General features: G+C 58.0%; 54 protein-coding genes and 2 pseudogenes. 49 read left to right on the top strand and 7 right to left on the bottom strand.

Features of this window, described 5'->3' with window-relative positions; genetic code table 11:
- Nucleotides 1-238 (bottom strand): annotated as a pseudogene (locus tag EL26_RS17320) (hypothetical protein); the annotation flags it as partial.
- Between the two features lie 182 nt (nt 239-420).
- On the opposite strand from EL26_RS17320, the gene EL26_RS17315 reads away from it, so the two are divergent.
- From EL26_RS17315 to spoVM, 17 genes are all read left to right on the top strand, one after another.
- Nucleotides 421-3,150, top strand: a complete 2,730-nt coding sequence (locus tag EL26_RS17315) for a calcium-transporting P-type ATPase, PMR1-type (protein ID WP_038091773.1) — start codon at nt 421-423, stop codon at nt 3,148-3,150.
- Nucleotides 3,151-3,198: 48 nt separating this feature from the next.
- The gene (gene dapF, locus EL26_RS17310) at nt 3,199-4,035 is read left to right on the top strand and encodes a diaminopimelate epimerase (protein ID WP_038091770.1); all 837 of its coding nucleotides are present in this window, start codon (nt 3,199-3,201) and stop codon (nt 4,033-4,035) included.
- 141 nt (nt 4,036-4,176) lie between these two features.
- On the top strand, nt 4,177-5,058 hold the full coding sequence (locus EL26_RS17305) for a YicC/YloC family endoribonuclease (protein WP_038091768.1): 882 nt from the start codon (nt 4,177-4,179) through the stop codon (nt 5,056-5,058).
- Nucleotides 5,059-5,138: 80 nt separating this feature from the next.
- Nucleotides 5,139-5,405, top strand: coding sequence for an extracellular matrix/biofilm regulator RemA (gene remA / locus EL26_RS17300; protein WP_038091765.1), 267 nt, complete (start codon nt 5,139-5,141; stop codon nt 5,403-5,405).
- Between the two features lie 27 nt (nt 5,406-5,432).
- A complete protein-coding gene (gmk, locus tag EL26_RS17295; protein WP_038091762.1) occupies nt 5,433-6,047 on the top strand; it encodes a guanylate kinase in 615 nt (204 codons plus the stop codon).
- Between the two features lies 1 nt (nt 6,048).
- Nucleotides 6,049-6,255 (top strand): DNA-directed RNA polymerase subunit omega, encoded by a 207-nt coding sequence (gene rpoZ / locus EL26_RS17290; RefSeq protein WP_038091758.1) that lies wholly within the window; start codon nt 6,049-6,051, stop codon nt 6,253-6,255.
- Between the two features lie 63 nt (nt 6,256-6,318).
- A complete protein-coding gene (gene coaBC / locus EL26_RS17285) occupies nt 6,319-7,551 on the top strand; it encodes a bifunctional phosphopantothenoylcysteine decarboxylase/phosphopantothenate--cysteine ligase CoaBC (RefSeq protein ID WP_038091755.1) in 1,233 nt (410 codons plus the stop codon).
- The gene (gene priA, locus EL26_RS17280) at nt 7,548-10,001 is read left to right on the top strand and encodes a primosomal protein N' (protein ID WP_038091752.1); all 2,454 of its coding nucleotides are present in this window, start codon (nt 7,548-7,550) and stop codon (nt 9,999-10,001) included. The genes coaBC and priA overlap by 4 nt, the downstream gene beginning before the upstream one ends.
- A 61-nt stretch (nt 10,002-10,062) precedes the next feature.
- Nucleotides 10,063-10,530, top strand: a complete 468-nt coding sequence (gene def, locus EL26_RS17275) for a peptide deformylase (protein WP_038091750.1) — start codon at nt 10,063-10,065, stop codon at nt 10,528-10,530.
- A 35-nt stretch (nt 10,531-10,565) separates the two neighbouring features.
- The gene (fmt, locus tag EL26_RS17270) at nt 10,566-11,507 is read left to right on the top strand and encodes a methionyl-tRNA formyltransferase (RefSeq protein WP_038091748.1); all 942 of its coding nucleotides are present in this window, start codon (nt 10,566-10,568) and stop codon (nt 11,505-11,507) included.
- Nucleotides 11,508-11,520: 13 nt separating this feature from the next.
- On the top strand, nt 11,521-12,879 hold the full coding sequence (gene rsmB, locus EL26_RS17265; RefSeq protein ID WP_052036520.1) for a 16S rRNA (cytosine(967)-C(5))-methyltransferase RsmB: 1,359 nt from the start codon (nt 11,521-11,523) through the stop codon (nt 12,877-12,879).
- A 90-nt stretch (nt 12,880-12,969) separates the two neighbouring features.
- Nucleotides 12,970-13,986, top strand: coding sequence for a dual-specificity RNA methyltransferase RlmN (gene rlmN / locus EL26_RS17260; RefSeq protein ID WP_081857295.1), 1,017 nt, complete (start codon nt 12,970-12,972; stop codon nt 13,984-13,986).
- Between the two features lie 13 nt (nt 13,987-13,999).
- A complete protein-coding gene (locus EL26_RS17255; RefSeq protein ID WP_038091742.1) occupies nt 14,000-14,749 on the top strand; it encodes a Stp1/IreP family PP2C-type Ser/Thr phosphatase in 750 nt (249 codons plus the stop codon).
- Entirely contained in the window at nt 14,746-16,746 is a 2,001-nt protein-coding gene (pknB, locus tag EL26_RS17250) for a Stk1 family PASTA domain-containing Ser/Thr kinase (RefSeq protein ID WP_038091740.1), read from the top strand. Before EL26_RS17255 ends, pknB begins: the two co-directional genes overlap by 4 nt.
- Nucleotides 16,747-16,780: 34 nt before the next feature.
- Entirely contained in the window at nt 16,781-17,659 is an 879-nt protein-coding gene (gene rsgA / locus EL26_RS17245) for a ribosome small subunit-dependent GTPase A (RefSeq protein WP_038091738.1), read from the top strand.
- A gap of 16 nt (nt 17,660-17,675) precedes the next feature.
- Nucleotides 17,676-18,326: a ribulose-phosphate 3-epimerase gene (rpe, locus tag EL26_RS17240; RefSeq protein WP_038091735.1), complete on the top strand. Its 651-nt coding sequence runs from the start codon at nt 17,676-17,678 to the stop codon at nt 18,324-18,326.
- Between the two features lie 422 nt (nt 18,327-18,748).
- Nucleotides 18,749-18,832 carry a stage V sporulation protein SpoVM gene (gene spoVM, locus EL26_RS17235; protein WP_038091732.1) on the top strand — a complete coding sequence of 28 codons (84 nt, stop codon included), beginning with the start codon at nt 18,749-18,751 and terminating at the stop codon, nt 18,830-18,832.
- Nucleotides 18,833-18,871: 39 nt separating this feature from the next.
- Here the strand turns inward: spoVM and rpmB are convergent, their stop codons facing one another.
- Nucleotides 18,872-19,063: a 50S ribosomal protein L28 gene (rpmB, locus tag EL26_RS17230; protein ID WP_038091730.1), complete on the bottom strand. Its 192-nt coding sequence runs from the start codon at nt 19,061-19,063 to the stop codon at nt 18,872-18,874.
- A 242-nt stretch (nt 19,064-19,305) separates the two neighbouring features.
- On the opposite strand from rpmB, the gene EL26_RS17225 reads away from it, so the two are divergent.
- From EL26_RS17225 to EL26_RS25035, 7 genes are all read left to right on the top strand, one after another.
- The gene (locus EL26_RS17225; protein ID WP_038091728.1) at nt 19,306-19,671 is read left to right on the top strand and encodes an Asp23/Gls24 family envelope stress response protein; all 366 of its coding nucleotides are present in this window, start codon (nt 19,306-19,308) and stop codon (nt 19,669-19,671) included.
- Nucleotides 19,672-19,692: 21 nt separating this feature from the next.
- The gene (locus EL26_RS17220; protein WP_038091726.1) at nt 19,693-21,381 is read left to right on the top strand and encodes a DAK2 domain-containing protein; all 1,689 of its coding nucleotides are present in this window, start codon (nt 19,693-19,695) and stop codon (nt 21,379-21,381) included.
- A 72-nt stretch (nt 21,382-21,453) separates the two neighbouring features.
- Nucleotides 21,454-22,128: an L-serine ammonia-lyase, iron-sulfur-dependent subunit beta gene (gene sdaAB / locus EL26_RS17215; protein WP_038091724.1), complete on the top strand. Its 675-nt coding sequence runs from the start codon at nt 21,454-21,456 to the stop codon at nt 22,126-22,128.
- Nucleotides 22,129-22,141: 13 nt separating this feature from the next.
- Nucleotides 22,142-23,032: an L-serine ammonia-lyase, iron-sulfur-dependent, subunit alpha gene (gene sdaAA, locus EL26_RS17210; protein ID WP_038091722.1), complete on the top strand. Its 891-nt coding sequence runs from the start codon at nt 22,142-22,144 to the stop codon at nt 23,030-23,032.
- Nucleotides 23,033-23,039: 7 nt separating this feature from the next.
- Complete coding sequence (recG, locus tag EL26_RS17205; protein WP_081857294.1) at nt 23,040-25,109, top strand: ATP-dependent DNA helicase RecG; 2,070 nt, start codon at nt 23,040-23,042, stop codon at nt 25,107-25,109.
- 66 nt (nt 25,110-25,175) lie between these two features.
- Nucleotides 25,176-25,379, top strand: coding sequence for a small, acid-soluble spore protein, alpha/beta type (locus EL26_RS25040; protein ID WP_038091721.1), 204 nt, complete (start codon nt 25,176-25,178; stop codon nt 25,377-25,379).
- Nucleotides 25,380-25,486: 107 nt separating this feature from the next.
- Complete coding sequence (locus EL26_RS25035) at nt 25,487-25,672, top strand: aspartyl-phosphate phosphatase Spo0E family protein (RefSeq protein WP_152559305.1); 186 nt, start codon at nt 25,487-25,489, stop codon at nt 25,670-25,672.
- Here EL26_RS25035 and EL26_RS26500 read toward each other — a convergent pair.
- Together EL26_RS26500 and EL26_RS17190 are read right to left on the bottom strand one after the other, a co-directional pair.
- Nucleotides 25,665-25,793 carry a hypothetical protein gene (locus tag EL26_RS26500; protein ID WP_274518894.1) on the bottom strand — a complete coding sequence of 43 codons (129 nt, stop codon included), beginning with the start codon at nt 25,791-25,793 and terminating at the stop codon, nt 25,665-25,667. The two genes, EL26_RS25035 and EL26_RS26500, sit on opposite strands and share 8 nt — an antisense overlap.
- Nucleotides 25,794-25,805: 12 nt before the next feature.
- Entirely contained in the window at nt 25,806-26,090 is a 285-nt protein-coding gene (locus tag EL26_RS17190) for a hypothetical protein (protein WP_038091717.1), read from the bottom strand.
- Nucleotides 26,091-26,219: 129 nt separating this feature from the next.
- On the opposite strand from EL26_RS17190, the gene EL26_RS17185 reads away from it, so the two are divergent.
- The 6 genes and pseudogenes from EL26_RS17185 to EL26_RS26275 form a co-directional block, all read left to right on the top strand.
- The gene (locus EL26_RS17185) at nt 26,220-27,032 is read left to right on the top strand and encodes a polysaccharide deacetylase family protein (protein ID WP_152559304.1); all 813 of its coding nucleotides are present in this window, start codon (nt 26,220-26,222) and stop codon (nt 27,030-27,032) included.
- 318 nt (nt 27,033-27,350) lie between these two features.
- Nucleotides 27,351-27,983, top strand: a complete 633-nt coding sequence (rsmD, locus tag EL26_RS17180) for a 16S rRNA (guanine(966)-N(2))-methyltransferase RsmD (protein ID WP_038091715.1) — start codon at nt 27,351-27,353, stop codon at nt 27,981-27,983.
- Entirely contained in the window at nt 27,952-28,437 is a 486-nt protein-coding gene (gene coaD / locus EL26_RS17175; protein ID WP_038091711.1) for a pantetheine-phosphate adenylyltransferase, read from the top strand. The genes rsmD and coaD overlap by 32 nt, the downstream gene beginning before the upstream one ends.
- Nucleotides 28,438-28,501: 64 nt before the next feature.
- Nucleotides 28,502-29,308: a patatin-like phospholipase family protein gene (locus tag EL26_RS17170; protein WP_038091709.1), complete on the top strand. Its 807-nt coding sequence runs from the start codon at nt 28,502-28,504 to the stop codon at nt 29,306-29,308.
- Complete coding sequence (locus EL26_RS17165; RefSeq protein WP_038091706.1) at nt 29,292-30,377, top strand: SepM family pheromone-processing serine protease; 1,086 nt, start codon at nt 29,292-29,294, stop codon at nt 30,375-30,377. The genes EL26_RS17170 and EL26_RS17165 overlap by 17 nt, the downstream gene beginning before the upstream one ends.
- A gap of 30 nt (nt 30,378-30,407) precedes the next feature.
- A pseudogene (locus EL26_RS26275) lies at nt 30,408-31,100 on the top strand (pseudouridine synthase); the annotation flags it as partial.
- Between the two features lie 420 nt (nt 31,101-31,520).
- On the opposite strand, the gene EL26_RS17155 reads toward EL26_RS26275, so the two are convergent.
- Complete coding sequence (locus tag EL26_RS17155; protein WP_038091703.1) at nt 31,521-32,753, bottom strand: nucleotidyltransferase; 1,233 nt, start codon at nt 32,751-32,753, stop codon at nt 31,521-31,523.
- Between the two features lie 121 nt (nt 32,754-32,874).
- Here EL26_RS17155 and EL26_RS17150 point away from each other — a divergent pair, with 121 nt between their 5' ends.
- The 10 genes from EL26_RS17150 (at nt 32,875) to rnc (ending at nt 40,520) form a co-directional block, all read left to right on the top strand.
- Entirely contained in the window at nt 32,875-33,399 is a 525-nt protein-coding gene (locus tag EL26_RS17150; protein WP_038091700.1) for a YceD family protein, read from the top strand.
- Nucleotides 33,400-33,440: 41 nt separating this feature from the next.
- A complete protein-coding gene (rpmF, locus tag EL26_RS17145; protein WP_038091698.1) occupies nt 33,441-33,617 on the top strand; it encodes a 50S ribosomal protein L32 in 177 nt (58 codons plus the stop codon).
- Between the two features lie 205 nt (nt 33,618-33,822).
- Nucleotides 33,823-34,377, top strand: coding sequence for a transcription factor FapR (gene fapR, locus EL26_RS17140; protein ID WP_038091696.1), 555 nt, complete (start codon nt 33,823-33,825; stop codon nt 34,375-34,377).
- A gap of 33 nt (nt 34,378-34,410) precedes the next feature.
- Nucleotides 34,411-35,400 (top strand): phosphate acyltransferase PlsX, encoded by a 990-nt coding sequence (gene plsX / locus EL26_RS17135; RefSeq protein ID WP_038091694.1) that lies wholly within the window; start codon nt 34,411-34,413, stop codon nt 35,398-35,400.
- A 16-nt stretch (nt 35,401-35,416) separates the two neighbouring features.
- Complete coding sequence (locus EL26_RS17130) at nt 35,417-36,403, top strand: beta-ketoacyl-ACP synthase III (protein ID WP_038091692.1); 987 nt, start codon at nt 35,417-35,419, stop codon at nt 36,401-36,403.
- 25 nt (nt 36,404-36,428) lie between these two features.
- A complete protein-coding gene (fabD, locus tag EL26_RS17125; RefSeq protein ID WP_038091691.1) occupies nt 36,429-37,388 on the top strand; it encodes an ACP S-malonyltransferase in 960 nt (319 codons plus the stop codon).
- Nucleotides 37,381-38,121 carry a 3-oxoacyl-[acyl-carrier-protein] reductase gene (gene fabG / locus EL26_RS17120; protein ID WP_038091689.1) on the top strand — a complete coding sequence of 247 codons (741 nt, stop codon included), beginning with the start codon at nt 37,381-37,383 and terminating at the stop codon, nt 38,119-38,121. Before fabD ends, fabG begins: the two co-directional genes overlap by 8 nt.
- A 30-nt stretch (nt 38,122-38,151) precedes the next feature.
- Nucleotides 38,152-38,388 carry an acyl carrier protein gene (gene acpP / locus EL26_RS17115; protein ID WP_038091688.1) on the top strand — a complete coding sequence of 79 codons (237 nt, stop codon included), beginning with the start codon at nt 38,152-38,154 and terminating at the stop codon, nt 38,386-38,388.
- Nucleotides 38,389-38,493: 105 nt separating this feature from the next.
- Nucleotides 38,494-39,735, top strand: a complete 1,242-nt coding sequence (fabF, locus tag EL26_RS17110) for a beta-ketoacyl-ACP synthase II (RefSeq protein ID WP_038091686.1) — start codon at nt 38,494-38,496, stop codon at nt 39,733-39,735.
- Between the two features lie 92 nt (nt 39,736-39,827).
- Nucleotides 39,828-40,520 carry a ribonuclease III gene (rnc, locus tag EL26_RS17105; protein ID WP_038091683.1) on the top strand — a complete coding sequence of 231 codons (693 nt, stop codon included), beginning with the start codon at nt 39,828-39,830 and terminating at the stop codon, nt 40,518-40,520.
- Between the two features lie 83 nt (nt 40,521-40,603).
- On the opposite strand, the gene EL26_RS24035 is transcribed toward rnc, so the two are convergent.
- Both EL26_RS24035 and EL26_RS24030 read right to left on the bottom strand, forming a co-directional pair.
- A complete protein-coding gene (locus EL26_RS24035) occupies nt 40,604-41,305 on the bottom strand; it encodes a type II toxin-antitoxin system PemK/MazF family toxin (protein WP_052036517.1) in 702 nt (233 codons plus the stop codon).
- A 156-nt stretch (nt 41,306-41,461) separates the two neighbouring features.
- The gene (locus EL26_RS24030; RefSeq protein WP_052036516.1) at nt 41,462-42,835 is read right to left on the bottom strand and encodes an S-layer homology domain-containing protein; all 1,374 of its coding nucleotides are present in this window, start codon (nt 42,833-42,835) and stop codon (nt 41,462-41,464) included.
- A 446-nt stretch (nt 42,836-43,281) separates the two neighbouring features.
- On the opposite strand from EL26_RS24030, the gene smc reads away from it, so the two are divergent.
- From smc to trmD, 9 genes are all read left to right on the top strand, one after another.
- Nucleotides 43,282-46,857 carry a chromosome segregation protein SMC gene (gene smc, locus EL26_RS17090; RefSeq protein WP_038091681.1) on the top strand — a complete coding sequence of 1,192 codons (3,576 nt, stop codon included), beginning with the start codon at nt 43,282-43,284 and terminating at the stop codon, nt 46,855-46,857.
- 37 nt (nt 46,858-46,894) lie between these two features.
- Nucleotides 46,895-47,833 (top strand): signal recognition particle-docking protein FtsY, encoded by a 939-nt coding sequence (ftsY, locus tag EL26_RS17085; RefSeq protein WP_052036515.1) that lies wholly within the window; start codon nt 46,895-46,897, stop codon nt 47,831-47,833.
- A 94-nt stretch (nt 47,834-47,927) separates the two neighbouring features.
- Complete coding sequence (locus EL26_RS17080; RefSeq protein ID WP_038091677.1) at nt 47,928-48,263, top strand: putative DNA-binding protein; 336 nt, start codon at nt 47,928-47,930, stop codon at nt 48,261-48,263.
- Nucleotides 48,264-48,285: 22 nt separating this feature from the next.
- Nucleotides 48,286-49,641 (top strand): signal recognition particle protein, encoded by a 1,356-nt coding sequence (gene ffh, locus EL26_RS17075; protein WP_038091674.1) that lies wholly within the window; start codon nt 48,286-48,288, stop codon nt 49,639-49,641.
- 98 nt (nt 49,642-49,739) lie between these two features.
- Nucleotides 49,740-50,012 (top strand): 30S ribosomal protein S16, encoded by a 273-nt coding sequence (gene rpsP, locus EL26_RS17070; RefSeq protein ID WP_038091672.1) that lies wholly within the window; start codon nt 49,740-49,742, stop codon nt 50,010-50,012.
- 2 nt (nt 50,013-50,014) lie between these two features.
- Nucleotides 50,015-50,242: a KH domain-containing protein gene (locus tag EL26_RS17065; RefSeq protein ID WP_038091670.1), complete on the top strand. Its 228-nt coding sequence runs from the start codon at nt 50,015-50,017 to the stop codon at nt 50,240-50,242.
- Nucleotides 50,243-50,342: 100 nt separating this feature from the next.
- Nucleotides 50,343-50,756, top strand: coding sequence for a YlqD family protein (locus EL26_RS17060; RefSeq protein ID WP_038091667.1), 414 nt, complete (start codon nt 50,343-50,345; stop codon nt 50,754-50,756).
- Nucleotides 50,756-51,280 (top strand): ribosome maturation factor RimM, encoded by a 525-nt coding sequence (gene rimM / locus EL26_RS17055; protein ID WP_038091664.1) that lies wholly within the window; start codon nt 50,756-50,758, stop codon nt 51,278-51,280. Before EL26_RS17060 ends, rimM begins: the two co-directional genes overlap by 1 nt.
- Nucleotides 51,281-51,298: 18 nt before the next feature.
- Entirely contained in the window at nt 51,299-52,087 is a 789-nt protein-coding gene (gene trmD / locus EL26_RS17050; RefSeq protein ID WP_038091661.1) for a tRNA (guanosine(37)-N1)-methyltransferase TrmD, read from the top strand.
- Nucleotides 52,088-52,377: the final 290 nt, after the last annotated feature.

The following is a 52,377-nucleotide window of genomic DNA, read 5'->3' as shown; positions in this document are numbered from 1 at the left end:
CGTCCATTTGATCCAAGCGAGCCTCCACGTGACTCAAACGCTCGTCCATTTGATCCAAGCGAGCCTCCACATGACTCAAACGCTCATGAACCATCCGGAATTGCTCGTCGATCAGTTGGAACTTTTCATCCATCTTCACATGAACTTCCGCAAACTTCGCAACCACCACAGACAACACTTCCCGCATCGCCTCGGTCACGACATCTTTCACAATCTCGCGTACCGTTTCTTCCGTCATTCTCCACACCTCCCTCCTCAAACCGTCCCACCCAGTATAAGCCACCCCTCCGCTGTAAAGGTAGCCCCGTTTTTCCTGTAAATGCTGTTCAAACCCCAACTTGTCAGGCTTGGTCTACGCAATCGGGTACAGGCATAGACATGTCTACAGGACAAACGATGTAGAAGAAGGGGTGGCACCTGGTGCAGAAAAAACTTTGGCACACAATGGACGTACAGGACGTACTCCAGCTGCTCTCCGTCTCGCCCAAAGGCCTTGCAACCGCCGAGGCTGACAAACGGCGAGAGGCAGTCGGGGAGAACCGACTGAACGAAGCGGAGCAGACTTCTTTGTTGACGCTGTTCTTCAACCAATTTCGCGATTTCATGGTCTTGGTGCTGCTCGCCGCCACGCTCGTCTCCGGCTTGCTCGGCGAACACGCAGACGCCATCACCATCATCGCCATCATCATCGTCAACGGCATTCTGGGCTTCTTTCAAGAACTGCGGGCCGAGAAATCCCTCGCCTCGCTCAAACAACTGACCGCTCCCACCGCCAACGTCCTGCGCGACGGTAAAAAAGTCTCCATCGCCGCGCTTGACCTCGTCCCGGGAGACATCCTCTTCCTCGAAGCCGGCGACCGCGTCCCGGCCGACGTGCGCATTTTGGAGAGCGCTTCGCTCGAAGCCGAAGAGTCCGCCCTCACCGGCGAATCCCTCCCGGTGCAAAAAAGCAACCCCTCCATCGCCGACCCCAACGCCACGCTCGGGGACCGCAAAAACATGTGCTACATGGGCACGCTGATCACCCGCGGCAAAGGCACGGCCGTCGTCTGCGAAACCGGCATGCAAACCGAGATGGGCCTGATCGCCGACTTGATCCAAACGGCTGAAGACACGGAAACGCCGCTGCAACGCCGCCTTGAGCAGCTCGGCAAAATTCTCGTCTACGTCGCGCTCGGCATCACCGCCGTCGTCGTAGCAACCGGCGTTCTGCACGGCAATTCGCTGTACACGATGTTCCTTGCCGGCGTCTCGCTGGCCGTCGCCGCTATTCCGGAAGGTCTGCCTGCCATCGTCACCGTCGCTCTTGCGCTCGGCGTGCAGCGGATGATCAAGCGCAAAGCGATCGTCCGCAAACTGCCTTCCGTGGAGACGCTCGGTTGCGCCACCGTCATCTGCTCCGACAAAACCGGGACGCTGACTCAGAACAAAATGACTGTGCAACGCGTGTTCGTCGGGGGTCAATTCTATGAAGTGAGCGGCACCGGCTACAACCCGCAAGGCGAATTCCTTTATTCTGGCAAAGCGATCGACCCGCACCGCCGCGCCGATCTCAAACGCTTGCTGGAAGTCTCCGTGCTGTGCAACAACGCGTTGCTCACCCAAGACACCTCGAAAAAACACCCGGACTGGATGATCCAAGGCGATCCGACCGAAGGCGCGCTGGTCGTCCTCGGCGCCAAAGCGGGTCTGTTCGGGGAAGAGATGGACGCCGCGCAACCGCGCCTGGACGAATTGCCGTTCGATTCCACCCGCAAAATGATGTCCGTCCTCACCCGCGACCAAAAAGGCGAGCTCTACATGCTCACCAAAGGCGCTCCGGACGTGCTGCTCGACCGTTGCAGTTACATGTTGATCGAAGGCAAAGTCACGCCGCTGACCCATTCGCTCAAAAAAGGCATCTTGAACGCCAACCACGCGATGGGCACAGAAGCGCTCCGCTGCTTGGCGCTGGCGTACCGCCCGCTGAAAAGCGAGCAGCAATTCCGCGCGCAAGACCCGGAACGCGATCTGGTGTTCATCGGGATGGTCGGCATGATCGACCCGCCGCGACCGGAAGTGTACGACGCGATTCAACGCTGCAAAAAAGCGGGCATCAAAACCGTGATGATCACCGGCGACCACCAAGTCACCGCCGAAGCGATCGCCCGCCAACTGGGCATCATCCCGAGCGGCGGTTTGACAGTCAACGGATACGATCTCTATAATATGTCTGATAGAGAGTTGCAAGAGCGCGTCGAGGACATCTACGTCTACGCGCGTGTCTCCCCGGAGCACAAGCTGCGCATCGTCAAAGCCCTGCAAGCCAACGGGCATGTGGTCGCGATGACCGGCGACGGCGTCAACGACGCTCCGGCGATCAAAGCGGCCGACATCGGCATCTCGATGGGCCAAGGCGGCACCGACGTCGCGAAGGACGCCTCCGCGCTGATCCTCTCCGACGACAATTTCGCCACCATCGTCGCCGCGATTGAAGAGGGCCGCTCGATCTACGACAACATCCGCAAGTTTATTCGCTATCTTCTCGCGTCGAACGTCGGCGAGATCATCACGATGTTCCTTGCGATGATCTTGGCGCTTCCGCTTCCGCTCGTCCCGATTCAGATTCTCTGGGTCAACCTCGTCACCGACGGTCTTCCGGCGATTGCGCTGGGCGTCGACCCGGCGGAGAAGGGGATCATGAACCGCCCGCCGCGCAACGTGCGCGAGTCGATCTTTGCGCGGGGCCTCGGCTTCAAGATTCTCTCGCGGGGGATTTTGATCGGCGTCGCCACCCTCGCCGTGTTCTGGTTCTCGCTCCAGATGGACCCGAACAACTTGATCAAGGCGCAGTCGATGGCGTTCGTCACCCTCGTCATGGCACAGTTGATCCACGTGTTCGACTGCCGCTCCGTCGAAGGCGGGATTTTCTCCCGCAACTTGTTTGAAAACAAGTGGCTGATCGCATCGGTGCTCTCTTCGGTGGTGCTGCTCTTGGGCGTCATGTACATCCCGGCGTTCCAACCGGTCTTCCGCACCGTGCCGCTCGGCGGAGTGGATTGGCTGATCGTGCTGATCGCCGCCGCCGTTCCGACGTTCGCGCTCGCTGCAGGCCGCGGGGTCAAAAAGCAGAAGAAGAGCTCCAACAAGCTCAACTTCTCCCGCCGTTAGACGCTCGCTGTCTAGAGGTTGAACCTCCTCAGGAGGCTTACAGACAACATGAAATTTACCAAGATGCATGGTCTCGGCAATGACTTCGCGGTCGTTGCCGAGTTTTTGTCCGTTCCGGAGGGCGTGTCCGAACTCGCAAAAAACGTATGCGACCGCCATTTCGGGGTGGGCGCGGACGGTTTGGTTTTTATCCTGCCGAGTGAGAAAGCCCAGTTTCGCATGCGCATCTTCAACTCCGACGGCAGCGAGTCGGAGCAGTGCGGCAACGCCGTGCGCTGCGTCGGCAAGTTCCTGTACGAAAGCGGGCGCACGAACTCCACGACCGTAACGCTTGAAACCGGCGCCGGTCTGCAGACGCTTCAACTGCACGTGGAGAACGGCATCGTCACCCGCGTCACCGTCGACATGGGCGAGCCGAAACTGGAAGCGAGCGTGATTCCGACCACGCTGACGGGCGATCAAGTTGTCGAACACCCGATTGAGACGACCTCCGGGCATCGGTACGCGTTTACCGCCGTCTCGATGGGCAACCCGCACGCGGTGATCTTCGTCGATACGCTTGCGGACGTCGATCTGCATCATGTCGGACCGCAACTCGAAACGCACGCGTACTTCCCGCGCAAAACCAACGTCGAATTCGTGCAAGTGCATGCGCCAAACGACGTGACGATGCACGTCTGGGAGCGCGGGGCGGGCGAGACGCTCGCCTGCGGGTCGGGCGCTTGCTCCGTCGGCGTGGCGGGCGTTTTGACCGGGCGGACCGACCGCCGCGTCACCGTCCATCTCAAGGGCGGCGACTTGCTGATCGACTGGAAGGAATCCGACAACCATGTCTACATGACAGGTCCGGCGACCCGCGTCTACGAAGGAACTTGGCTTCTGTAACCAAGAAAGGCACCCGCTCCGGCGAGGTTTTTTTGCCGGCGTCGGGGCCTTTTTGCTTGCATCTTGGCGAGAAATTGCGTACTATGAGCAGGAAAAGCCCGAAAAACGGCGAAAACTAGAGGGCGAAAGAAGGGAACTCCCATGATCAAGAGTATGACCGGATACGGCCGCGCTGAAGTCGTTCAGGACGGCTACCGGATTCTCGTCGAGATCAAGGCGGTCAACCATCGCTACGCCGAAGTTGTCGTCCGCCTGCCGCGTGAATATTTGCAGTTTGAAGACCCGATGAAGAAGGCCGTCTCCGAACGAATCTCGCGCGGGAGGCTTGACGTGTTTTTGACCGTTGAGCGCACCGGGCCTCTAGGGCGTGCCGTCACGGTCGATGAAGAATTGGCGCTGCAACTCAAACTTGCCGCCGACGGGCTGGCAGAGCGTCTGGGACTCTCCGAGTCGATCCAACTCGAACAGATTTTGAAGCATCCCGGCGTGCTTTCCGTGGTGGAAGCGGTGGAGAATCCTGAGGAGATCGGGAACTTGCTGCTCGCATGCAGTGCTCAGGCAGCCGACAACCTCGTGGAGATGCGCAAACAGGAAGGGGAGCGCCTCTACCGCGACTTTGTGGCGCGTCTGGAAAAACTGCGCGCCTGCGCCGCACAGATTGAAGCCCGCAGTCCCGAGGTGGTTTCCGAGTACCGGGAGCGGCTGGAAAAGCGGCTCTCCGATCTGTTGGAGGGGCAAGGGGTTGTCGAGGAAGGGCGGTTGCTGACGGAGGTCGCGATCTTCGCCGATCGGGCGAGCATCGCGGAAGAATTGGTGCGCCTCGTCAGCCACTTTGAGCAGTTTGTCCAGATTGCGCAGGCTGCGGAGCCGGTCGGACGCAAACTTGATTTTTTGGTGCAGGAGATGAACCGGGAAGTGAACACGATCGGTTCGAAAGCCAACGACCTGCACATCGCGCAGCTCGTCGTGGAAGCGAAGAGCTTGCTGGAGCAGATTCGCGAACAGGTGCAAAACATCGAGTAAGAACAAGCAGGACCGTATTTTCAAGACGCGGAATGGCAAAAATGCAAGGCAGAGAGTTGCGATTTTAGGAGGAATGGGTTGTGAGCATCAAACTTATCAATATCGGGTTTGGCAACATCGTGTCAGCCAACCGAATCGTTTCGATCGTCTCGCCGGAATCGGCGCCGATCAAGCGGATCATCCAGGAGGCGCGCGACCGCGGCATGCTGATCGACGCGACCTACGGCCGCCGCACCCGCGCGGTGATCATCACCGACAGCGATCACATCATCTTGTCGGCCGTCCAGCCGGAAACCGTCGCGCACCGTCTGGTGGCGAAGGACAACAGCCAGGACGAAGAAGAGTAAGATCACGCGATCCGGAGGGGTAGAGAAATGGTTCAAAAAGGTTTGCTGATCGTCTTGTCCGGTCCGTCGGGCGCCGGCAAAGGGACGGTCTGCAAGGCGATGCTGCCGACGATGAAGACGACGCATTACTCCGTTTCTTGCACCACTCGTGCGCCGCGCGAAGGGGAAGTAGAAGGGGTTAATTATTTTTTTAAGACCGTGGAACAGTTCCAAACGATGATTGCCGGCGACGAGCTGTTGGAGTGGGCGGAAGTCTACACCAACTACTACGGCACGCCGCGCCAGTATGTTGAAGATACGTTGAACGCAGGGGAGAACGTGCTGTTGGAGATCGACATCCAAGGCGCCTTGCAAGTCAAGAAAAAGTTCCCCAACGGCGTGTTTATTTTCCTCATTCCTCCGTCTTTGGAGGAGTTGAAAACCCGCATCGTGGGCCGCGGTTCGGAGACCGAAGAGTCGCTGAACATCCGCTTTGGCGCCGCGGCGGAAGAGATGAGTTACATAAGCGAATATGATTATGTCGTCGTCAACGACGAAGTGGAAAAAGCCGCTGAGCGCATCCGCGCCATCATCACCGCCGAGCAATGCTCGGTGCAGCGCAACTTGGAATACTATACGAGCTTGATTAAGGAGGGGCAGTAGCATGATCTATCCTTCCATTGACAAATTGATGGAAAAAGCAGACAGCAAATACACCTTGGTGGTGGCCGCGTCCAAGCGCGCCCGCCGCATTCAAGACGGTGCGGAGAAACTGCTGCACGTCAACACCAACAAGAACGTCACCGTGGCGCTCAACGAGATTTCCGAAGAGAAGGTCACGTTCGTTCGCACCAAGGAAGGCATTAAGTAAGACGTGGAGAGAAACAACCCTTTGCTTTGGGTTGTTTCTTTTTATGAGAGGAGATGGAGGGCCATGTTGAAGGGCAAGACAATCGTGCTCGGCGTGTCCGGGGGGATCGCGGCGTTCAAAGCGGCGTCGGTCGCGAGCGCGTTGACCAAAAAAGGTGCCGACGTGCATGTGATCATGACCGAATCGGCACAGATGTTTATCACGCCGCTGACGTTCCAGAGCTTGACCAAGAATCCGGTCCTGACTGACATCTTCACCGAGCCCGATCCCTCGGAATTGGCTCATATCGCGCTCGCCGACAAAGCCGATCTGATCCTCGTCGCCCCGACGACCGCGAACTTGGTCGGCAAAGTCGCCCACGGTCTCGCGGACGACATGTTGTCGACCACGATCATGGCGAGCAAAGCTCCGGTGCTGTTTGCGTTGGCGATGAACGTCAACATGTTTGAAAACCCGATCGTCCAAGAGAACGTGGCGTACCTGCAACAGAAGGGCTATCACTTTGCCGAGCCGCAGGAAGGGTTGCTCGCGTGCGGTTGGACGGGCAAGGGCCGCTTGATGGAGCCGGAAGACCTTGTGGCGTTTGTCGAGGACTTTTTTGCCAAGCGGGGTGGAGTGGTTGCCGCGCGGCAGGATCTGGCGGGACTTCGCTTGCTGATCACGGCGGGAACGAACGTGGAAGCGCTCGATCCGGTGCGCCTCGTCACCAACCGGGCGACCGGCAAGATGGGCTATGCTGTCGCCGAAGCGGCTGTGACTCGCGGGGCGGACGTCACGCTCGTCTCCGGTCCGACGAATCTGGAGTTGCCCAAGGGTCTGACGCACGTTGAGCGCGTGAACACGGGGTTGGAGATGTACGAAGCGGTCATGAAGCATTTCGCGCTTGCTGACGTCTACATCGGGGCGGCTGCCGTGTCCGATTACCGGCCGAAAGAAACCTTCAAACAGAAACTGAAAAAAACGGACGGGCCGCTGCTCGTCGAATTTGTGCGCAACCCGGACATCATTGCCACCTGCGGCGAAAAACGCGCGCCGCACCAAGTGCTGATCGGATTTGCCGCCGAGACGGAGAACGTGCTGGAGAACGCGCGCGGCAAATTGATCCGCAAAAACTGCGACCTCTTCGTCGCCAACGACGTCTCGAAGGAAGGCGCGGGATTCGGCGTGGACACCAACATCGTAACGTTTGTCGGGCATGACGGCGACGAACCGCTGCCGATGCTGCCGAAGATTGAAGTCGCCAACCGCATTCTCGATAAGATGCTCAGCTTGCGGGAAGGGCGTCTCGTAAAATGAACGGGCCCTACGCCGAGGTCATCGTCGAAGTGAAGTCGGCCTCTGTAGACCGTCCGTTCCACTACGGAATCCCAAGCCTGCTCGCCGAGCGCGTGCACGTCGGCACCCGCGTGTTGGTGCCGTTCGGCCCGCGCCGGGTAGAGGGGTATATCGTCGGCTTCTCCGACACCACCGACGCCCCGGAGAAAACCAAACCCCTGCTTGAAGTGCTCGACGACGAACCGCCGCTCACTCCGGACTTGGTGGAGTTGGCGGGATTTCTCTCCGAGCGCTACCTCAGCACGAAGGCCGCCGCCGTGCAAGCTTTGCTTCCCAGCGGGATGCGGGCGAAGGCCACGACGTTTTTGCGGATTCAAAATCAACCGGAGGGCGTCTATCTGCCGGGCTCTTGGGAATATGAATTGTTGCAAGAACTGTACCAGTCGCCGAACAAAACCAAAGAGCAATTGGTCTCCGAACACCCGGAATGGCGGCCCGTGATCCGTTCGTGGGTGGAGGAAGGCGTGCTGCAGGAGCTGCACGGCGTCAAGCACGGCATTCAGGCGAAGACGATGACCTTCCTCTCGACACCGCTAACGGACTCCGAGTTGCAAGCCGCCCTTGACGAACTCTCCAGCCGCGCCAAGAAGCAGCGGGAACTGCTCACCTTCCTGTTTGAAGCGGGAGAAGCCCTGCTCATGAAGGACGTTTTTGCCGAGACGGGAGCTTCTTCCGCGACGCTGAAGCCGTTGCTCGACAAAGGTTTTGTGGTGAAGGAGGAGCGGGAAGTCAACCGCGACCCGTACGCCGACAAGCAGTTTGAGAAGTCAGAGCCGCTTCCGCTCACTCCGATGCAAGACAACGCCTGCCGGACGATCAAAAACGCGGTGGACAGCGGGGCGGCGCAGACGATCCTGCTCCAGGGCGTCACCGGCTCCGGCAAGACCGAAGTCTACCTGCAAGCGATCGCCGCCTGCGTCGCCCAAGGCCGCCAAGCGATCATGCTCGTCCCGGAGATCGCCTTGACCCCGCAGATGGTCGAACAGTTCAAAAAACGATTCGGCGACGAAGTGGCCGTGCTGCACTCCCGCCTCTCCACCGGAGAGAAGTACGACGAATGGCGGCGGATTCGCCACGGCGAAGTCAACATCGTCGTCGGCGCGCGCTCGGCGATCTTTGCGCCGTTTCGTTCGATCGGGCTCATGATCATCGACGAAGAGCACGAGACCTCCTACAAGCAAGACGACCATCCGAAATACTTGGCCCGCGAAGTGGCGATGTACCGCGCCCGCCAGCATAAAGCGACCGTCGTGCTCGGCTCGGCGACGCCGTCGCTTGAAACCCGCTGGTGGGCGCACCAAGGCATCGTCCAGCGCGTCGAGATGCCGGAGCGCGTGCGGGGGCAGAAACTGCCGAAAGTCCGCGTCGTCGACATGCGCCACGAATTGCAAAGCGGCAACCGCTCGATGTTTTCGGTCGCGCTCAAGACGGGGATTGAGGAGCGCTTGGAGCGCGGCGAACAGATCATTTTGTTTCTGAACCGCCGGGGGTTTGCGACATTTGTGCTCTGCCGCTCCTGCGGATATGTCGCCCGGTGCCGCGATTGCGAAATTCCGCTGACGTATCACAAAGCGCGGGGGCTTGAACAACTGCGTTGTCACTATTGCGGGTATGCCGAACGCATGCCGGAAACCTGTCCGGATTGCCAGGGCGATCACGTCCGCCACTTCGGAACAGGCACCCAGCGGGTCGAGGAAGAACTGCACAAAGTCTTCCCGGACGCGGGCGTGATCCGCATGGACGTCGACACGACGTCCGGCAAGGACTCGCACGCTGTGCTGTTGCAGCGGTTTCGCCAAGGCGAAGCGCAAATCTTGCTCGGCACGCAGATGATCGCCAAGGGTCTCGACTTTCCCAACGTCACGTTGGTAGGCGTCATCTCCGCCGAGACATCGCTCTATCTGCCGGACTTCCGGGCGGCGGAGCGCACGTTCCAGCTGTTGACGCAGGTGGCGGGGCGCGCCGGTCGGCACGAGTTGCCGGGAGAAGTGGTCGTGCAGTCGTACAATCCGCAGCATTATGCGATTCAGTTTGCCAAAAACCAAGAGTACGAGAAGTTTTTTGAACATGAAGTGCGGCACCGCTATTCGTTGAACAACCCGCCATTTTATGAATTGACGTCGTTTACTTCGGTCAATGAGGACGAGATGAAGGCGCTGCACATCGCCCGCGCGCTGGAAGACCTCCTGCGCCGCGCCCTGGACGGGCGCGACGATGTGATCATACTGGGAACCTCGCCGGCGCCGCTCGCCCGGTTGCAGGGGAAATACCGTTTTAACGTAGTGCTCAAATATAAAAAATTCAAACCCGTCAGCCGACCGATCCGCGAGGCGTATCACGCTTTGCAGGGAGAGGCGCAGAAGCTCGGCGGATACCTCACAATCGACGTGAACGCGCAAATGATTCTCTAGAAGGCTTTTAGTTCCTTGGCGCGTTTGGTAAGATTGTGTAGATGAGGAGGGTTACTCAAACATGGCGATTAAGATCGTCCGGAAGGAAGGCGACCCCGTTTTGCGGCAGGTTGCCAAGCCGGTTCCGGAAGTGACTTCGAATATACAGAAACTGTTGAACGACATGGCGGACACGATGTACGAAAACCAAGGCATCGGCCTTGCCGCCAACCAAATCGGCATCTTGAAGCGCTGCATCGTCGCCGACATCGGCGAAGGAGGCCCCGGCTTGATCAAATTGGTCAACCCGGAAATCGTGCACTCCGAGGGCGAGCAACTCGGTCCGGAAGGCTGCCTGTCGATTCCCGGCGTGACCGGCGATGTTCTTCGCGCGATGCGCGTGACCGTCAAAGCGTTGGACCAAGACGGCAAGGAAATGGAGTTCAAAGCAGAGGGCTTGCTGGCCCGTTGTATTTTGCATGAAATCGACCATCTCAACGGTGTTTTGTTCACGGACCACGTTCGCCGCATGGGCGGACCCCGCCGCTAACACTCGAACCCAATAGAAGTCAGGTGAAGACACAGATGCGTATCTTGTTTATGGGCACCCCCGATTTTGCCGTGCCTTGTTTGGAAAAAATGGTCGCAAACGGCTACGAGGTCGTCGCGGTTGTCACCCAGCCCGACCGTCCGAAGGGCCGCAAGGGCGAACTGGCGCCGCCGCCGGTCAAGGAAGCGGCGCTGCGCCTCGGCCTGCCGGTGCTTCAACCGGAGAAAGTCCGCGCCGAGGACGCGCTGAACGAACTGGAGAAGTACGACGCCGATCTGCTCGTCACCGCCGCGTACGGTCAACTGCTGCCCAAGCGCCTGCTCGACATGCCGCGCCTCGGGTGCATCAACGTCCATGCGTCTTTGCTCCCGCGCTGGCGGGGCGGCGCGCCGATCCACCGGGCGATCATCGAAGGCGACAAGGAATCCGGCGTGACGATCATGCGCATGGTGATGGCGCTGGACGCCGGCGACATGATCTCGCGGGTCGTCGTGCCGATTGATGAGGAAGACACGGCAGAGTCCCTTTTTCATAAACTCTCGGAGAAGGGCTCCGATCTGCTGATCGAGACCCTGCCGAAGATCGAAGCGGGCACGATCACCGAAACGCCGCAAGACGAATCGCAGGTGACGTTCGCACCGAACCTGTCCCGCGACGACGAGCGCATCGACTGGACGAAAGACGCGCGCCGGTTGTACAACCAAGTGCGCGGCTTGAATTCGTGGCCGGTGGCGTTCACGTCGCTGGATGATAAAGTGATGAAGATATGGCAAGCTAAGATTATGGAAGAAACTAGCGAGCCGACAGAGTATGAACCGGGTATGGTGGTCACCACGACAGCGGACAGCATCGTGGTGCAATGCGGCCGAGGTCGACTTGCTCTGACGGAAATTCAACCGTCCGGCAAGCGCCGCATGCCCGCATGCGATTACTTGCGCGGCGTGAAGCTCGCTTCGGGCACCCGATTTGGCCAGTAGGAGGCAGAGAGATTTGACAACCAGAACAGCGACAACAGCACGAGACCTTGCGTTAAACGTGCTGCTGTCTGTGGAAACGCACGGAGCTTACAGCAATTTGGCGTTGACCAACGCTTTGCGGCACAAACGATTGGCGCCCCGCGATGTGGGGCTCGCCACCGAGTTGGTATACGGAACGATCGGGCGCATGAACACGATCGACTTTTATTTGACCCCGTTGCTCAAAACCCCGCTGCACCAATTGGAAGACTGGGTGCGCAACCTTTTGCGCCTCACCGTGTACCAACTGGTGTACCTCGACCGCGTGCCGCCGTTTGCCGCGATCAACGAAGCGGTGGAGATCGCCAAACGCCGGGGACCCAAAGCGAGCGGGTTCGTCAACGGCGTCCTGCGCGCTTTTTTGCGGAAGAAGGACGACATCAAGATGCCGTCGCGCGAACGCAATTGGGTCAAGCGGGTCTCTCTGGAGTTTTCCCATCCCGAGTGGATGGTGAAATTGTGGGAGCAAGCGTACGGACGGGAGGTCGCCGAGGAAATTTGCAAAGCGAACAACGTCCGTCCGCAGGTGAGTTTGCGCGTGAACTCCCGCCGGTTGACGCGGGACGAGCTGTTGCGACAGCTTCAAGACTCCGGTGTGCAGGCGCATGCTTCCAGCGTGTCGCCGTACGGGATTTTGCTCGACCAAGGCTTGGATGTCACCAAGCTCCCGGCGTTTCAGGAGGGGCTGTGCACCGTGCAAGACGAGAGCTCGATGCTGGTGGCGCAAGCGCTGGCACCAAGCAGCGGCATGCGCGTGCTCGACTGCTGCGCAGCGCCGGGCGGCAAGACGACGCACCTCGCCGAACTGATGGGCGACGAGGGCGAAGTGCTGGCGGTGGACATTCATCAGCATAAAATCGAGCTGATCTTCAACATCGCCGACCGTCTCGGGTTGCAGTCGATCACCGCGCAGGCGGGCGACATCCGCGATGTGGTGGGGGATGCGGGGATGTTTGACCGAATCTTGCTCGACGCGCCGTGCAGCGGGCTTGGCGTCATTCGCCGCAAGCCCGATTTGAAATGGGGCAAAGTGCCCGGCGATGTTCACGAAATTGCAGACATTCAGCGCGAGTTGTTACATACGGCAGCGGGTGCGCTCAAACCGGGCGGCGTGCTGGTGTACTCGACGTGCACCGTGGCTCCGGAAGAGAACGAAGCGATGATCGCGGCGTTTCTTGCCGAGCATCCGGAGTTTTCCGGAGATCCGCTGCACCCGCATCTGCCTGCGCAGGTAATGGAAGGAACGGCGGAAGACGCGTTCTCCGTGCAGATCTTCCCGCAGCAGTTTGGAAGCGATGGATTTTTTATCGCTCGTTTGCGTCGGAATTCATAAGGCACGTCCTTTGAACATAATGGAAAGAAGGTGAGTCTGATCGAAAGCTTGGAACTTTTTGAAGCGAAGCCGCCTCTGCAACTTTTGGCAATGAAGTTGGAGGAGTTGGAAGCGTTTGTGCAAGAACTCGGCCAGCCGAAGTTCCGCGCCAAGCAGATTTTTACGTGGTTGCATCAGAAGCGTGTCACTTCGGTGGACGAGATGAGCAACTTGCCGCAAGCGTTTCGCGAGCTGTTGAAAAGCAAAGCGGCTGTTACCACGATGAAGGAGGTCACCCGTCAAGTTTCGGTGGACGGGACGATCAAGTGGTTGTGGGAGTTGCACGACGGAGCGACGATTGAGACCGTGCTGATGCGCCATGATTACGGCAACTCGGTCTGCGTGTCTTCGCAAGTCGGTTGCCGGATGGGATGCACGTTCTGCGCGTCGACGCTCGGCGGACTCGTGCGTCACTTGTCGGCGGGTGAGATTGTGGAGCAGCTCTTGAACGTGCAGCGCTTCCTCGATGAAGAGGAAGGGCGCGTTTCCAGCGTCGTGATGATGGGCTCGGGCGAACCGCTCGAGAACTACGACGCCGCGATGAAGTTCGTCGATCTGATCAACGATCCGAACGGCCTTGGCATCGGAGCGCGGCACATCACCATCTCCACCGTCGGCCTCGTTCCGGCGATTCGCCGTCTGGCCGATGAAAAACGCCAGATCACCTTGGCGATCTCGCTGCATGCGACGCGGGACGAAATTCGCTCGGCGATGATGCCGATCAACCGGGCGTTCAGCATCGACCAGTTGCTTGACGCCTGCAAGTATTACTTCAAGCAGACCGGCCGCCGCCTCTCGTTTGAGTACGCGCTCGTCGGCGGTCAGAACGACAAACTGGAGCACGCGCGCGAACTGGCGGGCTTGCTCGGACACTTGGACTGCCATGTCAACTTGATCCCGGTCAACTACGTGCCGGAGCGCGGATACACGCGCACGCCGAAGGAGCAAATCCGCGCGTTCGTCGCGGAATTGCAACGCCTCGGCGTCAACGCGACCGTTCGCCGGGAAAAAGGCCACGACATCGCGGCCGCCTGCGGGCAACTGCGCGCAGAACAGGGGAGAAATTAAGAGGTGATGGAGGATGCTAGTTGCGGCTAAGACCCATGTAGGTCTTGTGCGTCAGTTGAACGAAGACTCCTACGCGGTTGTGGCACATCAACAACCGCACGGCGTCGCCGTCGTCGCTGACGGTATGGGGGGGCACCTTGCGGGTGAGGTGGCCAGCGCCTTGGCAGTCGAAGCGGTGCTCAAAAGACTCACGGAGAACACCGAAAGCGAACCTCTCGAACCGCAAGACTCCTTGGTCGCAGCGATCAAGGACGCCAACCAGGCGGTTCATGAGCGCGCGTTGTCTCAGCAAGGCTTGAACGGCATGGGCACGACGTTGATCGTCACGCTGTTTGATCAAGAGCAGATCCACCTCGGCCACATCGGCGACTCCCGCGCGTACCTGCTTCAAAGCGGCGACCTTCGCCAAGTGACCGACGACCACACGCTGGTCAACGAGTTGTACAAAAACGGGCAGATCACGCTGGACGAAGCGATGAACCACCCGCAGCGCAACATCGTGACCCGCGCTGTCGGGACGGACGAGCGCGTGCAGCCGGACTTGTTGCAGTTGGAGTGGAACGAAGGCGACATCTTGATGATTTGCTCGGACGGGCTGACCAACATGGTGGAAGAGCGGCTCTTGTCGGACATCTTGCGCGCCGAAGTTCCGCTGTCCGCCAAAGTCGACGTTTTGATCGAAAAAGCGATCGTCTCCGGCGGCCATGACAACATCACCGTCGTCCTCGTACAAAACCAGGCGGAGCGAGGTGATGCAACGTGATCGGACGAAAGCTCGGCAATCGCTATGAAGTTTTCGAGCAGATCGGCGGCGGCGGGATGGCGGTCGTCTACCGGGCGCTCGACACGTTGCTCAACCGCAACGTTTCGATCAAAGTGCTGCGGGCGCAATTCTCGACGGACGACGACTTTGTGCGCCGCTTCCGCCGCGAAGCGCAAGCGGCCGCTTCGCTGTCGCACCCCAACGTCGTCAACATCTACGACGTCGGCGTCGAGAACGACGAGTACTACATCGTCATGGAGTATGTGGACGGTCTGACGCTCAAGGAGATCATTCAAGACCGTGCGCCGCTTCCCGTTCCGGAAGCGATCGACATCGCGAAACAGATTTGCGCGGCCCTCGGCCACGCGCATGAAAACAACATCGTGCACCGCGACATCAAGCCGCACAACATCTTGATCGGCAAGGACGGCCGCGTCAAAGTCACCGACTTCGGCATTGCGCGGGCGATCACGTCAAACACGATCACGCAGGACGGTTCGGTGCTCGGCTCCGTGCACTACTTCTCCCCGGAGCAGGCGCGGGGCGGGATCACCGACGTCAAATCGGACATCTACTCGCTGGGCGTGGTGCTCTACGAAATGGTGACCGGCGAATTGCCGTTCTCCGGCGAGACGCCGATTTCCGTGGCGCTCAAGCACTTGCAAGACCACTTCGTGGAGCCGCGCGAAATCAACCCGTCGCTTCCGCAGTCGGTGGAGAACATCATCTTGAAGTCGCTCGCCAAGGACCCGCTCGTCCGCTACCAGACGTCCCGCGAGATGTACCGCGATCTGGAGAAAGCGCTGCTCTACCCGAACGTCGCCAAGTTTACGATCCCCGACGTCGACGAGCAACAGACGATCCAGATGCCCGCTGTCGGCCTGCGCAACGCCGGGATGGAATCGCTCCCGTCGCGTAGCCAAAAACAGCCGGAAGCGGTCAACCCAGCGTCTCTGGAAGCGGAAGAAGCGGCGAAGAATCCGGAAGACGGCAAACCGCAGGGCAAGAAAAAGTTCTGGCGGCCGGTGATCTGGCTGTTTGCGATCTTTTTGCTGCTCGGCGTGGGGGCGGTCACCGCGTACTCGCTCGTGACCAACTTCATGGGCGAACCGGATGTCACAATGCCGAAAGTCGAAGGCATGAAGTACGACGACGCGGTGAAACAACTGGTGCAAGCGGGCCTTGACATCAACAACATTTCCCGCCAGGACGAAACGAGCAACGACGTCGCGCCGAACGTGGTCATGAAACAAGACCAATACCCCGGCAAGACGATCAAAGCGAACCGTCCGGTCACGCTGACCGTCTCCATCGGAGCCGAGAAGTTCAACATGCCGAACGTCGTCAAGATGAACATCAACGATGCCAAGTCGGCGCTTCTGGCGAAGAACATCTCGGAGTCGAACATCACCGTCACCGAGAAGGAAGACCCCGACAACGCGGCGGGCGCCGTGCTTTCGCAGTACCCGGATGCCGACACCAAAGTCGATCCTTCGGTCAAAGTCAAACTGACCGTCTCCAAGGGCGTTCAGAAAGTCAAAATTCCGGACGTTGCCAACAAATCGACCGAGGATGCCAAAAAAGCGCTGGAGAGCGCGGGCTTGAAACTCGGCCAAGTGATCAACATGCAAAACGCGAACGTTCCCAAGGACGCCGTCATCTCCACCTCGCCGTTTAAAGCGGGCGATGAAGTGAACAAAGGCGAAACGGTCGGCCTGATCGTCTCGGCAGGACCGCCGCCGAGCGACAGCGCAACCCAACCGAAGAAGAAAAACGTCAACGTCACCGTGGAAGTCAAAGACGGCAAGAAAATTTCCGTCAAGATCATCCGCAACGACTCCCGCGGCGTCTCGAACGTCGTGGACGGCGATGTGATCACGGCGACGAAGGTCTACACGATCGAGTGCATCGTCCAACCGGACCAAATCGCTTCGATTGAGGTCTACCAAGACGGAGCACCGTCGAAGACCATCCCGGTTCCGTACGAAGACCAATAACCATACATCTATACGCTGCGGCAGGAGGTTGTACATGCCGGAAGGGATTATCACCAAAGCGATCTCTGGATTTTATTACGTGCAAGAAGGAGACGTCGTGCGCCAATGTCGGGCGCGCGGCGTTTTTAAGAAAAACGGCATCACCCCGCTGGTCGGGGACCGCGTGCTCTACGAGCCGATCGGCAGCGAGGGCGTCGTCAATGAAGTGCTGCCCCGCAAAAACGAATTGGTCCGCCCTCCGGTGGCGAACCTCGACCAAGCGGTGTTGACCTTCTCCGCCAAAGAGCCGGAATTTAACCCGAAACTGCTCGACCGCATGCTCGTGCATGTGGAGCGTGCCGATTTGCCGGCCGTGATCGTCCTCACCAAAGTGGACTTGCTGGCGGACCCGTCAGAAGCAGAAACGTGGTTGCAACCCTACCGCGAGATGGGCTACGAAACGGCTCTCCTCGCGACCAAACAGGGCGAGGGTCTGGAGCGCGTGCGCGGCCTGTTGCAAGACAAGCTCTCCGGGCTGGCCGGCAACTCCGGCGTCGGCAAATCGACGCTGCTGAACGCTTTGATGCCCGGTCTCAACTTGAACACCGCTGAAATTTCGCAAAAGCTCGGACGAGGCAAACACACCACGCGCCATTCGGAAATCTACCGAGTGTTCGACGGCACGTTCGTCATCGACACGCCGGGGTTCTCGACGCTGGAATTTGCCGAGATGGAGCCGGAAGACCTCTCGCAATACTTCCGTGACATCTGGGACGCAAGCCATGATTGCAAATACCGCGGCTGTCTCCACGAAAACGAAGACGGTTGCGCCGTCCGCACAGGCTCCGAATCGGGTCGTCTCAGCGCAGGCCGCTACCGCCATTACTTGGAGTTTCTCGCCGAGCTCAAAGAAGCGAAAGAGTACCGCTACTAAGAGGAGGTCACCCTTCATGGACATCCGCATCGCACCTTCGATCCTCTCCGCCGACTTCTCGAAGCTGGGCGAAGAGATCGCTTCCGTCGAACAGGGCGGGGCTGATTGGCTGCACGTGGACGTGATGGACGGGCACTTCGTCCCGAACATCACGATCGGCCCGCTGGTCGTGGAAGCGATCAAGCCGCACACGAAATTGCCGCTCGACTGCCATCTGATGATCACGAACCCCGACACCTACATCCCGGCGTTTGCCAAAGCGGGTGCCGACGTGATCACCGTGCATGTGGAAGCGTCGCCGCATCTGCATCGCACCTTGCAGCTGATTCGCTCGCTGGGCGTCAAAGCGGGCGTCGCGCTCAACCCGCACACGCCGATATCGCTGATTGAACATGTGCTCACCGATCTCGACATGGTGTTGCTGATGACCGTCAATCCGGGCTTTGGCGGGCAGAAGTTCATTCAAAACGTCGTCCCGAAGATCAAAGATCTGCGCCGGGTGCTTGACGCGCAAAATCTCCAGCACGTCGAGATCGAAGTGGACGGCGGCATCAACGAAGAGACGTCGCGCATCGTGCGCGATGCCGGAGCCAACGTGCTCGTGGCAGGCAGCGCGGTCTACAACGCCGCGGACCGCCGCGAAGCCATCTCCCGCATCCGCGGGTAAGGTTCGAAAACGCAAGAAAAAACAAGGCTCGTCCCGCATCATAAAGTCCATCCGGGAACATAGGATGTACTAATCGGGAGAGCCCAAACGAGAACGGCCGCTCCCGTCAGTGCGACGGAGGCGGCCGTTTTTTCGTTGCACAAAATGCAATCATACGAATATATTGTACCGTGAAAGCGGATGGGCGGGATGCCCAACTCGACGAAGAGAGGTGCTGCTGTTTGATCCGAACTCGATCACGGGGGTGGAAGCTCACAGCCAAACGAAGCAGCGGCGTTGTTCTGGCGAGTGCCGGACTCTTTGTCGTCGCTCGATTCCTGCCGCCCGAGATGTGGATGGCCGGAATCGGGATCGCCCTGGTGTGGGCCGGATGGGTCCTGTTCAAAAGCTAAACCAATGAAAAGCTAGAAGGAGGGGTCACTTTGCGCTTTTACACGATAAAGTTGCCTCGTTTCTTAGGCGGGATTGTCAAAGCGATGCTGAATGCGTTCCAAAAGGAAAAATAAAAAAGCACCCTCGCAGGTGCTTTTTTATTTCTCTCACATTTAGATCGCGCGTTTGATCTTACCAGCTTTCAAGCAACGGGTGCAGACATTAACGCGTTTCACAGTGCCGTTGACGTTTGCACGAATCTTTTGGATGTTCGGCAGCCAGCGACGTTTGGTCAGAATATGGGAGTGAGAAACTTGGTTCCCGGTCTTCGGGTCTTTCCCACAGATCTCGCAACGTTTTGCCATCGTATTTGCACCTCCTTACGATAAATCCTTCGGTCCGATGACTTTTCCAGTTCTCAATAAAAAACGGACAAGTCGCAAACACTCACTTATATTACCATAGGCATTCGTAGCTTGCAAGCATCCGAACGGAAACTCTCGACAATATTTTTGCCGGCGTCACTGTGAGACTTTTCCTTTAAACGGTTCTGTAGTACACTGTTGGTGCTAGCTGTCCGAGAGTTTACAGGAGGTGTGTTTGGATCATGCCAAAAGTAATAGTAACGGAACTTGGGAAGATCGAGATCGCGGAAGATGTCATCGCGATGGTTGCAGGTCACGCAGCGCTGGATTGCTACGGGCTTGTGGGCATGGCGTCCCGCAAACAGGTCAAAGATAGCATCACCGAATTGCTGGGTCGCGAAAACTTGAGCCGCGGCGTGCAAGTTCGCACGGAAGGCGATGAAGTCATCGTCGATATGTACATTATTGTAAGCTATGGTACGCGTATTTCCGAAGTGGCGCACAACGTGATGGACAAGGTGAAATACACGTTGCAAAACTACTTGGGGCTCAAGGTGGAACAAGTGAACGTTATCGTTCAGGGGGTTCGCGTCACTGGTGAGAGGTAACGAAGGAGGTTTCTATACTCTATGAGTCAACACTTAGATGGCACTATGTTCGTACAAATGGTCATGGCCGGACATCGCAACTTAGAAACGAATAAGGACCAGGTCAACGCCTTGAACGTGTTCCCGGTTCCGGACGGAGACACCGGTACGAACATGAGCTTGTCGATGACATCCGGTGTGACCGAGCTTCGCAAATACATAGACCAACCGCTCTACCGTGCGGCCGAAGCCGTTTCCACAGGCTTGCTGATGGGCGCGCGCGGCAACTCGGGCGTGATTTTGTCCCAGTTGTTCAGAGGGTTCTCGAAAGCGGTTGCGAAGCAGACGTCCGTCGACGCGCAGAAATTTGCAGACGCGCTGCAAAACGGCGTGACCACCGCATATTCGGCGGTTGTCAAGCCTGTGGAAGGCACGATCCTCACCGTGGCGAAGGACGCGGCCCGCGCCGCCCAAGCTGCGGCGAAATTGCCGGGAGCAACCGTCCTCTCCGTCATGGAAGCGACCTTGGAAGAAGCGGAGGCGTCGCTCAAGCGCACGCCGGACATGCTTCCGGTCTTGAAACAGGCCGGCGTGGTCGATTCCGGCGGGCAGGGTCTCGTTTGCATCTACCAAGGCTGGCTCTCCGGTCTGAGCGGCCGCGACGTCGTCGGTACTCTGGAAGTCACCGCGCCGTCTAAGGAGAAAGTTTTGACTCCTGCGGCTGCTTACTCACACGGGGACGGGGACTCTGAATATGGTTATTGTACAGAGTTCATCATTCGCCTGGAGAAAGCGGCGGCGGATGAATCGGCGATGGAGAAATCGGTTCGCTCGGCGCTGATGGATTTGGGCGATTCCATGCTGGTTGTCGCAGCGGACGAACTGGTCAAAGTGCACATCCATGCGCTGCAGCCGGGCAACGTGCTGAACGCTGCGATGAAGTTTGGCGCTCTGACCCGCATCAAGATCGACAACATGACCGAACAAAACCACAACCTGCGACTCCTGGATTCGGAAGAAGCGGCGGAGGCTGCAGCCGAAGCGGCTGCAGGACCGAAGTTGAACGGAGCAACCAAACCGTACGGCATCGTCACCGTCACGACCGGCACCGGGTTGGTGGACGTGTTCAAGTCGCTGGGCGTCGAAGGCATCATCGAAGGCGGGCAGACGATGAACCCGAGCACCGAGGACATCGTCAACGCCGTGAAGCAATTGCAAGCGGAGCGCGTGTTTATCCTTCCGAACAACTCCAACATCATCATGGCGGCGGAACAAGCCAAGACCGTACTCGGCGACACCGTCACCGTGATTCCGACCAAGTCGATTCCGCAAGGTATTGCGGCGGCGCTGACGTTTGACGCCAACTCCGCGGCCGACTCCAACGAGAACGCCATGAAAGCGGCGATCTCGCGCGTAAAGTCCGGCTCGATCACCCAAGCGGTGCGCGATTCGGTGTACCAAGACTTGGAGATCAAGGAACACGACTTCATGGGCATGCAGGAAGGCAAAGTCGTGGCGCTTGGGAAGGAATTGGATTTGACCGCCATTGCGTTGCTTGAGAAAATGGTAGACGAGGAAAGCGAAGTCGTCACCGTGTTCTACGGCGATCAAATTTCCGAAGCAGAAGCAGAGCAATTGGTCGAAGCGGCTCAGGCGCAATTCGACCACTGTGAATTTGAACTTCATGAGGGCGGGCAACCGCTGTACTCGTATATCTTCTCCGTCGAATAGGCGGAAGGGACCGACGGCCCTGTCGCATGGCGGCAGGCCGTTTTTTACGGTAAGGCTTAGGGGGAACGAAGTATGTCTTCATCATTTCGCCATTCATTTGATATCATCGGGCCGATCATGATCGGTCCTTCCTCGTCCCACACCGCCGGGGCTGCCCGCATCGGGCGGATTGCCCGCAATTTGTTCGGAGAAGAGCCGGAAATCGCGGAAATTTTGCTGTACGGCTCGTTTGCCAAGACGTATCGCGGACACGGAACCGACGTGGCGTTGGTGGCGGGGTTGCTGAACTTTCCCACACACGACAACCGTATCCCGAAGTCGTTGCAAATCGCCAAGGAGTCCGGCATCGCGGTCACGTTCAAACCGGGGCCGCCCAATCCGGATTATCACCCGAACACCGTGCGTATCAAGCTCTCCAAGGGCGAGCGCAAATTTGAGATGCTCGGCGTCTCGATCGGCGGGGGCGCGGTGGAGATCTTGGAGATCGACGGCTTTAAAGTCAAGATGACCGGCCAGTACCCGACGCTCGTCATCCCGCATGCCGACCGTTTTGGCGTGATCGCTGCGGTGACGACGATTTTGTCAAAGCACCAGTTGAACATTTCGTTTATGGAAGTATCCCGTCGCGGGCGCGGATCGGAAGCGCTGATGTTGATTTCAACAGATGAGCAGCCGCCTGCCGAGGCAGTGGCTGAAATACAGCTCTTGGAAGCCGTCAAGCGCGTCTCTTCCATCGAAGCTTCTTGAGGAGGAACGACAGATGAGATTTACCAATTTGGCGGAGATGGTTGCGATCTGCGAGCAAGAAGGCAAGCCGATCTACGAATTGATGATTGAAGAGCACGTCCAAGAGACGGGCACCACCCGGGAGAAAGTCATCGAGCAGATGACCGAATCGTTCCATGTGATGATGCAGTCGGTGGAGCGCGGATTGACGGAAGACATCCGCTCTTTTTCCGGATTGACGGGCGGCGACGCCAAGCGCGTCTATGAATACGCGCAAAAAGGCAAGACCCTGCTCGGCAAACAAGCGACCGAAGCGGTGGCGATGGCGCTGTCCACGTCGGAAGTCAACGCGGCGATGGGACTCGTCGTTGCAACGCCGACCGCCGGTTCTTGCGGCATCTTGCCGGGCGTGCTTTCTTCGCTCAAACAATCGCTTGGCGCGACGGAAGAACAACTGGTGCTCGGCATGTTCACCGCAGCGGCTGTCGGCTATGTCGTGGCGAACAACGCCTCGATTTCGGGTGCGGGCGGCGGTTGCCAAGCAGAAGTCGGCTCCGCGACGGCGATGGCAGCCGCAGCGGCGGTGGAACTTGCAGGGGGATCGCCCACGCAAGCGATTCAAGCGGCAGGGCTCGCGTTGAAAAACGTCCTCGGCCTCGTCTGCGATCCGGTTGCCGGACTGGTGGAAATTCCGTGCATCATCCGCAACGGATTCGGCTCCGTCTTGGCGCTGGCAGGCGCGGACATGGCGCTGGCGGGCGTGCGCAGCGTGATCCCGCCCGACGAAGTGATCCTCGCGATGTACAACATCGGCAAACAGATGCCGGTCGAGTTGCGCGAAACCGCGCTCGGCGGACTCGCCGACACGCCGACCGGCCGCCGTTTGGAAAAACAAATCTACGGAGACGACACGAAAGAAGCGTGACGTAAACGTGACAACGAATCTGGATCTTACCGCAACTCCGATCAGCGTCTTGCCGGGCGTCGGCCCGCAACGGCTGAAGACCTTGGCGCTGCTCGGCATTCAGACGGTGCACGACCTGCTCGAATACTTCCCGTTTCGCTACGAAGACCGCAACGCCCAACCGGGCCGCGAGTTGGCGGACGGCACGCGGGTGACGGTGCGCGTCATCGTGGACGGCATGGCCGGCGTCAAGTACAAGGGCCGCCGCAACTCCACGACGATCGTACCGGTGGTGACGGAGGACTACAAACGCCTCCACGCCGTCTGGTTCAACCAACCGTATCTCAAAGACCAACTGATTCCCGGCCGCAAATTGACGATCACCGGCAAGTACGACGAACGCCGCCGCAGCATCGCCGTGGCGACGCACGACTTCGTGGTGGCGGGCGAGACGGTGCACAGCGACCGAATCGTTCCCGTGTACAACGTCAAAGCGGACATCACGCCGAAGCTGTTGCGCAACTTGCTCTCGTCGGCGCTGAAAAAGTACGGCGACGACGTTCCGGAGCGTTTGCCGCAAGTATTGCGCCAACGCTACAAGCTGATTGACCGCCGACACGCGATGAAGGAAATTCACTTTCCGACCAACGGCGACGGACTGCATCAGGCGCGCCGCCGCTTGATTTTTGAGGAGTTTTTTCTGTTCCAACTGAAACTGCAGGCGTTTCGCTGGTTGCACCGCCATGAACAACCGGGGGTGGAGCACCAGATTCCGGAGGATCTCTTGGAACAGTTTTGTAAGCGTTTACCATTTGCGATGACGGGAGCGCAGCGCCGCGTGGCGCACGAGGTGGTGCGGGACATGACGCAGCGGGTGCCGATGAACCGCTTGATCCAAGGCGACGTAGGCTCCGGCAAGACGATCCTCGCGTTTCTCGCGCTCTTCATCGCGGTGGCGTCCGGGCATCAAGGGGCGATCTTGGTGCCTACGGAGATTCTCGCCGAACAGCACTTTCGCGCCGCCGTCGACTTGTTAGAGCCGCTCGGCTGCCGCATCGGGCTCTTGATCGGCTCGCAAAAAGACCGCGAGCGCCGCGACGTGCTCGCGAAGATCGCGGACGGTGAAATCAACGTCGTGATCGGGACACACGCTCTGCTGGAAGAAGGCGTGCAGTTCAAATCGCTCTCGGTGGTCGTCACCGACGAACAGCATCGCTTCGGCGTGGAGCAGCGCGCGATCTTCCGGCAAAAAGGCCACGCGCCCGACGTGTTGTTCATGTCGGCGACCCCGATTCCGCGCACGCTTGCGATGTCGGTGTTCGGCGACCTCGATGTGTCGATCGTCGACGAACTTCCGGCGGGACGCCAGCCGATTCAAACGTATTGGGTCACGCCGGACAAGGAAGAGCGCGCCTTGCGCTTCGTCCGCAACGAACTCGTGAAGGGCAGACAAGCTTACATCGTCACTCCGCTCGTCGAAGAGTCGGAAAAAATCGAAGGTGTCGTCAACGCCACCGACCTCTACCTGATGCTCAAGGAGTGGTTTGCCGGCTACGAAGTCGGGCTTCTGCACGGCAAACTCCGCCCCGCGGAGAAGGAAGAGGTCATGCGCAAGTTCACGAACAACGAGATTCAAGTGCTCGTCTCCACCACCGTCATCGAAGTCGGCGTCAACGTGCCGAACGCGACGGCGATGATGGTTTACAACGCCGAACGCTTCGGTCTTGCTCAGTTGCATCAGTTGCGCGGCCGGGTCGGGCGGGGCGAGCACGCGTCGAGCTGCATCTTGATGTCGAAGCCGGACACGGAAGCGGGGCAAGAGCGGATGAAAGCGATGGTGGCAACCCAAGACGGGTTCGTGTTGGCGGAAAAAGACCTGCACTTGCGCGGCCCCGGCGAGTTTTTCGGCGTCCGTCAAAGCGGCATCCCGGAATTCAAGATCGGCGACTTGCTCCAAGACGCCAAGATCATGGAAGTAGCCCGCCAAGAAGTGCAGCAGTTGATCGCCGCGCCCGACTTCTGGACGCTGCCCGCCTTCCAACCGCTGGTCGAGTTCTTGAAATCGGAAAAAGTTCTGCTGCAACGAGCGGGAGATTAGACATAATGCCGGCGCTCTTCGTCCATCCTAGTTCTAGAAGCAAGTCATGTTGGAGGAGGACGGCCGATGAGCAAGCCGAAAGTTCCGTTCGTGTTGGGTTACCGCACGGCAGCCCTACGGTTTCGCAACGAAGTCGCCATGGAACTCGGACTGGACTTGGGGCCGGATACCAAGCGCCGGCCGTTGCCGATTCAAGCGATCGACGGACCGCTCGCGAAACGGATGATCGAATTGGCGGAGAAACACATGCAAAGAGGACGGTCCTGGTGAGGATCGTCCTTTTTTCAATTAATTTTCAGGATGCTCTTACAAAATGGCTCCTTTTGATTTATAGTGTATTTATGGAAAATACGCACAAAAAGGACAGGGGTGGAACGATGATCGGGATGGCCGGGCAAATTGAAATCTTGCGACAACAGCTTCTGGAAACCGTTGACCGTTGCAGCGGCGACTTTTTGCACCCGAGCGTCCTGCGTGTCTCCCAAGAGCTTGATGAATTGATCGTTCAGTTTCAACAACTGCAACGGCTGGAACACCTGCGGCGACGCGAGCCGACTATTTAGGGTGCTTGTCGTTTGGAGGCATCATGATCTGGATAAAAAACTGAAACAGGACGATGAGGATGAACACCAGCGAGGCGAAGATCGCCACTTCCGTTTCTGTAAAGTTCCATTTCATTGCCATCCCCCGCTTTCTCTAAATCTGCGAAATTTCGTTGAGCGCTGTCTGCACCGTCAGCCCCAACTCCAGCTCTTGTTGGGATTCGGGCATACGGCCTTGGGCGGTGACATATTGAATATTGGTTAGTTCTTGTTCCATCCGTTTGAGAATGTCTTGCAGCCGGTTGCCCCAGGGCTGTTGCTCCGGCGGGCCGGCGAGCAAAGCATTTTTGACTCCTTGGAGGTCGCCGAGCGTATTGGAAATTTCATCGGCCGACTGTTGAATGGCCATCAACTTCAACTGCTCGCTCATGTTGGACATGACAGGTTCACGCTCCTCTGCGAATAGGATGTGTGGAGAGCCTCTCTCTCATGCTGGTTCGTTCTTGCCAAAAGTGATAGAGTCGTGGTACATTCGGACACGAGAAGAAACTAGGAAGGAAGACATCGTGTGCGAAACAGAAGGAATGCTAACTCAAGCACCCGCACGGTCGGCCTCTTGCTCGTGCTTTTTGCCGTGCTTGTGACCGTCCTTTATTCGGGGGCGTATTTGCGGATGCACAGCCGACCCGCAGCGCCGATTCACGCCTATATGCCGCAAGCCAAAGTTCCGATTCTTATGTACCACTCGATCGCGGAACCGGGCAAAGATCTCAGCGTTTCGACGAAAGACTTTGAAGAGCAGTTGAAGTGGCTCGCCGAGAACGGCTTTACCCCGATCACGCTCGGGCAGTTGGAGCGGTATTGGGACGGGTCCTATGAAGTGGACGGCAAACCGGTCGTCATCACGTTTGACGACGGCTATTTGGACAATTATACCGACGCATATCCGGTCTTATTGAAATATCATGACCCCGCGACGATCTTCATCATCACCGACTCGATCAAGCGGAAGAATCACATGAGTTGGGACCAGATGAAGGAGATGCACGCGCACGGCATTGAATTCGGTTCGCACATGGTCTATCATTCAAACTTCCTTCATACGGCCCTCGATCAGATCTCTTGGGAGTTGACCGCCAGCAAACGGGCTTTGGAAAAAGGCCTCGGCTCGCCGGTCACGACGTTTTGCTACCCCGGCGGCGGTTTGATTCCCGAAGCGTCGCGTCTCGTGCACGACGCGGGGTACACGATCGCCGTCACGACCCAGGACGAGTGGGCCGATCAAAGCCAAGACCGCCTGCTGTTGTCCCGCGTGCGCGTGGTCGGCGGCATGAAGCTCGACGAATTTGCGCGCCGCCTGCAAGCTCCTCTGCAGCAATAGACATCAAAAACCCGTGCTCACGTTTGCAGCACGGGTTTTTCTGTGATCTGAAAAAATCAAAAACCCGCGTCCGGGTATACGCGGGTTTTTGCCTACCGTTTGCACGATAGGAACTGGGAGAGGAGAAACCGGAGGAAGAGCTTATGGGGAAACCTAAGCCTTCTCCGCGGTTGCCTGCAACAGCTCACGCCGTTGCTATCTCTAGCATGACCGGGGGGACGGCTTGTTATACAGGGCGCGAAAAAATTTCTTCGTTTGCCTGAAGTTGGAGTGGATTGGCGTTCTATGGTAAAGTAAGGACGAGGAGTTGAATTCAGCATGCGTGTGATCTCAGGAGAGTTTCGCGGCAGACGGCTGGCCGCAGTGCCGGGCCAGAACACGCGCCCGACGACCGATAAAGTCAAAGAATCCATGTTTAACATCATCGGCCCGTACTTTGAAGGCGGCACCGCGCTGGACTTGTTCGCCGGAACCGGCGGATTGGGGCTGGAAGCGTTGTCGAGGGGCATTGAGAAGGCGGTTTTTATCGACTCGGATCACCGAGCGATTTCCGTTGTCCGCGAGAACGCGCGAACGCTTGGGATCAGCCAAGCCCGCGCCGAGATCTTCAAAAACGACGCACGGCGCGCGCTCGATGCGCTGGCGGCGCGCGGAATGAAGTTTGATCTGGTCTTTTTGGACCCTCCTTATAAATTGACCGGGCTTTATGAGGAATTGATCTTGAAAATGCAAGAGTTGGATCTCTTGGAGCCGCGGGCGTATGTGATTGCGGAACATGCCGCAGACGTCAAGTTGCCCGACGCGTATGGAAAATTGTCACGCTGGCGGCTGGCGGAGTACGGGGAGATCGGGATCAGTTTTTATGAACTGGAAGCAGCAGAAACTGGAGAAGCAGGAGCAGAAGGAGATGCAGAAACAGATGAAGATCGCCATTTATCCGGGCTCGTTTGATCCGTTGACTTTGGGTCATCTGGACATCGTCGAGCGCAGTTCGAAGATTTTTGACAAGCTGATCGTGGCCGTGATGGTCAACCCGCATAAGAACCCGTTGTTCACGGAAGAGGAGCGCAAAGACTTGATCCGGGAAGCGGTCAAGCACCTGCCGAACGTGGAAGTGGATTCGTTCCCGGGCCTGCTCGTCAACTACGCACAACGCAAAGGGGCGAGCGCGATCATCAAAGGGCTGCGCTTCGTTTCGGACTTTGAATCGGAGTTGCAAATGGCCGCTCTCAACCGTCAGATGTACGAAGAGGCGGAGACGCTGTTCATGCCGACGTCGCAGAAGCATTCCTATCTGTCGTCGAGCATCGTCAAGGAAATCGCGCGCCACGGCGGCCCGGTGTCCGACCTCGTCCCGTCGCATGTCGAGACGGCGATGCGGGCGAAGTTTGAATTGATGAACTGAGACGTACCTACCTACATAGAAGACAGCAGAGAAAACCAAAGCCTTGCGCGAGGAGGGGAGACCTGTGCGGAAACCAAGGATCGGGTTGGCGCTTGGAGCCGGCGGGGCGAGAGGATTTGCTCATGTCGGCGTGTTGCAGGTGTTGGAGAAGATGGGCATCGAGATCGCTTCCATCGCCGGGAGTTCGATGGGATCGATGGTGGGGGCCTTTTATTGCAACGGGATGGATACCAAGTATCTCGAACAGCTAGCCGTCAACTTGAAACGCCGCCATTGGATTGATTTTACGGTGCCGAAGATGGGTTTTGTCAACGGCACGCGGATCATGGAGATGGTGCGTTTTTTGACCAAGGGGCAGAACATCGAAGACTTGCGCGTGCCGCTTGCCATCGTCGCCACCGACGTGGAGCGGGGCGAGCGGGTCGTGTTTCGCGAGGGTCCGATCGATCAGGCGGTTCGGGCGAGCATTTCGATCCCCGGCATCTTCATTCCGCACCGCTACCAAGGGCGGCTGCTCATCGACGGCGGCGTCATCGACCGCGTGCCGATTCATGTCGCGCGCGAGATGGGCGCGGACATCGTCATCGCGGTGGATGTGGGCTTGTTTGATCGCGAGACGCAGGTGAAGAGCATTTTTGACGTGATCTTTCAGTCGATTGAGATCATGGAGCGGGAGATTTTGCGCTCGCGGATGCTCGATGCCGACCTCGTGATCCGCCCGGATGTCGGACACATCTCCTCGACGGCTTTTACGCAGATCGACGAAGCGGTTCGCTTGGGCCGCGAAGCCACCGAGCGGGTGGCGGAGTTGATTCGCAGCACCATAGATGACTGGAAGGAAGGGGCTTACTCCGATGTCACAACATCCTGACAAACAGCCTCGCCGCTACTGGACCCGCAAAAACATCACAGGCGCGTTGGTTACCGTGGTGATCGCCGCGTCTTTCCTCATCCCGACGCCGTATTACTTGTACCAGCCGGGCACGGCGGAAGTCTTGGCTCCGAAAGTGTCCGTGCAGGGCGGGGACAAGGACGAAAAAGGCGACCTGATGCTGACGACGGTGCTCTCGATGCAGGCTTCGAACATATACTACTTGGCGTATGGATACATCTGGCCGAACACGGAGATCAAAAAAGAAGAGGATGTGCGCGGCAACTTGTCGGACAACGAGTATGACCGGCTGTTGAAGCACATGATGGATTCGTCGCAGCAATACGCGGTGATTTCCGGATTCAAAGCGGCGGGCTTGGCGGTGGACACGACGTATGACGGCGTGTTTGTTCGCAGCATCGTGGAGAACTCCAAAGCGGCGGGCGTTTTGCAAGTGGGCGATGTGATCACCGAAGTCGACGGGAAGCCGGTCGCGAAATCGGACGACCTGATTCAATACATCAACTCCACGAAAAAAGTCGGCGACGAAGTGGACGTGAAGTTCACCCGTACTAACAAAGACAAGCAAGAGCAGAAGGAAGCGAAGATTCCGCTGATGGATTTGACCGATCCGAACGACCCGAAAGCGCAACATCGGGTCGGGTTCGGGGTGTATCCGGAGAACGAGATGAAGATTAAGCCGCCGCGCGAGGTGCAGATTCATGCCGAAGACATCGGCGGGCCGTCGGCGGGGCTGATGTTCTCGCTGGAGATTTACAGCCAGTTGACGGCGGGCGATCTGACCAAGGGGTATCACATCGCAGGAACCGGCACGATCGACATCGACGGCAACGTCGGGCAGATCGGCGGCATCCAGCACAAGATCGTAGCGGCGGATAAGGCGGGGGCGGAGATCTTTTTTGCGCCGGCCGATGTGTTGCCGACCGATGACAACACCAAGGTGGCGAAGCAGGAAGCCGAGAAGATCGGCAGCAAGATGAAGATCGTCTCGGTCAAGACGATGCAAGAGGCGATCGACTATCTGCACAGCTTGCCGGATAAGAAGTAAGGAAAAGTCTCACTCGTGAGGGATGACAGCATGAGAATTAACAAGTATATCGCGGAAACGGGGTATTGTTCCCGGCGCGAAGTGGACCAGCTGATTGCCAAACGGCGGGTCACGATTAACGGGCGGGTGGCGGAACTGGGCAGCACCGTGGAAGAGGACGATGATGTTCGCATCAACGGGAAGCCGATCGCCATCAAGAAGCCGGCGCTGGTTTATCTGGCACTGAACAAGCCGTCGGGCGTCGTCTCGACGACCGACCCGGAGGTGCCGGGAAACATCGTGGATTTTGTGGCGCATCGTGAGCGCATCTTCCCGATCGGGCGGTTGGACAAGGAATCGGAAGGTTTGATTCTCTTGACCAACGACGGTGACATCGTGAATTTGATTTTGCGCAAGGAAGGCAAGCATGAGAAAGAGTACATCGTGTCGGTGGACAAGCCGTTGACGCCGGCGTTTCTGCGCTCCATGTCGAACGGTGTGCGGATTTTGGGGCAGAAGACACTCCCGGCGAAAGTGACGCAAGAGGGGGAGCGGGTGTTTCGCATCGTGCTCACGCAGGGCTTGAACCGTCAGATTCGCCGGATGTGTGAAGCGCTGGGGTATGAAGTGCGGAAGTTGCAGCGGGTGCGGGTGATGAACATTCACCTCGGGTCGCTGGAGAAGGGGCAGTACCGCAACTTGACGGAAGCGGAGATGAAAGAGCTGTTTGAGACGCTCGACTACCAGCCGGAGCGGGAGATCGCCAAGCCGAAATCGGCCTACGTTCCGCCTGCACCGGTAAAAAAGACCTCCCGCCGTCAACTGAAGCCGAACCAAACCCCGAAAAGCCGCAGCAACGCCTCCAAACCCGGCACCCCGGAACGATGGGATCGCGGGGCGGAACAACCCGCGCGCGGCGGGCAAGGGAACCGCGGCGGACAGCAGGGAGACCGCTCGTTCCAGGGGAACCGCGGCGGACAGCAGGGAGACCGCTCGTTCCAAGGGAACCGCGGCGGACAGCAGGGCGGTCGTCCGGGCCGTCAGGGGCAGGGAGGATCGCCGGGCGGGCGCAACCCTCAGGGTCGTTCCGGCGCACCTGCCAAACCGGGCAAACGCCGATAAAAAAAGCACCTGGCCACATTCGGTCAGGTGCTTTTTTCGATGCTAGTTTTGTATGCGTTGGACAGGAGTGGTGTAATCCCACAGCGCCGCCCCCGGCTGCGCGTGCGCGTACCCTTGCGAATAGATGCGGGTCGCCCGCAGGTCCAACTGGAGCATCGGAGATTGCGATTGCTCGCGGGGCATCTTGGTGAGAATAGGTACGACAGCGCGGGCGGAAGCTTTGCGCAACACGTCCCGCCCCCGCTCGTTAAACCCGAGCACGCGTATGTAGTCCGGCCGCCCGTCCGCCGGCAACGCCGCCTGTTCCTCGCGGGTGAAGCCGAGCAGGATCGACGTCAACGCCCGCTGAATCTTGGTCCACGTGTACCGCTTGGTCTTGGCGTAGGCGATCAACTCCTGCACCGTGTCCACCCGCCGGGCGGCTTCGATCAAGCGCGCTTCCAACCCTTCATCCACACCGACAAATTCCGCCAAACTCTCCGGAGCGGCGCGGTGCAACAGCGTAAACAGCGGTTGCCGGAAGTTCTCCCAGCGCATCGGACCGCGCCCGGCGGCGAATTCCTCGCGCAAGATCTGATAGGACAGCTCCGGCAACAGTGCTTCTGCCGTCTCAATGCCGCGCTCCAGCGTCGCTTTGCGAATGGCGGTGGCGCTGGCGATCTTGGGATGGGTGATTTTTTCCTCATTGTATCCGGCGGCGATGCGCGTGATCGTCGCAGGCTGGATCGACGAATCCAAACGGCGCAGAGCTGCCAGGTATTCCAGCCCCAACATGTTGTTGGGCTGCCCGACCACACGCTCGTCCAACTCCGGCTCGCCTTCTGCGTAACGGACGAGCGCGGCACCGGTTGCGCGCGGGTAGGAGACCCCTTTTTGCAATTCGGACTGAATGTAGGATTGCAGAAGCGGGGGTTCATCGACTATGATGGAGCAGAGCCGATTGAGAGATTCGATCTCGCCGCTCTCGCTGCCAAAGCAGAGCGAGTCGACAGCGCCGAGCGCATCCAGCACCGCAACCGAGCCATAAGCAAACAACGTTGCGCTTTGTGTCGAATAGGCAACGGGCAGCTCCAGCACCAAGTCCACCCCTTGCTGCAACGCCATCCGGGCGCGTGCCCACTTGTTGACGATGGCGGGTTCGCCGCGCTGCAGAAAGTGCCCGCTCATCACGGCGACGATCGCGTCGGCCCCCGTTTGGAGCCGGGATTGTTCCACATGGTAGAGATGCCCGTTGTGCATGGGATTGTATTCGACAATCACGCCGGTGACGTGCATGGGCGTTTCCTCCTGTCTTGAGAGACGATTCCAACAGGCTTCATTATAGCAAGCAACCTCTTTATTGACAATTTGCCAACTCCTAGCTATAATGAACTCTGTTGCTTACGAGGTGATATCGTTGAAACTGCGTTGGCGTGACTTGCGCGAAAGCACCAATGGTGTTGATATTCAGGAGTCGGTCGAATTGCCGACCCTGGTGAAAGAGAATCGCCAGTTGATTTCTCTGTCGCCGGTCCAAGTGGACTTGCACGGAGAGGAGACAGCAGGTGTTGTGAAGGTGGAGGGGAAACTGTCTGCCACCGCAACGTACCGTTGTTCTCGCTGTCTGGTTGATTTTTCGGAAGAGCTGCACGTCCCGTTTGCCGAGCAGTTTGTCCAAGTTGAGGAGGACGAGCTTGCCGATGCCGAAGCTTCCCTCGGGGAAGAAAGCAACCCGGTTGTCGGTGATGCGTTTGACTTGACACCGTTTGTGGAGCAGGAGGTAGCGCTTGCGTTGCCGTATGCCCCGTTGCACGCAGAGGACTGCAAAGGCCTGTGCCTGTCGTGCGGTGTGAACCTCAACGAGACGACGTGTTCGTGCAACACGGAACGAATCGACCCTCGATTAGCGGATCTGGCTAAATTTTTTGAGTCTGACAAGTAGAGCATTCTTCTCTTCTTTATTATAAGGAGGTGTATTTAGAGATGGCAGTACCGCAACATCGTACTTCGAAGACCCGTAAACGCATGCGCCGCACCCACTTCAAACTGACCCTGCCGGGTATGGTTGAGTGCCCGCAATGCCACGAGATGAAGCTGGCTCACCGCGTTTGCAAAAACTGCGGCACCTACAAAGGCCGCACGGTCGTGGAAAACAACTAATTCTTAGTTGTCAAAAGCAAGTGCTCTTAGAAGCACTTGCTTTTTGCATTTTTTTGACGTATTTTGACGCACTTTTCGCGCTTTTTTTGACGGAAAATATTTCTCGGAAACTAGGTTGTATTTCGGGAAGTACTTTTATATACTTCTAATAGCACTAGGTACTAAAAACAGATCAGAGCTAGTACACATGGGGGTTCGGTTGGAGATGAGGGCGAGAAACAAGAAACAGAGGCAGCAGGAGTTGTCCGCGCTGATCGAGACGGAGCCCTTCATGACCGATGAAGAATTGGCGGAGCGCTTCGGAGTCTCTGTGCAGACGATCCGTTTGGATCGGCTGGCCTTGGGCATCCCGGAGCTCAGGGAGCGCATCAAGAAAGTCGCCGAGCACAACTACGGCAAGGTTCGTTCACTGGAGCTTTCCGAGGTGATCGGGGAATTGCTCGAACTTGATCTCAACCGCCTCGCCATCTCCATGTTGGAGATCGGACCGGAGCATGTTTTCAGCCGCACGAGAATCGCCAGAGGGCACCACTTGTTTGCGCAAGCGAACTCGCTCGCGGTCTCGGTGATCGATGCCGAAGTGGTTTTGACCGGGATGGCGGACGTGCGGTTTACCCGTCAAGTCAAGCTTGGCGAACGGTTGATCTCCAAAGCGGTCGTTCAGGACAACCGGGAAGACCGAGCCCATGTGAACGTGACCACCAAGGTCGGTGACGACATCGTGTTCGAAGGGCAGTTTGTTGTCTTCAAGAACAAGTGACATCTTTGCAGCAACAGAGTGGAGGTAGCAACTGTGAGAATCGCGATCGATGCCATGGGCGGCGATCATGCCCCGCAAGCCATCGTAGAAGGTACGCTCCAGGCGGCTCGCGCGCACGCAGATGTGACGTTGGTGCTCGTCGGCGACGAAGAGGCCATCAAACGTTGCATGGGCAGCGAGAGACCCTCGAATGTCGAAATCGTACATACAACAGAAGTCATAGCAGCCGACGACGAACCTGTTCGTTCCGTTCGGCGTAAGAAAGACGCTTCCATGGTCGTCGCAGCCCGCATGGTCAAAGAAGGGCAGGCAGACGGATTCGTTTCCGCCGGCAACACCGGCGCGCTGATGGCAGCCGGCTTGCTGGTGGTCGGGCGCATCCCTTCGATTGAACGCCCGGCGCTCGCTTCGATTTGGCCGACGTTCGGTGGCAACGCGATGCTGGTGCTCGACGTGGGCGCGAACATGGACGCAGACCCCGTGCATCTGTTCCAATACGGGTTGATGGCAAACGCTTTCTCCAAGGAAGTGTTGGGACTGCCGAAACCGCGGATCGGGCTGCTCAACGTCGGGGCCGAACCGGGCAAAGGAGACAAATTGCGCAAAGAAGCGTTTGAACTCCTGCAAAACGGCCCGTTTCATTTCGTCGGCAACATCGAAGCGCGCGAGGCGATGCATGACAAGTGCGACGTGCTGGTCGCGGACGGTTTTACCGGCAACAACATGTTGAAATTGATCGAAGGATTCGGCCTTGGGCTGTTTGATAAGTTGAAGGATGTGTTTTTGGCAGGTCCTTTGACCAAACTTGCGGCGCTGATCCTCAAACCGGGTTTGCGTCAATTCAAGAAAACGTTCGACTACTCCGAGTACGGCGGCGCGCCATTGCTTGGAATCGACGGTGCAGTGATCAAAGCACACGGCTCCTCCAATGCGAGAGCTTTTGAGATGGCGATCGAGCAAGCGCGCCGTTTCATCGCAGGACGGGTTCTCGAACAGATAAACCAAGATGTTCAAAAGCAGTGAAGAGGGGGAGAACAGCATGACAAAACTTCAAGTCGGCATCCTCGGCACCGGGTCGGCAGTGCCCAGCCGTGTTGTGACCAACGATGACATGGCGAAAATCGTAGAGACCAACGACGAGTGGATCCGCTCCCGCACAGGGATTCGCGAGCGTCGGTTCGTCGATGCGGACACCGCAACTTCCGATCTCTCCGTGGAAGCTGCTCGCAAAGCGATCGAAGCGGCCGGAATCACTCCGGAAGACATCGGCGTGATCATCGTCGCTACCGTCACGCCGGACTTCATGTTCCCGGCGACGGCGTGCCTCGTCCAAGAGCGCATCGGTGCAAAACACGCGGCGGCGTTTGACTTGTCGGCAGGGTGCAGCGGGTTTTTGTACAGCTTGTCCTGCGCGGTGCCGATGCTCGAAAGCGGCCTCTACAAGTACGCGCTGGTCATCGGTGCGGAAACGCTGTCGAAGATTACAAACTTCTCCGACCGCAGCACCTGCGTGCTGTTTGGCGACGGAGCGGGCGCTGTGGTGCTCGGTCCGACCGATGCGGGGCGCGGCTTCCTCTCGTTTGAGATGGGAGCGGACGGTTCCGGCGGCGAACTGCTGAAGCAAGCGGCAGGCGGCTCCCGAAACCCGGCGACGCAAGAGTCGATTCTGGCAGGCGAGCACTACATCACGATGGCGGGCAACGAAGTGTTCAAGTTCGCCGTTCGAATTTTGGGCTCCGCTGCAGAAGCGGCGCTGGCGAAGGCGGGCCTTGGCAAAGAGGACATCGACTACTTGATTCCGCACCAAGCGAACGTTCGCATCATCGACGCGGCGGTCAACCGCCTCAAGCTTTCGTCTGACAAGGTCTATGTCAATCTTGACAAGTACGGCAACATGTCGTCTGCTTCCATCCCGGTCGCGCTCGACGAAGCGGTACGGCTTGGCAAAGTGCAAGAGAACGACTTGCTCGTGCTGGTCGGCTTCGGAGCCGGCTTGACATGGGGAGCAACGGCGTTGCGCTGGTAGATTTTCAATCAGGAGGAAGACGATTATGACCAAGTTTGCACTGATATTTCCGGGTCAAGGTTCGCAAGTTGTCGGCATGGGCCGCGAACTGGCAGACGCCCGTCCGGTAACGGCTGAAGCATTCCGCCAAGCGGATGCGGCCATCGGGTACAACCTCTCCCAGATCATGTGGGAGGGCCCGCAAGAAACCCTCAATTTGACGTACAACGCGCAACCGGCGATCTTGACGGCGAGCATCGCGCTCTACCGGGCTTTTTTGCAAGAAAACCCGGACTTTGAGTTCGTGTGCACGGCAGGCCACAGCCTCGGCGAGTACACCGCTTTGGTGGCGGCTGATGCGCTGTCGTTTGAAGATGCGGTGCGTCTCGTCAACGCGCGCGGCCGTTTCATGAACGAAGCGGTTCCGGCGGGTCAAGGCGCGATGAGCGCCGTCATCGGCATGGACCGCGCGCTCTTGGCGGACATCTGCGAGCGAGTTTCCGCGGAGTACGGTCCGGTGGAATTGGCGAATGTCAACTGCCCCGGCCAGATCGTCATCTCGGGCAAAGCGGAAGCGGTCACCCGTGCGGGGGAAGTGATCTCCGCCGAGGGCGGACGCGACAAGCCGCTCGTCGTCAGCGGCCCGTTCCACTCGTCGCTGATGAAACCGGCAGCGGACCGTCTCGCCGAAGAGATGAAAACCGTGGAGTTTCGCGACGCCAAAGTTCCGGTCATCGCCAACGCGACCGCCGGCCCCGTGCAAGGAGCCGACGAGATCCGGGAAGCGCTCGTTCGTCAGGTGTACGCACCTGTGCTCTGGGAGGATAGCGTGCGCGTCATGATCGAACAATACGGCGTGGAAGCGTTCCTGGAAATCGGTTCGAGTTCGGTGCTTGCTGGTCTGAACAAGAAGGTCAACAAAGCCGTTCCGACCCACTTCTTCAAGGACCTCGACACGTTCGCCAAAGTTCAAACCGCCATCAAAGGGGAATCCACGAATGCTTAAAGACAAAGTAGCGCTGGTCACCGGCGGCTCCCGCGGCATCGGCCGCGCCATCTGCTTGGAATTGGCGGAGCAAGGCGCCAAAGTCGTCGTGAACTATGCGGGCTCGCAAGCGGCCGCTGAGGAAGTCGTCGCGCTGATCAAGGAAAAAGGCGGCGAAGCCGTCGCGGTCCAAGGAGACGTGGCGGTCTATGCCGACGCGGAGAAGATGGTCTCCGCCACCACCGAGACGTTCGGTCGCATCGACATCCTCGTCAACAACGCCGGCATCACCCGCGACAACTTGCTCATCCGCATGAAAGAAGACGAGTGGGATGCGGTCTTGAACACCAACCTCAAAGGCGTGTTCAACGTGACCAAAGCTGCTGCCCGCCCGATGATGAAACAGCGCGTCGGCCGCATCATCAACATCACCTCGGTCGTCGGTCTGATGGGCAACCCCGGCCAAGCGAACTACGTGTCGGCCAAAGCGGGCGTCATCGGCCTCACCAAGTCCAACGCCAAGGAACTCGCGTCGCGCGGCATCACCGTCAACGCGGTGGCACCGGGCTATATCGAGACGGACATGACCGACAACTTGGGGGACGATGTAAAAGGCAAGCTGTTTGAAGCCATCCCGCTCTCTCGACTGGGTCGTCCGGAAGATATCGCAAACGCTGTGTCCTTCCTCGCGTCCGATCGTTCCGGGTATATCACCGGTCAAGTTCTGACTGTCGACGGCGGCATGGTGATGTAGTATACTACCACTTTGGGAGGAGGTGAAAGCATGTCCGCAGAAATCATGGAGCGCGTAAAAAACATCGTCGTTGACCGACTGGGTGTTGAAGCGTCCGATGTCACCCTCGAAGCATCCTTCAAGGAAGACCTCGGCGCAGACTCCCTCGACGTCGTCGAACTGGTGATGGAACTCGAAGACGAGTTCGATATGGAAATTTCCGATGAAGACGCTGAGAAAATCAACACCGTAGGTGACGTAGTGACCTACATCGCGTCTCACAAGTAATCCCCGAACAACTGTGGTTGAGAAGCCCCAATCTGCTCCATACTAGGATTTGGGGCTTCTCATCTATCTGACAGCTAACCTCACGATAAGCGAAGGTGAACCAACATGAAAAGGCGTGTAGTGATCACCGGTATGGGTGTTGTCTCCCCCCTTGGAAATGATGTTGAAACTTATTGGAACAACTTAAAAAACGGAAGATCGGGAATCCGGAAGATCGAACGCTTTGACACCACAGGACTTGCCACCACCATCGCAGGACTGGTTGAAGACTTCAACCCGGAGGACTTTATCGATAAAAAAGAAGCTCGCAAGATGGACGTGTTCGTCCAATACGCGGTGGGAGCAGCATACCAAGCCATGAAACAAGCGGGTTTGGAAATCACGGAAGAGAATGCAACGCGCATCGGCGTCTACATAGGTTCCGGAATCGGCGGCATCGGCACGCTGTGCGAGCAATACGATGTTCTGAAAGAAAAAGGTCCGCGCCGCGTCTCTCCGTTCTTCGTCCCGATGATCATCGGCGACATGGCGTCCGGCCAAGTGTCGATCTTGCTCGGCGCACGCGGCCCGAACTCTTCCCCGATCTCGGCATGCGCGACCGGCACCAACTCCATCGGCGACGCGTTCAAGATCATCGAGCGCGGTGCGGCTGACGCGATGTTGTGCGGTGGTGCGGAAGCGGCGGTGTATCCGCTGACGATTGCCGGCTTCAACTCGGCGAAAGCGATGGCGACGATTTACAACGACAGCCCGGAGATCTCCTCCCGTCCGTTTGATAAGGACCGCGACGGTTTCGTTCTCTCGGAGGGCGCAGGGGTTCTGCTGTTGGAAGAGCTGGAACACGCCAAGCAGCGCGGCGCGCAAATTCTTGCCGAAGTCGTCGGCTACGGCATGAGCGGCGATGCGTATCATCTCACCGCTCCGGCGCCGGAGGGCGAAGGCGGGGCGCGCGCGATGAAGCACGCGCTGGACGACGCGGGGATTCAACCGGAACAGGTCGCGTACGTCAACGCGCACGGCACGGCGACGATGGGTGATGTGCTGGAAACCCAAGCGATCAAGTCGGTCTACGGCGAGCATGCCTACAAACTGGCGGTGTCCTCGACCAAGTCGATGACCGGGCACATGCTCGGGGCTGCCGGGGCGATTGAAGCGATCGCTTGCGTGGAAGCGATGCGTCACAGCATCTTGCCGCCGACGATCAACCTCGACAATCCGGACGAAGGCTGTGACCTCGACTATGTGCCGAATCAAGCACGTGAAGCGAACATAGACTATTGCATGTCGAATTCGTTCGGCTTTGGCGGTCACAACGCTTCGATCGTGTTGAAGAAGTACACCGAGTAACGACATAGAGACAGAGACACATGTTTTTCCCTGGCAACCTGTTGTTGAGTTGCCAGGGTATCTCCATTTTTGTAGGGTCAGGTGAAGATGCGGTGGTCATTCAATTTGAGAAATTGTTGTCCGACCTCGGGATTCAGTTCCAAAACCGCAAGTTGTTGAAGCAGGCGTTTACGCACGCCTCTTATCGCAACGAGCATCGAACAGAAATCGGGCAGGACAACGAGCGGTTGGAATTCTTGGGCGACGCGGTGTTGGAGTTGTTGGTCAGCGAGTATCTGTTCCTCAAGTTTCCCAAGATGCCGGAGGGGGAATTGACCCGTCTGCGTGCTACGATTGTCTGTGAGCCATCGCTTGTGCGGTTTGCGACCAAGTTGAATTTCGACAAGTACATTCGTTTGGGGCGCGGGGAGGAAATCTCAGGCGGGCGCAAGCGTCCGGCGCTTTTGGCAGACGTGTTTGAAGCGTTTGTGGGAGCGTATTACCTCGACCAAGGGTTGCAGCCGGTCAAGGAGTTTTTGCATCGCTTTGTCGTCTCGGAACTGCAAGATGTGAACGCGCCGCTGCTGACCGACTATAAGACGATGTTGCAAGAGCATGTGCAACGCGAGGGTTTGGGGGCGCTGTCCTATCAGATACTCGAAGAGCGCGGCCCGGCGCACAACCGCGAGTTTGTGGCGCAAGTGCTGTTGGATTACCGACCGATGGGCGAAGGAACCGGCCGATCGAAAAAAGAAGCAGAACAGCATGCGGCCCAGATGACCATGATGATGCTCGGCAAGATCTGAGCGGGGCTTCCTGGGGCGATCAGGACTTGTTTGTGGACAAGCTGGGCAGCGCGCAGCTTGATCGCTTGAGGAAGCTTACAGGCTCAGGGCTGACGGGCCGGCTCCGGAAGGAGCGCACGTAAAGTCGCAAGTTGACGGCGGAGCATCAGATTCTCCGACTCCAGTTCGTCCTTGCGGGCTTGCAAGTAGAGAGCATGTCGATGCAGACCTGGTGCGTAGTGACGGGCGAGAAGCTCGTCCACGGCGTCCAGGTCTTTTTTGTCGAGGGTGATCGGTTCGCTGAAGCCGTGCGGGTCTTCTTGCTCGTGCCAGTTGCGGGTGTAGAAGTAGCCGAGAACGCGCCGTTTGTCGATGACTTTGATGGCGTCGAGTTGCAGGGTGGAGGGGGCGTCGAGCGGATAGTGAGAGGGGAGGTCGTAGTGGAGCGGGACGGGGTCGCCGTACTTCTTGCTGGTCATGGGGGCGATGAGGGCCCAGTTGCGGCCTTCGTAGAGGAGGAGGCAGGGGTGGCGGTACGAGGTTTCAGACCCGATGTTAAAAGCGCCAAGGTCTGCGTAGATCAACCGTCCGCGCTTGTAGCGGGTGTGGTTCTCAGGAAGTTGATTGCGCTCCAGCCAGAATTCGTGCCAGAGGATCAGCGGGACGGTGCGGCGAAGGTTGTTGGAGTTGAGGAAGAGGAGGAGTTTGCCGACAGACTTCATCATCTCCGGCAGCAGCCCTTCCTGAACGGCGGTGCGTTCCGGATGGAGGCGGTAGGATTCGAGCAGCAGTTTTTTGTTGGGCATGGACGTGAGGTCTCCTTACGAGGAAAGTTGAGAGGGTGGAGCGGGGAATGTTTGTCTTCATTTTAACCACAAACCCGTTTAATATGTCAAGGACGTTTTGTTCAAAAAAAATCCCCGACACATGCAGCTTGTCGGGGATTTTTTTGTAAAAACAGATCAGGTGCCGGTGGTGCCCGTTGTGGGATCGCCTGTTGGAGTGTCGGGACCTTGGACGAGAGCGGCTGCTTGAGCGGCGAGGGCAGTATGGTTGTTGTAAAATTTGTGGAGCAGCAGCGCGATCGCTTGGCGCTCGGCGTGCGCTTGCGGGTCGAATTTGTATTTCCCGTCCCCGGCAGACATGCCGACGACGAAGCCCAGTTGTTGCGCGAGGGCGATATTCGGTTTGGCGTAGTCGGACATGTCGGCGGTGTCCACAAAGGTGGAGGTTTGGTTGGTGTAGGTGTCGGCGAGGTTGGGTTGTCCCAGTGCGCGCATGAACGTCGTGACCATCTGCTCGCGAGTGACCTGATGCCCGCCGCCGAAGCTGTTTTGTTCTTCGCCGACCATGAAGCCCGCTTTGATCACGGCGGCGACGTACGGTTGCGCCCAATCGGAGACGTCCGTGAAGTTGCTTTTTGCGTTCATGTCGACGTCGAGGCCCGCCGCTTTTGCCAAACCGGTGGCGAATTCTTCGCGGGTCATTTCGGCAGACGGACGGAAAGTGTTGTCTTCGTAGCCGGTCAGAACGCCCGCGCGCACCAACTCTGCGATCTCGTTGGACGCATACGAATTGCCCAAGTCGGTCAGCGTGCGTTGCGCGCCCGTTGAGGTTCCGGTGGTGCCTGTTGTATCGCCGGTTGCTTCGGTCGTTGTTCCGGGGGTTCCAGTCGTGTCTCCGCCAGTCGTTCCGTTATCCGTTCCGGTCGCGGTATCTGTGCCCGTCGTCCCGGTTTCCGTTGCGGTCCCCGCTCCCGCCGAAGCGCCTCCGCCGGCCGTTCCGGTCATATCCTCCGTCGTACCGGTTGCCCCGGTATTGCTCGTATTCGTATCCGACCCTTGCGCCGTCGTCGTATCGGTCGTCCCGGCAGTTGCCGTCGTATCCGTTCCCGATGTCTCCGCCGTCTCACTGCTGTCGGTGCTGTTCATCGCCGTCGGCCCGCCGGTCGTCGTGGTGCCGGAATCGCCGGTGGCGTTCCCTTCGGTCGCCGTCGTCGTCCCCGGTTGCGCCCCTGTCGTATCCGCGGTCGACGCGCTCGCCACCCCGGTATCCGTACCGGTCGCAAACGCCGCCGGAGCCGCTGTCGCCCCGAGAAGCGGGATCGCCGCGACCACCGCCGTGCCGAGCATCACTTTCGCGCGCGTCACCTTCGAATTCGGGAAGCGTTCGCGTACATACTCCTTGACCTCGTTTTCCAACGTTTGCCGGTGTTTGCCTTCTATCTTGATTCGCTGCCCGGGCTCAGCCGCAAACTCCTCCAAATTCCGTTTCAAATGCAGGATGATCGTAAAACTCCCATCCTCCATCGGTTGCAACTCATATCGTTCAAACAAGCGAAAACCCCCCTCTTGTGTGTTAGTTGGCAACAGGTATCAAAGTCAGACCTCGCCCCTAGCATTCCCCCAAAACACACAAAAAAAAGACCCCCAAGCAAACGCTTGACGGTCCAAAGAGGGGAAATCCTATTGAGTTGCAAACGTTCCGCGTTACCGAACAGATTGCAAAGAATTCGCGCGATACATTTCGTACACTCGATCCATTTGGTGCAGAGACAGCCAGTCTTGAAAAAACTTCGCAAGCTTTTTCATCGAAAGAATCCTCCTCAGTGGAGATCAATGTACTTACAACCCCATCCTACACTCCAAGCGTTAAGGAAATATGAAAGCCTCGTATCAAAACGGCATACAAAAACATCCCCGACCACTCTCACAGGATTTCATACACTGTGATAGAATAGAAAGGTTGAAAGCCCATTCGCTAACTTCTGGAGGGGAACAGGTTGTATCTGAAACGAATAGAGGCGATCGGCTTCAAGTCGTTCGCGGACCGCACGGAACTGGAGTTCGTTCCCGGCGTGACCGCAGTGGTGGGGCCGAACGGTTCGGGCAAATCGAACATCTCCGACGCCATCCGCTGGGTGCTCGGCGAACAGAGCGCCAAGTCGTTGCGCGGGGCGAAGATGGAGGACGTGATCTTTGCCGGATCGGACGGCCGCAAGCCCGTCAACTTCTGCGAAGTCTCGCTGACTTTGGACAACGCCAACCGTGAACTCGACCTCGACTACAACGAAGTCACCGTCACCCGCCGCGTCTACCGCTCGGGCGACTCCGAATATATGATCAACAAACAATCCTGCCGTTTGAAAGACATCACCGAGCTGTTCATGGACACCGGTCTTGGCAAGGAAGCCTACTCGATCATCGGCCAAGGCCGCATCGACGAAATCCTGTCTAACAAATCGGAAGACCGCCGGGGCATTTTTGAAGAAGCCGCCGGGATCGTTAAGTACAAATCCCGCAAGAAAGAAGCGGAGAAGAAACTCGACGAGACGACCGCCAACTTGATTCGCATCGGCGACGTGATCGGCGAGCTGGACGCGTCGATGGAACCGATGGGCTACCAAGCGGAAGTCGCTCTGCAAGCGCGAGAACTCCGTCAGCAGTTGGAGCGCTACGAAGTCGCGCTCTACGTTCACGACATCGAAGACCTGCACCGCCGTTGGACGGAAGGGGAGGGCGAAGGGAACAAACTCGCCGCCGACCACCTCGACAAATCGGCCGCCGTCTCCGCCCAAGAAGCGGAATACGAGAAACTGCGCTGGGAGCTCGCTCAGATCGAACAGTCGATTGAAACGGCGCAGAAAGCGCTCGTCGAAGTCGTCCAAGAACACGAGAAGTCGGAAGGCCGCCGCAAACTGTTGCAAGAACGCCGACAGAACTTGCAAGAGAGCGCCGCCGACATCGACGCCGTCTTGGAAAAACTGCTGCGCGAACAAGGGCAGAACGCCGCGCTGTTGACCGAAGAACAGGCCAAAGCCGCCGATTTGCACTCGCACATCGACTCCTTGAAACGCGACTTGGAAGAGAAGTTGAACCTCGCCAAGGGCTTCCTCGACCGCGCCGAGCGCGAGGGCGAAGTGGAGCGGATGAAGTCCGACCTGATCGAGAAGCTCAACGACAGCGCCTCCAAGCGCAACGAGCTCAAAAACCTCGAGTCTACACTTGAGATCTTGGAGCGGCGCATCGCCCGCCAAGTCGAAGAAGAGCGCGAGTTGACCGCACGCGCCGCTCAACTGCGCCAAGCGCTGGACGAAGCGGCGAAACTGCGCCAAGAAGAAGGCGCGCAGGAAGCGGAAGTCCACGACCTGCTGCAGACCCTGCGCCAGAAAGTGGAGACGGAAACCCGCGACCAAGAAAAGCGCAGCGGCATCCTCCGCCAGTGGCAAACGGAGCAGACTTCGCACCGCTCGCGTCTGGAGCTCTTGCGAGACATGGAATCGCAATACGGCGGCTACCAAGTCGGCGTCCGCAACATCTTGCAAGCGGCGCAACGCGGCCAAGTTCAAGGGGTCAAGGGAGCCGTCGCCGAGCTGATGCAAGTGCCGCGCGAGTACGAGTTGGCGATGGAGACGGCGCTTGGCGGCGCGATGCAAAACGTCGTCGTCCGCGATGAAAAAGCGGGCCGTGATGCCATCCACTACCTGAAGAGCAGCGGCAGCGGACGCGCCACCTTCATGCCGCTTGACGTCATCAAGGGACGACCGCTCGGCAAGCACGAACGCACGGCGATCGGCGGACACAACGGCTATGTCGGCATCGCATCGGAACTCGTCAAGTGCGACCCGCAGTACCAAAACATCGTCGACAACCTCCTCGGTTCCGTCATCGTAGCGCGGACGATCGCCGACGCCAATGCGTTGGCGCGCCTGTTGCAATACCGGGTGCGCATCGTCACCCTCGACGGCGACGTCGTCAACCCCGGCGGTTCGATGACCGGCGGTTCCGTCCAGAAAAAAGGAACGTCGCTGCTCGGGCGAACCCGCGAAATCGAAGAGATGGAAGAAAAGCTCAAAGCGATGGACAAAAAAATCGCCGACGCCCAATCCGTCTACGAACAAAAAAACAACCAACTCCAGCAAGCCAAAGCGGAGATCACCCGTCTCACCGAGCAAAGCGAACAGCAGCGCGGCTCTCTGTACAGCTATGACGCGCAGATTCGCGAACTCGGCGCGCAACTTCGCGGGGTTGAAGAACGCCTTGAACTGGTGACACTGGAATTGGGGCAATACCGCTTGGAAGAGAAGGAAAACCGCCAAAAGCAAGACAGCGTCAAAAACGCCCTCGTCGTGCTGGAGTCGGAAACCATCTACCTGCAAAAAGCGGTCGACGAACTGCAAACCGTGCTTCGCGAGCAGCAAAACGTCGCCGCCGACGTCAACGAAGAAGTGACGGCGTTCAAAGTCAAACTCGCCGGCGTCGAGCAAGAGTATGTCAGCGTCAAGGGCAATTGCGAACGCATCGAAACCCGCTTGGCGGAGCTCTCCATGGAGATCAAGGCCCGCCGGCAAGAACGGGACACCGTTGACAAGCGCCTGGAGGAAACTCTGCAAGAGCTCGCCTCCGCCGAGACGCTCTACGCCAATTTCGACGAGCGCCGCAAGGAAGCGGAAGCGAAACTGGACGCGCACCGGGAAGCCAAACTGTCCCTCTCCTCCCGCATGAGCGCGATGGAAGCCGCGCTGCGCGAGGCGCGTTTGCAACTGAAGAATCTTGAACAGCACGTCCACCACAACGAGGTCAAAGTCAACCGCCTCGACGTTGAGTTGAACAACGCGCTGACCAAGCTCGCCGAGGAGTACCACATCTCGTTTGAACTCGCCAAGGAGCGCTACCCGATGCCGGAGGAGCTCGCGGTCACCAAGCGCAAAGTCCAAGAGTTCCGCCGTGAGATCGAGCGCTTGGGCGACGTCAACTTCGGGGCGATCGAAGAGTACACACGGATGCAAGAGCGTCATGCGTACTTGTCGGAGCAACGAGACGACTTGGTCAAAGCGGTTGAGCAATTATATGAAGTGATTCGCGAAATCGAAGAGGAGATGTCCAAGCGTTTCAACGAGACGTTCTATGCGATTCGCGAGCAGTTCGGCGAAGTGTTCGCCGCGCTGTTTGGCGGCGGTCGCGCCGACCTGATTCTTACCGATCCGGACAAACCGTTGACCACCGGCATCGAAGTCGTCGCCCAACCGCCGGGCAAGAAATTGCAAAACCTGCAATTGCTCTCCGGGGGCGAGCGGGCCCTGTCGGCGCTGGCGCTGTTGTTTGCCATTCTCCGGATCAAACCGGTGCCGTTCTGCGTGCTCGACGAAGTCGAAGCGGCGCTCGACGACGCCAACGTCGCCCGGTACGCCATGTACCTGCGCGACTTCTCCAAACAGACGCAGTTTATCGTCGTCACGCACCGCAAAGGCACGATGGAGGGGGCGGACGTCCTCTACGGCGTCACCATGCAAGAGCACGGCGTCTCCAAGGTCGTCTCGGTGCGCTTGGTGGATCAAGCGATGGAATTGACGAGTTAATCGTCCCCGCTTTTTAGAGTTGAAGGGAGTGTTGGTGATGGGGTTTTTTAGCAAGATCAAGGAAGGTCTCGCCAAAACGCGCGACGCCTTCATGGGCAAAGTGGAATCGATCATCTCGTTTGGCCGCAAAATCGACGAGGAGTTCTATGAGGAATTGGAAGAAGCGCTGATCATGGCGGACGTGGGCGTGAACACCGTGATGGAGATCATGGACGAACTGCGCTCCGAAGTCAAAAAACGCAAGCTTACGCAGGCGGAAGAACTGCGCCCCGTTTTGCAGGAGAAGCTCGCGGAGTTGATGGGTACCGAGCAAGAGGGCTTGAAGATGGCGCCGGACGGTCAACTGACCGTTATCCTCTTCGTCGGCGTCAACGGCGTCGGCAAAACCACGACGATCGGCAAACTTGCCCACCGTTTCAAATCCGAAGGCAAAAAAGTCATCCTCGCCGCGGGCGACACGTTCCGCGCGGGGGCCATCGAGCAACTGGAAGTGTGGGGCGAGCGTGCCGGCGTCGACGTGATCAAGCAATCGGCAGGCTCCGACCCGGCGGCCGTCATCTACGACGGTCTCGCCGCCGCACGCGCCCGCAAAGCGGACGTGCTGCTTTGCGACACCGCGGGACGCTTGCAGAACAAGTCCAACCTCATGGACGAACTGAACAAAGTCTACCGCGTCATCAAGCGCGAAGTGCCGGACGCGCCGCATGAAGTGTTGCTCGTCCTCGACGCGACCACCGGGCAGAACGCCCTCCAGCAAGCCAAGCTGTTCGGGGCGTCGGCGGGCGTGACCGGCATCGTCTTGACCAAGCTCGACGGCACTGCCAAGGGCGGCATCGTCATCGCGATCCGCAAAGAGCTGGAACTTCCGGTTAAATTTGTCGGCCTCGGGGAGAAAATGGACGACCTGCAACCGTTTGCTCCGCAAGAGTTTGTGTCGGCGCTGTTCACCGGCAACGACACAGAAGACAGCGAATAAAAAGATTTTTTGAATGAGAGTTGACAACGCCCATGCTTTTCAGTAATATACCTCTGTAAAGCAAATCGACTTGACAGGCAGAGGGGCGTCGGACATGCTTGAAAAGACCACCCAGATGAACCTGTTATACGACTTCTACGGGGTTATGCTCACCGAGAAGCAACGCGAATTTGTGGAATTGTACTACTTGGATGACCTCTCGTTGGCGGAAATCGCCGAGCAGTTTGAGATCAGTCGTCAAGCGGTGCATGACAACATCCGCCGAGCGAGCGCGCAGTTGCTCGACTACGAGGCGAAGTTGCACTTGGTCGAGCGGTTTGAACGTCGCCGGGAAGTCGGAAGTCGGGTGTTGTCGATCCTCGGGAACAACCCGTCGCAACAGGAGTGCGAGCACGCAGCAACTCTCGTGCGCGAATTGATCGAGGAATAACCAACACAGAGGAGGATGGCCCATGGTCTTCGAAGGATTGGCGAACCGATTGCAAGATACCTTCAACCGTTTGCGCGGCAAGGGCAAACTCAGCGAATCGGACGTAACTGAAGCCATGCGGGAAGTTCGGCTGGCCCTCCTGGAGGCTGACGTCAACTTCAAAGTCGTAAAAGACTTTGTGGCGAAGGTCAAGGAGCGCGCCGTAGGGCAAGAAGTCCTGCAAAGCCTGACTCCGGGACAACATGTCATCAAGATCGTCAACGAAGAACTCACCGCGTTGATGGGAGGCGAGCAATCCAAACTCGCCGTCTCTGCGAAAGCTCCGACCGTATACATGATGGTCGGTTTGCAAGGGGCAGGGAAAACCACCCACACCGCCAAGTTGGCGAGACTTCTGCACAAAGACCGCAAGAAACCGTTGCTTGTCGCCTGCGACATCTACCGTCCGGCTGCCATTAAGCAACTCCAAGTGCTCGGCGAACAGCTCGACGTTCCGGTGTTCTCCCTCGGAAACGAGGTCTCTCCGGTCGAGATCGCCCGCCAAGCGATGGAGCATGCCAAGTCGCACGGCCACGACTACGTGCTGATCGACACCGCAGGTCGTTTGCATATCGACGAAGCGTTGATGGACGAACTCAAGCAGATCAAAGCAACCGTGCAACCGCACGAGATTCTGCTGGTCGTCGACGCCATGACCGGTCAAGACGCCGTCAACGTCGCCGAGAGCTTCAACTCCCAGCTGGACGTGACCGGCGCCATTCTCACCAAGCTCGACGGGGACACCCGCGGGGGTGCCGCACTCTCGATTCGCGCCGTCACCGGCACGCCGATCAAGTATGCGGGCATCGGGGAGAAAATTGACGCGATCGAACCGTTCCATCCGGACCGGATGGCCTCCCGAATTCTCGGGATGGGCGACGTGCTCACCTTGATTGAGAAAGCTCAAGCGACGATCGACAAGGACAAAGCGCTCGACCTCGAACGGAAGATGCGCAACGCCGACTTCACGCTGGAGGACTTCCTCGACCAGTTGCAGCAAGTCAAGCAATTGGGGCCGCTCGATCAGATCATGGGGATGTTGCCCGGCATGAACAAAATGAAGGGCATGCAAAACGTCAACGTGGATGACAAGCAGATCGGCCGCGTCGAAGCGATCATTCGCTCGATGACGCCGGGAGAGCGGACAGAGCCAAGCGTCATCAACTCCAGCCGCCGCAAACGCATCGCGGCAGGGAGCGGAACCTCGGTTCAGGAAGTCAACCGTCTCTTGAAGCAATTCGAAGACATGCAGAAGATGATGAAGCAGTTCTCCGGAATGGCGAAGAAGATGAAAGGCAAGAAGGGCAAGGGCGGTTTCAAGCTCCCGTTCATGCCGTAACGTCCTTCATCGAAAGAAATTTTACGAGTTATCAACTTTTCTGTTCCATTGGAACGGAAGTTATGATATGATTTTGATTCTGTGGAGGTGAAAATAACATGGCAGTTAAGATTCGTCTGAAGCGTATGGGTCAGAAGAAAGCTCCGTTCTACCGCTTGGTAGTCGCTGATTCCCGTTCTCCGCGTGACGGTCGTTTCATCGAGGAGATCGGTACCTATAACCCGGTTACCCAACCGGCTCAAATCAACATCGATGAAGAGAAAGCAATCGCATGGCTGAACAACGGTGCACAACCGTCCGACACCGTGAAGAACCTCTTCTCCAAGACCGGCATCCTCAAGAAAGTACACGAAGCGAAAGCAGGCAAGTAAGCATGAAGCAATTGGTGGAAACCATTGCAAAAGCCCTTGTCGATCAGCCTGACCAAGTTCGGGTTACGGAAGTGGTCACGGAGGATTCGATCGTGTATGAACTGTCCGTCTTTCCCTCTGATATGGGGAAGATCATCGGCAAACAAGGCCGGGTGGCGAAGGCGCTGCGCACAGTCGTCGCGGCCGCCGCTGCCGGACAACCCAAGAAAGTCACCATTGAGATCGTTTGATTGAAATCGGCTGGCGCAACGAAAGCTAGGAAGCAGAGATGCTCCCTAGCTTTTTTGTTTGTGGTATAATAACCTACATACCAAAGGAGTGTGAATTTCATTGTTTACTGTAAAAGTACCTGTTGCGATTAAGCTGATTTTGACCGAAGCTGCGAAGAAGGGCATCACCGGCGAAATCAACAATGCGATCCAAGGCATCCAGCATGAGCTGGAGCAAATTGAATTCCAAGCGCGTAAAGCGCTCCAAGACGCGGAACAACACGGCCCGGAAGCCGTACAATCCCTGACGGCGCGCATCAACCAAGAGCGCGGCATGCGCATGGAGCGCCGTGAGCAACTCATGCAGCAGCTCGTGCAAATTCAGCAATCGGAGATCGGTTCGGAAATCAACGGCGGTCAAGTCGAATCGACGGTCGAAGTTCGTGTGGGCGACAACTGGGAAGAGAAAGTGCAAGCAAATGAAATCGTGCTCAAGGACGGCGTGGTCGTAGAGATTCGCCGTGCGGGTGTTTAATGCGCGAACAGAAACTGATCCTCGTCGGCCACTTGGTGAACACCCAAGGGGTGCGCGGTGAAGTGCGTGTCTTGTCGCGGACGGATTTCGATGACATCCGTTTCAAGACCGGCTCCACGATCATGCTCGTGCATCCGAACTTCCCGAAGCCAATCGAGTTGAAAATTTCGTCGTCCCGACCGCACAAGCAATTCATCTTACTCACATTTGAGGGGCATCTGAACATCAACGATGTGGAAAAGTACAAAGGCGGCGACTTGATGGTCCGCGAAGAAGACCTCGTTCAACTGCCGGAGAACACGTACTACATCTACCAATTGATTGGCTGTCAGGTAGTGACCGACGAAGGAGAAGTCCTGGGCACGCTCAAGGACGTGCTCCAACCGGGTGCCAACGACGTATATGTCGTGAAGCCGCCCAAGGGCAAGGACATTCTGCTGCCGGTCATTCCGGATTGTGTATTGGATGTTGACGTGGAGAACAAAAAAGTTCTCGTACATATCCTCCCGGGCCTGCTGGACTGATGGTAGGAGGGAACCGACGTGCGCATTGACATCGTGACGATCTTCCCGGAGATGTTCGAAGGGGTGATCAACAACTCCATTCTAGGCCGCGCCCGCCGCGAAGGTTTGGTGGAGATCAACTTGATCGACTTCCGTGCCTACTCCAACAACAAACATAACACCGTGGACGACACCCCGTACGGGGGCGGCGGCGGCATGGTGCTTAAGCCGGAGCCGATCTTCTCGGCTGTCGAGGAGTTGACGGGATCGGTTAGAGCGGGAACCGTGGAAGTCGAGGGCGGCGAAGCGCCCGCGACAGCCCGTCCTCGCGTGATTTTGACCTGTCCGCAGGGAGAGGTCTTCTCCCAAGCCAAAGCCTTGGATTTCGCCTCCGAGGAGCATCTGGTGATCATCGCGGGCCACTATGAGGGCTACGATGAGCGGATTCGCCAGTATCTCGTCACGGACGAGATCTCCATCGGGGATTATGTGCTGACCGGGGGAGAGATCCCGGCGATGGTGATCGTGGACAGCGTGACCCGGCTGTTGCCGGGCGTGCTTGGCAACGACACCTCCGCCGTGCTCGACTCATTCCGCGAAGGGTTGCTGGAATACCCGCACTACACCCGTCCTGCGGAGTTCCGGGGCTGGAAGGTGCCCGACGTCTTGCTGTCCGGCCACCACGGCAACGTCGAGCGCTGGAGGCGCAAGGAATCGTTTCGCCGGACGCTTGTGCGCCGACCGGATCTCTTGCAAGGCCGCGAGCTCTCCAAGGAAGACCGCAAGCTGCTTGACGAAGTGATGCGGGAAGAGAATCAAACGAACTAGAAAAAGCCCCGTTCGGTGACGATCGGGGCTTTTTTGCGAAGTTATTTGCGTCTCTTTGCGGATTTCGGGCGAAAATCAACACGCAAGGCCCCTTGATCAAGCTCTGTGCCTCATGTTATATTTATCTCGTCGCCGCGAGAGGTTGAGCTTATGAGAGCGAAAGCCTGCGGTTGACACGAGACATGAAGATGTGATACCTTAGATCATGTCGCCGCTGATACGAATCATTGGGGAGTCGCCAAGCGGTAAGGCAACGGACTTTGACTCCGTCATGCGAAGGTTCGATCCCT

The organism is Tumebacillus flagellatus (assembly GCF_000714935.1).
In the GTDB taxonomy this organism is placed as follows: Bacteria; Bacillota; Bacilli; order Tumebacillales; family Tumebacillaceae; genus Tumebacillus; species Tumebacillus flagellatus.
Note: the sequence above shows the minus strand (reverse complement) of the source record. Positions and strands in the feature narration are given on the sequence as shown.

What these genes read in the sequence shown, in the direction of transcription:
- dapF (WP_038091770.1), top strand. Translation starts at nt 3,199, where the DNA reads ATGAAATTTACCAAGATGCATGGTCTCGGCAATGACTTCGCGGTCGTT.
- EL26_RS17305 (WP_038091768.1), top strand. Translation starts at nt 4,177, where the DNA reads ATGATCAAGAGTATGACCGGATACGGCCGCGCTGAAGTCGTTCAGGAC.
- gmk (WP_038091762.1), top strand. Translation starts at nt 5,433, where the DNA reads ATGGTTCAAAAAGGTTTGCTGATCGTCTTGTCCGGTCCGTCGGGCGCC.
- rpoZ (WP_038091758.1), top strand. Translation starts at nt 6,049, where the DNA reads ATGATCTATCCTTCCATTGACAAATTGATGGAAAAAGCAGACAGCAAA.
- coaBC (WP_038091755.1), top strand. Translation starts at nt 6,319, where the DNA reads ATGTTGAAGGGCAAGACAATCGTGCTCGGCGTGTCCGGGGGGATCGCG.
- priA (WP_038091752.1), top strand. Translation starts at nt 7,548, where the DNA reads ATGAACGGGCCCTACGCCGAGGTCATCGTCGAAGTGAAGTCGGCCTCT.
- def (WP_038091750.1), top strand. Translation starts at nt 10,063, where the DNA reads ATGGCGATTAAGATCGTCCGGAAGGAAGGCGACCCCGTTTTGCGGCAG.
- fmt (WP_038091748.1), top strand. Translation starts at nt 10,566, where the DNA reads ATGCGTATCTTGTTTATGGGCACCCCCGATTTTGCCGTGCCTTGTTTG.
- rlmN (WP_081857295.1), top strand. Translation starts at nt 12,970, where the DNA reads ATGAAGTTGGAGGAGTTGGAAGCGTTTGTGCAAGAACTCGGCCAGCCG.
- EL26_RS17255 (WP_038091742.1), top strand. Translation starts at nt 14,000, where the DNA reads ATGCTAGTTGCGGCTAAGACCCATGTAGGTCTTGTGCGTCAGTTGAAC.
- rsgA (WP_038091738.1), top strand. Translation starts at nt 16,781, where the DNA reads ATGCCGGAAGGGATTATCACCAAAGCGATCTCTGGATTTTATTACGTG.
- rpe (WP_038091735.1), top strand. Translation starts at nt 17,676, where the DNA reads ATGGACATCCGCATCGCACCTTCGATCCTCTCCGCCGACTTCTCGAAG.
- rpmB (WP_038091730.1), bottom strand. Translation starts at nt 19,063, where the DNA reads ATGGCAAAACGTTGCGAGATCTGTGGGAAAGACCCGAAGACCGGGAAC.
- EL26_RS17225 (WP_038091728.1), top strand. Translation starts at nt 19,306, where the DNA reads ATGCCAAAAGTAATAGTAACGGAACTTGGGAAGATCGAGATCGCGGAA.
- EL26_RS17220 (WP_038091726.1), top strand. Translation starts at nt 19,693, where the DNA reads ATGAGTCAACACTTAGATGGCACTATGTTCGTACAAATGGTCATGGCC.
- sdaAB (WP_038091724.1), top strand. Translation starts at nt 21,454, where the DNA reads ATGTCTTCATCATTTCGCCATTCATTTGATATCATCGGGCCGATCATG.
- sdaAA (WP_038091722.1), top strand. Translation starts at nt 22,142, where the DNA reads ATGAGATTTACCAATTTGGCGGAGATGGTTGCGATCTGCGAGCAAGAA.
- EL26_RS25040 (WP_038091721.1), top strand. Translation starts at nt 25,176, where the DNA reads ATGAGCAAGCCGAAAGTTCCGTTCGTGTTGGGTTACCGCACGGCAGCC.
- EL26_RS25035 (WP_152559305.1), top strand. Translation starts at nt 25,487, where the DNA reads ATGATCGGGATGGCCGGGCAAATTGAAATCTTGCGACAACAGCTTCTG.
- EL26_RS26500 (WP_274518894.1), bottom strand. Translation starts at nt 25,793, where the DNA reads ATGGCAATGAAATGGAACTTTACAGAAACGGAAGTGGCGATCTTCGCC.
- EL26_RS17190 (WP_038091717.1), bottom strand. Translation starts at nt 26,090, where the DNA reads ATGTCCAACATGAGCGAGCAGTTGAAGTTGATGGCCATTCAACAGTCG.
- rsmD (WP_038091715.1), top strand. Translation starts at nt 27,351, where the DNA reads ATGCGTGTGATCTCAGGAGAGTTTCGCGGCAGACGGCTGGCCGCAGTG.
- coaD (WP_038091711.1), top strand. Translation starts at nt 27,952, where the DNA reads ATGAAGATCGCCATTTATCCGGGCTCGTTTGATCCGTTGACTTTGGGT.
- EL26_RS17165 (WP_038091706.1), top strand. Translation starts at nt 29,292, where the DNA reads ATGTCACAACATCCTGACAAACAGCCTCGCCGCTACTGGACCCGCAAA.
- EL26_RS17155 (WP_038091703.1), bottom strand. Translation starts at nt 32,753, where the DNA reads ATGCACGTCACCGGCGTGATTGTCGAATACAATCCCATGCACAACGGG.
- rpmF (WP_038091698.1), top strand. Translation starts at nt 33,441, where the DNA reads ATGGCAGTACCGCAACATCGTACTTCGAAGACCCGTAAACGCATGCGC.
- fapR (WP_038091696.1), top strand. Translation starts at nt 33,823, where the DNA reads ATGAGGGCGAGAAACAAGAAACAGAGGCAGCAGGAGTTGTCCGCGCTG.
- EL26_RS17130 (WP_038091692.1), top strand. Translation starts at nt 35,417, where the DNA reads ATGACAAAACTTCAAGTCGGCATCCTCGGCACCGGGTCGGCAGTGCCC.
- fabD (WP_038091691.1), top strand. Translation starts at nt 36,429, where the DNA reads ATGACCAAGTTTGCACTGATATTTCCGGGTCAAGGTTCGCAAGTTGTC.
- fabG (WP_038091689.1), top strand. Translation starts at nt 37,381, where the DNA reads ATGCTTAAAGACAAAGTAGCGCTGGTCACCGGCGGCTCCCGCGGCATC.
- acpP (WP_038091688.1), top strand. Translation starts at nt 38,152, where the DNA reads ATGTCCGCAGAAATCATGGAGCGCGTAAAAAACATCGTCGTTGACCGA.
- fabF (WP_038091686.1), top strand. Translation starts at nt 38,494, where the DNA reads ATGAAAAGGCGTGTAGTGATCACCGGTATGGGTGTTGTCTCCCCCCTT.
- EL26_RS24035 (WP_052036517.1), bottom strand. Translation starts at nt 41,305, where the DNA reads ATGCCCAACAAAAAACTGCTGCTCGAATCCTACCGCCTCCATCCGGAA.
- ftsY (WP_052036515.1), top strand. Translation starts at nt 46,895, where the DNA reads ATGGGGTTTTTTAGCAAGATCAAGGAAGGTCTCGCCAAAACGCGCGAC.
- EL26_RS17080 (WP_038091677.1), top strand. Translation starts at nt 47,928, where the DNA reads ATGCTTGAAAAGACCACCCAGATGAACCTGTTATACGACTTCTACGGG.
- ffh (WP_038091674.1), top strand. Translation starts at nt 48,286, where the DNA reads ATGGTCTTCGAAGGATTGGCGAACCGATTGCAAGATACCTTCAACCGT.
- rpsP (WP_038091672.1), top strand. Translation starts at nt 49,740, where the DNA reads ATGGCAGTTAAGATTCGTCTGAAGCGTATGGGTCAGAAGAAAGCTCCG.
- EL26_RS17065 (WP_038091670.1), top strand. Translation starts at nt 50,015, where the DNA reads ATGAAGCAATTGGTGGAAACCATTGCAAAAGCCCTTGTCGATCAGCCT.
- rimM (WP_038091664.1), top strand. Translation starts at nt 50,756, where the DNA reads ATGCGCGAACAGAAACTGATCCTCGTCGGCCACTTGGTGAACACCCAA.